We start from the raw sequence: 56,814 nt of genomic DNA, 5'->3' as shown, positions 1-56,814 counted from the left end.
GCGATGAGGATGCCGCGGCCAGCGTCACGACGCGTCCGGCGATCGAGCTCAGCAAGATGTACGTGCACCCGGTCGCCCACGGGGCCGGCATCGCCGGCTCGCTCATGGCAGAGACCCTCGCGGTCGCTGCGGCGACGGGTGCCGCCGTCGTGTGGCTCGGAGTGAACCAGGAGAACGGCCGCGCCATCCGCTTCTACGAGAAGCAGGGCTTCGAGGTGGTGGGGACGAAGGGGTTCCGCCTCGGTGGCCGGATCGAGCACGACCACGTGCTCGAACGCGCCCTGCGGTAGCCGCTACTTCGCGGCCTTCACTTGCTCGTACGCCGCGAGTGCGGCCGCCCGCGTCTCCTTCAGGTCGACGATCGGCTCGGGATACCCGTCGGAGTCGAGCTCGGGCAGCCAGCGCCCGACGTACCGGTCGTCGGGGTCGAACTTCGCGCGCTGCAGCTCGGGGTTGAACACGCGGAAGTACGGCGCGGCATCCGCCCCCGAGCCCGCGACCCACTGCCAGCCGAACGGGTTCGAGGCGTGGTCGGCGTCGACCAGCGTGTCCCAGAACCACTGCTCGCCGCGCCGCCAGTCGATGAGCAGGTTCTTCGTGAGGAAGGACGCGCTGATCATGCGCGCGCGGTTGTGCATGCTCCCGGTGTGCCAGAGCTCGCGCATCGCGGCGTCGACGACGGGCACGCCCGTCCGGCCGCGTTCCCACGCCGTGAGCGCTGTCGGGTGCAGTCGCGGCCACGGGAACGCGTCGAACTCCTCGCGCCAGTTGCGTGTCGCGAGGTCGGGGAAGTGGAAGAGCACGTGCCACGCGAACTCGCGCCAGCCGACCTCGGCGAGGAACTTGCGCGCGCCCTCGGTGCCCGCGGCGCGATCGCGGGTCGCGTGCCAGACCTGGTGCGGGCTGAGCTCGCCCCAGCGAAGGCGCGGTGAGAGCCGGCTCGTCGCCTCCCGGTCGAGTCGGTCGCGCGCCGTGGCGTAGTCGCCCAGGTCGTCGGCGAGGAAGGCGCGCAGGCGCCGGTGCGCGGCACGTTCGCCGGGCTCCCACGTCTCGCGGAGTCCGCCCGCCCAGTCGGGGCGGGTGGGCAGGAGGTCCCAGTCGTCGAGGTCGTCGCCGGCCGGGCCGCCCCGTCCGTCCGGTCCGCCGTAGCCGTCGAGCTCGCTCGGGGCGGGCAGCGGATGCCGCGGCTCCTCGGCCGCGAGGCACGCCTTCCAGAACGGGGTGAAGACCGAGAACGGCGTGCCCGATCCGGTTCGGATCGTCCACGGCTCGAACAGCAGCGACGCGCCGAAGCTCCGCACCTCGAGCCCGGCGTCGGAGAGGCCGGACTTCAGGTGGGCGTCGATCTCGCGCTCCGCGCCCCCGTAGCGGCGGTTCCAGAAGACGGCGCCGGCGCCGACCTCGTCGACGAGCGTGCGGATGGCGGCCGCCGCCGCCCCGCGTCGGAGCACGAGCCGCACGCCCCGCTCGTGCAGATCGTCCGCGAGCGAGGCGAGCGAGTGGTGCAGCCACCATCTGGCGGCGCCGCCGAGGGGGCGGATGCCGCGCGACTCCTCGTCGAGCACGTAGACCGCGACGATCGGCTCACCGCGTTCGACCGCCGCGTGCAACGCGGGATGGTCGCCCACGCGGAGGTCGTCGCGGAACCAGACGATCGACGGCGCGGCGGTCATGGTCCGACGCTAGCCGAGGCCTCCCTCGACGTCGCTGGGGGTTGACTGGGCATCCGGTCCACGCCACGCGCCGCGGACCGGGCGATGGCCCAGGTGCCGAGACCCGAGGCGAGGAAGATCGCGCCCAACACCGCCCAGCCGGCGAGCCCGTGCTCGAGCGCGGTCGCGGTGACGACGAGCGGGGCGCACATCGCGCCGATCGAGTAGCCCATGCCGAACACGCCCTGGTAGGTGCCCGCGCGGACGGGGTCGGCGAGCTCGAAGCCGAGCCCCCAGCCGCCGGCCTGCGAGAGCACCTCGGCGAACGCGTGGGTGAGCGCCGCGAGGAGCACGACCGCCACGGCGCCCCAGGCGGGCAGCCCCGCCGAGAGCGCGTAGACGACGCAGGCGCCGGCCATCAGCCAGGCGGCGATCGCCGAGACGCGACCCGCGACGCGCAGGTCGTGGGTGCCCCGCGAGAGCGGCACCTGGAACAGCACGACGATCGTGGTGTTGAGGATCAGCACGGCGGACACGACGACCGTGGGCGCCTCGGTGGAATGCGCCACCCAGAGCGGCACTCCGACGTTCGTGACGGCGAACTGCATGCCGAACACCGCGCTGAGCAGCGTCAGCAGCAGGTAGCGGGGGTCGCGCCATGGGGAGTGGGCGCGCAGCGCGATGCGCTCCGCGCGGACGGAGGCCGTGGCGTCCGTCGACCCGGTCGCCGTGGTCACGGGCTCGGCCGCACGCGGCGCCGGCGCGTCGACCGAGCGTGGCAGCCTGACGAGTCGCGTCACGCCGAGGAGCGATGCGGCGCCGGCGAGCACGATCGTGGCGCGGTAGGCCTCCGGGGTGCCGAGCGCGAGGGCGAGGGCGCCGATGCCGGATCCCACGGCGATCGAGACGTTGGTGACGGCGCGCAGCACCGCGCGGGCGCCGACGCGCGCCTCCCCGGTGAACGCCCGGGCGATGATGGCGCTGCGTGTCGAGTTCGCGGCCTGCTCGACCGCTCCGACGCTCACCGCGATGACGAGGGCGGTCGCGACGTCGCCGGCGAAGACGTAGGCGATGAGCCCGACGCCGTCGGCGATCGAGAGCCCGATGAGCAGTCGTCGGGCCCGCACGCGGTCGGCGAGCCATCCGCCGGCGAACGACGAGAGCACCCCGGCCGCGCTGGCGAGCGTCAGCACCAGCGCGACCTCGTGCGCGGGAAGCCCGACGACGAACGTGAAGTACAGGACGGTGACGGTGAGGAAGATCCCGCGTCCGACGCGGCCGATCATGGTCGCGACGACGAGAGCGCGCAGCACCGGGTCGGTGAGCGAGGACATCAGGCGGGTGGCGGATGACGGTCGTGCGGGAGCGGTGGTCACCACTCAGTTGTCGCAGGCGGGCCGCGGCCGAGGAATCGATGTAGCGTTGTGCTACATGTTGCGCTACGTGCTCGACGAGCAGGACGTCGCCGCCGTCCGCTTCGGCATCTCCCCGCTGTGCGAGCTCGGCCTGTCGCTCCGCGCCGTGCACGCGCCCGAGTGGTTCCCGTTGCAGTTGCCGTGGGTCCGGCGCACCGAGGCCGCGCGCGCCGACCTCGACCACGAAGCGCTCGACGCGCTCATCGACGACCGCATGTGGACACCCGACTTCCTCAACCCACGACCGTCGTCCCCGCTCACCCGGCTCGACGACGAGTTCGCCGCACTGCGCGACCTGCCGTCCGAGCGGTTCCACGCCGACCTCGTGGCGGTGCACGGCCGCGTGCCCGACGCGCTCGCGGGTCCGCCGGGGGCGGCGATCGGCCGCATGGTCGCGGCGCTCGAGGAACTCTGGGCGGCGAGCTTCGCGCCGTACTGGTCGCGCATGCGCGCGGTGCTCGAGGCCGACGTCGTGCACCGCGGGCGGCAGATCGCGCAGCAGGGGCTCGGCGCGATGCTGAACGGGCTCACCGCGACGGTCGACTTCGACGGCGACGTGCTCCGGGTGCGGCTTCGCGACCCGCGCGACCGCACCCAGGCGATCGTGGGCACCGGCCTCACGCTCGTGCCGACCATGTTCACCCGACGGGCCTCGGCGCCCGTCGGCGACGGGCCGCCCATGCTCATGTACCCGGCACGCGGGCAGGGGGCCCTGTGGGAGGCGGAGCGCGTCGCGAATCCGGCTGCGCTGGCCGGCATCCTCGGCGACACCAGGGCCTCGCTCCTCGCGGCGCTCGGCGACCCGGCGTCGTCGACCGAACTCGGCGTCCGCTTCGGCGTCACGCCGAGTGCCGTGAACCAGCACCTGCGCGCGCTCCGGGACGCAGGCCTGCTCGTGAGCACGCGTCACGGCCGGAGCGTCCTCTACCTGCGCAGCGCACTGGGCTCGGCGCTGCTCGAGGGTGCGGTGCCCGCGTCGTGACCGGGCACGTGGACCGATCGTCCGGGGCCGGTCACGTCGGATCGTCGGCCACGCGCAGCACGAGCTTGCCGCGCACGTGGCCCCCGCCGAGGCGCGCGTGGGCGGTCTCGCCCTGCTCGAGCCGGAAGACCTCGTCGACGTGCACGCGGATCGCGCCGTCGTCGACCAGACGCGAGATCACCGACAGCGTGCGCGCGTCGGGCGAGACGACGAAGCCGGTCGCGCGGACGCCGCGCGCAGCCGCCTCCTCTGCCATGGTCGGCCACGACTTGGTGGGCACGTTGACGATGAGTCCGCCGCGGCGGACCACGTCGAGCGAGCGCGTCCCGGTGTCGTCGATGACGTTGCCGATGAGGTCGATCACGACGTCCTGTTCGCCGGCGACCTCCTCGAAGCGCTCCGAGGTGTGGTCGATGACCCGGTGCGCGCCGAGCGAGCGGAGGAAGTCGGCGTTGCGCGGCGACCCCGTCGCCGTCACCTGCGCACCGAAGTACGACGCGAGCTGGACCGCGAAGTGGCCGACCCCGCCGGCGCCCGCGTGGATCAGCATGCGCTGTCCGTCGTGGGCGCGCGCGACGTCGACGACCGCACCCCACGCCGTCAGCGCGGCGCAGGGGATCCCGGCCGCCTCGACGAAGCCCGTCCCGATCGGCATCGGCGCGACCGACATCGACGGGATGCTCACGACCTCGGCGTAGGTGCCCGTCATCCGCGGGACGCGGCCCATGCCGTAGACGCGATCGCCGACCTTCAGGGGATGCGCGGCGTAGGGGACCTCCTCGACGACGCCCGCGAAGTCGAGGCCGAGGATCGCCGGGTACGACGGGATCGCGGCGGAGACGCCGCGGCCGAGCTTGGTCTTGCGATCGATGGGGTTCACGCCTGCGGCGACCACCCGCACGAGCACCTCGTCCTGCACGCGGAGCGGCTGCGGGACGTCCGCCATGCGGAACACCGCGCCCTCGCCCGTCTCGTCGACCACCAGAGCCCGCATCGATTCCCCCGTCCGCTCGCCTCCCGTCCGACCATTCTGCGGCACAACGGGCAGCCTGGGACCGCGGACTCGAGCGGAACGGATGCGCCCACCGTCGGGGTGCCCGCCACTGCCGAGGATGCGACCGCGGCGGCGGCCCGGGTTGCGGTTCAGGCGAGCGGACCCGGCCGGTAGAAGGAGCGGTCGGGCGCCGTGCCGACGCCGGCCGCCGCGGCGCGCCCGGCCTGCGGCCGCATCGCGTCGAGCAGCATGCCCGCGAGGCGCACGAGCTGCGCGATCTGGTCCTCGTCGCGGTCGACCCATCGGCACTGCGGATCGCCGACCGGCACGAAGCCGTCGTGCTGCTCCCACACGACGAGGGTGCGCTCGGCGCCGAGCACGTACTGCTGCCACCACACCTGCCTGAGGTAGCCGCGGGGGATGCCGCGCCACGGCTTCGACGTGGTCTTGATCTCGCAGAGCTCGAGCGTGCCGTCGCCGAGCACCTTGAGCCCGTCGGGCGTGGCGAGGTGCCGACGGTCGGACTCGGCGTGGAAGAGCAGGCTCGACGGGGCGATGCCGTGCTCGGCGCGGGCCCATCGGGCGATGACCGGCTCGCGTTCCCTGCCGTGGTCGGTGTACCGACTGCCGCCGAATCCGCGACTGCGCCCGTCGTAGAGCTTCTCGTTCGCCGCCGCGCGGACGGACGACTCGGACGCGAGCTTCGCGGCATCCGTCGCCGTCACGCCCTGTGCGCGCGCTCGGAGCCACGCCACCCGGTCGCCCGAATCGGCGACGACGCGGGTCTCGTGCGGCAGCGGCGGCTGGCGCAGCGCCGACGCGACGCGGGGTGCGACCGACTCGAGGTCGAACAGCGCGAAGGGGGTGTCGGTCACCCGACCACGGTACCCCCGGCCGCCCCCTGGCGACGCGCGCGGCGGACGCGCGGCGCTACTTCACCGCGCGGAGCGCACCGCCCGCGGACTGGGCGATCATCGCCTCGATGTTCGCGGGGGACAGCGAGTGGTGGATGGCGAGCATGCTCGCGCCCAGGACCGCGGCATCCGCGCCCGTCTGCGACAGCGTGATGTGCAGCGACTCGGTCGCGAGCGGCATCGAGCGACGGTAGACGACCTCGCGCACGCCGGCGATGAGGTGCTCGCCCGCCTCTGCCATCGACCCGCCGAGGACGATGACGGACGGGTTCATCAGGCTGAGGCAGGTGGTGAGCACCTCGCCGATGTCGCGGCCGGCCTGCCGGACGGCCTGGATGGCGTTCACGTTGCCGTTCTTCACCAGGTCGACGACGTCGCGCGAGTTCGTCGCGGGGATCCCGGCAGCCGTGAGCGCCCTCGCGATCGCGCTTCCCGAGGCGAGCGCCTCGAGGCATCCGAAGTTGCCGCAGTTGCAGGCGATCTCGGCGCCGCGCGAGACGTAGACGTGGCCGATGTCGCCCGCGGTGCCCTGGGCGCCGCGCTGGAGGAACCCGCCCGAGATGACGCCCGCGCCGATGCCGGTCGCGATCTTCACGAAGAGCAGGTGGTCGGTGTCGGGCCACGCCTTCTCGCGCTCGCCGAGCGCCATGATGTTCACGTCGTTGTCGACGAGCACGGGAACGTCGATCTCCTGGCGGATCCACCCGGCGATGTCGAAGCGGTCCCACCCGGGCATGATCGGCGGGTTGATCGGGCGACCGGTGCTGAACTCGACCGGCCCGGGGACGCCGACGCCGATCGCGAGGAGGTCGCCCGTGCGCCGGCCCGAGTGCTCGATGAGCTCGCGCGTGACCGCGATGACGGCGTCGAGCACGACGCGCGGGCCCTCCGACACGGCGATGACCGAGTTGGCCTCCTCGATGATGCGGCCGGTGATGTCGGCCAGTGCGACCCGGATGTGCGAGGCGCCGATGTCGACGCCGACGACGAACCGCTCGCTCGCCGTGATCGCGAAGAGCGAGGACGGCCGCCCGCCGGTCGAGGCGGCCTCGCCGACGGGGCCCACGAGGCCCAGGTCGGTGAGGGCGTCGATGCGCATCGCCACGGTGGTGCGGGCGAGGCCCGTGATCGAGGCGAGTTCGCTCCGAGTGCGCGGTTGACCGTCGCGCAGGATCTGGAAGAGATCGCTCATCGCGGTCGAGCCCAGCGCGTTCACGTGGGGTCGCGCGTCGGCGTTCGCACTTACGTCAACCATCCGTCGATTCTCCCATACTCTTCGACATAACTCGCATGCACATGCATCCACCGGAATACGCCCGGCGCCGCGTGGGCGCGGCTAATGGGACTTCGAGCCCTGCCCCGCGAACCGCTGCTGCAGGAGCACCGCCACCACGATGATCACGCCCTTCGCGACCGCCTGCACGGAGGTCGAGAGGTTGTTCTGCGTGAACACGTTCGTCAGCGTCGCGAAGATCAGCACGCCGAACACCGTGCCCGTGATCGTGCCGCGTCCGCCGACGAGGAGGGTGCCGCCGACCACGACCGCGGCGATCGCGTCGAGCTCGTAGAGCTGACCGTGCGTCGAGGTCCCCGCCGTCGTGCGGCCGAGGATCATGACCGCGGCGATGCCCGCCGTCAGTCCGGCCAGCGCGTACAGGTACATCGTGTGGCGGCGGACCGCGAGGCCCGCGAGGCGAGCCGCCTCGCGGTTGCCTCCGATCGCGACCGTCCGGCGGCCGAACGTCGTGCGGTTGAGGAGGATCCAGCCGGCGACCGCGACGAGCACGAAGATCCAGATCAGCATGTCGATGCCGAGCAGGTCCATGTTCATGAACTCGATGAACTCGGGGATCCGCACGACCTGGGTCGTCCGGTTCGCCAGGATCTCGGCGAGGCCGCGCGCGGCCACGAGCATCGCCAGCGTCGCCATGAAGGCGACGACCTTGCCGTAGGCGATGACGAAGCCGTTGAGGAAGCCGGCTGCGAGGCCGACCGCGAGGGCGGTGAAGACCATCACGAGCCAGGTCGAGTTGTCGGCGAGCGCCTGGACCGCGGACAGCGTCGCGACGACCGACGCGAGGCCCATCACCGAGCCCACCGACAGGTCGATGCCGCCGCCGATGATGACGAACGTCATGCCGACCGAGATGACGCCGATGATCGAGGCGAGGCGGACGATCACGAGGATGTTGTCGATGTTCGTGAAGCGGTCGCCCGCGGTGATCGCGCCGACGACGAAGAGCGCGGCGAGGGCGAGGATCAGGCCGAGGTTGCGGCCGACGGAGCCGCTCAGCAGGCTCCGCGCGGTGAACCGGCGCCGCTGCTGCGGCTCCGGCGATACGGGGCCGGATTCGGCCCGGGCGATGGTCGGGGACTGGGACTCGCTCACGCGGAGGTTCCTTTCATGACGAGGTCGAGCACCTGGTGCTCGTCGATCTGGTCTGACTTCACTGTCGTCAGGATGCGGCCGTCCCCGACGACGAGGACGGTGTCGGCGAGTCCGAGCACTTCCTCGATCTCGCTCGACACGACGACGACGGCGTCGCCGTTCGCCGCGAGCTCGCGGATGAGGGCGTAGATCTCGGCGCGGGCGCCGACGTCCACGCCGCGCGTCGGCTCGTCCAGGAGGAGCACGGACGTGCGGTTCACGAGCCAGCGCGCCAGCAGGATCTTCTGCTGGTTGCCGCCCGAGAGCGTGCGAGCCGGACGGTCGGGATCGGCCGGGCGGAGCTCCAGCGCGTCGATCTGCTCGGCGGCGATGCGGCGCTCGCGGCGTTCGTCGACGAACCCGCCGCGGGCGAACCTCGCGAACGAGGACAGCGTGACGTTCCGGAAGATGGGCTCGTCGAGGAGGAGGCCCTGGCTCTTGCGCTCCTCCGGCGAGAGCCCGATCCCCGCTCGCACCGCGTCGCGGACCGAGCCGCGGCGCAGCTCGCGGCCGTTGGCCCGGACGGTGCCGGAGGTCGCGCGCCGCGCGCCGTAGATCGTCTCGAGGATCTCCGATCGGCCGGAGCCGACGAGGCCCGCGAGTCCGACGATCTCGCCGGCCCGGACCGTGAAGCCCACGTCATGGAAGACGCCCTCGAGCGAGAGGCCATCGACCTCGAGCGCCTGCGGCGCGTCGTCGGGGATCGGCGTGGCCGGCGGGAAGACGTTCTCGACCTCGCGGCCCGTCATGCGCCGGATGAGCTCGGAGGTCGGCGTCTCGGAGACGTCCAGGCCGTTCGCGGTGCTGCGACCGTCCTTCAGGACCGTGATGCGGTCTCCGATCTCCCGGATCTCCTCCAGTCGATGCGTGATGTACACGACCGCGATGCCCGCGTTCGTGAGCTCGCGGACGACCCGGAAGAGGTTCTTCACCTCCTCGCCGTCGAGCACGGCGGACGGCTCGTCCATGATGATGAGCCGCGTGTCGTGCGAGAGCGCCCGGGCCATGCTGACGATCTGCTTGTTCGCCGCGCTCAGCGTCCCGACCTCGCGCGACGGCGGAAGGTCGCCGTGTCCCAGTCGTTCGAGCAGCCGCCTCGTGCGCTCGTTCGCCTCGCCCGCGCGGAGGAAGCCGCCCATGGAGAGTTCGTGCCCGAGGAAGATGTTCTCGGAGATGGTCAGCCCGTCGACGACGTCGAGCTCCTGGTACATCGTGGCGATGCCGAGCTCGATCGCGTCCTGGGGGGAGTGCAGCGAGACCTGCTCGCCGTTCCACTCGATCGTCCCCGAGTCGGGGACGTGCGCCCCGGCGAGCGTCTTGATCAGCGTCGACTTGCCTGCGCCGTTCTGCCCGAGGATGCAGTGGACCTCGCCCGCGACGATCTCGAGGTCGACGTTCTTCAGCGCCTGCACGCCGGAGAAGTTCTTCGAGATGCCGCTCATGCGGAGTAATGCCGGAAGATGGTCGTCTTTGATCACTCGAAAATCATAACCGGAACTCGCGATGTCGCAAGTGGTTTCGCCGAATCCGGTCGAGAATCCTCCGACGCGCGCGGCCGGGCGTCGGGATGAGTGGCTGGCCACTTATAACGCGACACAAACATAAGTTGCGCAGATACGGCTACCTTCTGCTACGCTCACGAAACGTCAGCGTGGACTCCGTTGGGTGTGGTGGCACCCGGATGGATACGAGGTCCATCTGGCGGTGCTGCGTCACATCCAAGGAGAGGACTACACGAATGAGTGTCACCCGCACTTCACGAGCCCGCATGCTGGTCATGGCGGGCGCATCCCTCGCGGTCGCCGGCCTGCTGGCCGGCTGCACGGCGGGCGGATCCGAGTCGAACATCACGGAGAACCAGAACTCCGCCGAGGAGAACGCCGAGGCCGGCGACACGGTCGTCATCGGCTTCTCGGGCCCCGCGGCCGACCACGGCTGGCTCGGAGCGATCAACTCGGCGGCCATCGCCGCCGCCGACAGCTACCCCGACGTCGAGCTCCGCGTCGCGGAGGGGACGAACGACGCCAACCTCCAGATCAGCCAGGTCGAGACGTTCGTCAACGACGGCGTCGACGCGATCGTGCTGCTGCCCACCGACGGCGCCGCGCTCACCGAGGCGGCGACCGCGGCGATGGAGGCCGGCATCCCGGTCATCAACGTCGACCGCGAGTTCTCGAGCCCCTTCGCCGCACGTGCGACGATCCTGGGCGACAACTACGGCATGGGCGTCAGCGCCGGCACGTACATCTGCGAACGGCTCGAAGGGCAGGACGACGCGGTCATCGCCGAGATCGCCGGCATCGACTCGCTGCCGCTGACCCAGGACCGCTCGGCGGGCTTCGCCGACGCCCTGTCCGACTGCGGTCTCGAGGTGACCAACCGCGTCGCCGCGGACTTCACCATCCAGGGCGGCGAGGCCGTGACCTCGCAGCTGCTCTCGGCCGCGCCGGAGATCGACGCGATCTGGAACCACGACGACGACCAGGGCGTCGGCGTCCTCGCGGCCATCGACGCCGCCGGGCGCGACGAGTTCTTCATGGTCGGCGGTGCGGGCAGCGCGAACGCGATGCGCGCCATCCAGTCGGGCGACTCGGTGCTCGAGGCGACGGTCATCTACCCGTCGACGCAGGCGGCCGACGGCATCGCGCTGGCCCGCCTGATCGCGCAGGGCAAGACGATGAGCGACCTGTACACGCCGAGCGTCGCCAACCGGATCGTGCTCGACGCACCGGTCGTGACCTCGGACAACGTGGACGACTACATCCAGTTCGCGTTCGAGTCCTGATCCGAACACCACGAGGCTGGGCGCCCCTCGGGGCGCCCAGCCTCCCCTACCCAGAAAGGCAGCTCGATCTGCATGCGTGAACGACTCCGCGTCGCGATGGTGGGCAACGGTTTCATGGGGGCCGCCCACTCGCAGGGATGGCGCGTCGCCCCGAGGTTCTTCGACCTCACGGTCGAGCCGACGATGGACGTCCTCGTCGGCCGAGATCCGGATCGGGCCGCCGCCTCCGCCGAGAAGTGGGGCTGGCGCGAGTCCGCATCGGACTGGCGCGACGTCGTCACGCGGGATGACGTCGACGTCGTCGACATCGTCACCCCGGGAGACAGCCACGCGGAGATCGCCATCGCCGCCCTCGAGGCGGGCAAGCACGTGCTCTGCGAGAAGCCGCTCGCGAATTCGTCGGCCGAGGCCGAGGCGATGACCCGGGCGGCCGAGGCCGCTGCGGCGCGCGGCATCCGTTCGATGGTGGGGTTCACCTACCGGCGCCTCCCGGCGACCGCCTTCGCGCGGCACCTCATCGCCGAGGGGCGCATCGGCGAGATCCGTCACGTGCGCGCCTCGTACCTGCAGGACTGGCTCGTCGATCCTGCGTCGCCCATGACCTGGCGGTTGCAGAAGGACCGGGCCGGATCGGGTGCGCTCGGTGACATCGGTGCGCACGCGGTCGACATGGCCGAGTACCTCACCGGGGTCCGGGTCGCCGAGGTGTCGGGGCTGCTCGAGACCTTCGTCCGACAGCGGCCGATCGCCGGCTCCTCGTCCGGAGGCATCTCGGGCGGCTCGACCGCCTCCGCCACCGGCGTCGGGGAGGTCACCGTCGACGACGTCGCGTTCTTCCACGGGCGCTTCGCGTCGGGCGCGCTGGGTTCGTTCGAGGCATCGCGCATGGCGACCGGCCGCAAGAACGCCCTGCGCGTGGAGGTGTCGGGATCGCGTGGCGCGATCGCATTCGACCTCGAGCACCTCAACCGCATCGAGTACTACGACGCGACGTCGCCTGCGAGCGAGCAGGGATTCACGTCGATCATCGTCACCGAGCCCGAGCACCCGTGGGTCTCGGCATGGTGGCCGGCAGGCCACCTCCTCGGCTACGAGCACGGCTTCGCGAACCAGGCGAGGGACTTCGTCGAGGCGATCGCCACGGGCGCCGACCCGAGTCCGTCCTTCGCGGACGGCCTCCACGTGCAGCGGGTGCTCGACGCGGTCGAGGAGAGCGCCGCATCCACGGGCGCGTGGGTGGGGGTCGCCGAGCCGGCCCCGGTGGCCGGCTGACGCGGGCACGATCGGCTCCGGGTCCGCGAACGAGGGGAAGGTGCGGGATGTCGTCCACCGGATCCGTGCGGCTCGGCGAACGGGCCGGTCGGCGAGCCGAGGGGGTCGATGGGGCGATCGGTGGAGCGCACGAGGCCGAGCACGGTGCGGCCGGGCTCGCCGGTCGCGTCGAGACGGCCGTCGCGCGTGCGCCGGCCGCGACGGCGACCGTCTGGGCCGCCCTCGCCGCATCCGCCGACGACCAGCCGGAGCTGCTGGAACTCATCGACGGGCTCGCCGCGCAGCGCGGGGGGAAGTACGTCCGTTCGAGGCTGGCCGCTGCGGCCTACCTCGGCATGGGCGGCGCGGACGCGAAGGCCTGCGACGGGCTGTCCGCGGCAGTCCAGCTGCTGCACCTCGGGCTCTGCGTCCACGACGACCTGATCGATGGCGACGACCGCCGTCACGGTCGCCCGAACCTGTTCGGCGTCACGCGCGAGACGCTGCGATCGATCGGCGCGGCATCGACGGCCGAGCACCGGGCGGCGTCGGCCGCCGTCCTCGCCGGCGACCTCGCGATCGGGGAGTGCATCGGAGTCCTCGCCCGCGTTCCGGTGCAGGACGGGATCCGGGTCTCGCTCGTGCTCGAGGTCGTGACCGCCCTCGGGCGGGCGGTCTCGGGCGAGCTCATGGACGTCCGCGGGGAGGGGCTCTCGCCCGAAGCGGCTCGTCCCGCCCGCACGGCGGAGCTCAAGACCTCCGGCTACAGCGTCGCCCTGCCGCTCCGTCTCGGCGCCCTGGCGTCCGGGCGAGCGGATGCCTCGGCGCTCGCCGCGCTCGAGGAGTTCGGTCGGCACCTCGGGGTCGCGTACCAGTTCATGGACGACGAGCTCGCGGTGTTCGGCGACCCGGAGCGGACCGGCAAGTCGACGAGTTCCGACATCCGGTCGGGCAAGCGCACGTTCCTGCTCCAGCTCGCGTACGCCGGCTCGTCGGAGCAGCAGCGGGCGAGCCTCGACCGCGACGTCGGTCGGGCGGACCTGTCCGACGCGGGCGTCGAGCGGGTCCGCACCGTCATGCGCGACAGCGGCGCGCTCGAACGGCATCGCGCCTGCATCGTCCGTCGGGCGGCCGATGCGGTGGCGGCGCTCGACGGCGCCGGGCTTCCCGGGGAGCTCGAGGCGTACCTCGGGGTGCTCGCCCGGAGCGTGCCCGGCCGCTCGGCCTGACTTTCAACTGAACACGAGCGAGTTATCGCCAAAGCAATGCAACTTCTGATTGACCGAGGATTCAAGCTCGGCTAGCTTCGAGATCGGGCCACGGCGCCCACGCGCAACGGTGCACAGGAATGGAGTTCGACGATGAACGAAGGACGGACCGGGATCTGGTTCGTGGGCGCTCGAGGGAGCGTGGCGACCACCGCGACCGTGGGCCTCGCCGCCCTCGCAGACGGGATCGTGGCACCGGTGGGGCTGACGACCGCGGGGCCCGAGTTCGACGGCGTCGCGCTCACGGCGTTCGGCGACCTGGTGGTCGGAGGCCACGACGTCGACGACACCCCGCTCGTCGAGCGCGCACGCTCGCTCGCCGCGGGCGGAATGCTGCCCGCGCGGATCGTCGACGCCGTCGGCGCCCGGCTCGACGCCATCGATGCCGACATCCGCCTGCTCGCCCGCACCCCGCGCGGCACCCAGCGCGAGGAGATCGAGCTCCGCGCCGCCGACATCCGCGACTTCCGGGAACGCCACGGCCTCGCCCGGGTCGTGGTCATCGACGTCGCCTCGACCGAACCGCTCCCCGCCGACCGACCCGAGTTCCACGACCGCGCCGCGCTCGACGCGGCGCTCGACGACCCTGCCTCCGAGTCGCTACCCTCGAGCACGCTCTCGGCGATCGCCGCCGTCGCCGGCGCCGGCGCGCCCTACGCGTGCTTCACGCCGTCCCTCTCGCTCGGCATCCCGGCGCTCCGCGACCTCGCGGCGGACTCCGGCGTGCCGATCGCCGGCCAGGACGGCAAGACCGGTGAGACGCTGCTCCGCACGGTGCTCGCGCCCATGTTCGCGTCGCGCGGCATGCGCGTGCTCTCCTGGGCCGGTGCCAACCTCCTCGGCGGCGGCGACGGCGCGACGCTCGCCGACCCCGCCGCGGTGCAGTCGAAGCTCGTCTCGAAGAACCGCGGACTGAACGACCTGCTCGGCGACGACGTCGTGACCCCGCTGCACATCGACAACGTCCCCGACCTCGGCGACCTGAAGACGGCGTGGGACCACGTGCACGCCGAGGGCTTCCTCGACACCCGGATCACGCTGCAGACCACCTGGAGCGCCTACGACTCGACGCTCGCCGCGCCGCTCGTGATCGACCTCGCGCGACTGCTCTCGCTCGCCGACGGCGCCGGCGTCACCGGCCCGGTCGCCGAGCTCGGCTACTTCTTCAAGGACCCGTGGGGGAGCGACGAGCACGCGTTCGCCCGTCAGGCCGACGAGCTGGTCTCGTGGGCGCTCCGGACGGCGGTCCGGAGGTCCGCGGCGCAGGTGGCGTGACGTGGACGCACCCGCGTTCCTGCAGCTGGTCCGCGCGCCCGCCGGCCTGACGGTGCTCGGCGACGCGACCGCGGGCATGGCCGCGACCGGGCGTCGCGGCATCCTTCCCCGTCTCGGACTGCCCGTCGCCTCGGTGCTGCTCTACTGGGGCGGGATGGCGCTGAACGACGCGGCCGACGCGGAACTCGACCGCGTCGAGCGCCCCGAGCGGCCCATCCCCTCCGGCCGGGTGACGCGGCGCGCGGCCCTCGCCACGGCCGGCGCGCTGACCGCGGCGGGGATCGCCGTCGCCGGTCTCACCGGCGGCCGGTCCTCGCTCGCCGTCGCCCTCCCGCTCGCCGGCTCCATCTGGGCGTACGATGTCTCGGCCAAGCGGAACGTGCTCGGCCCGTTCGTCATGGGCGCCTGCCGCGGGCTCGACGTGCTGCTCGGCGCGGGCTCCGACGGCGCTCGCGTCGCCGCGCGCCCCGCGCTCGTGATGGCCGGGCACACCGCGAGCGTCACGGCGCTCGCGCGCGGCGAGGTGCACGGCACGAGTGCCGCGGTGGCGGCGGCCGCCGCGGTCGTCACCGCCGGGTCCGCCGCCGCCGCCGTCCGGCCGAGGGCGGATGCCGCGGGCGTCGTGTCGTGGGTCGCGGCCGCCCGGTTCGCGCTCCCGACCCTCCGTGTACAGGCCGGCGCCGTGGGCACGCCGACCGGTCCCGTCGTCCGCGACGCCACGCGCCGGGGGATCCTCGCGATGGTGCCGCTGCAGGCGGCGCTCACGGCCCGCGCCGGTCGCCCGATCGACGCGGTCGTGCTCCTGGCGGTCGACGCGCTCGGCATCCTGCTCGCGCGGCGCGGCGCGAAGGGGCGTGAGATCACGTGACCGGGTCCACGACGCTCGTCCGGCCCGTGCTGGGCTACGGAACGAACGGGCTCGCCGACCACCCGCTCGGCGCGGCGCTCGACGTGGTGCAGCGCACCGGGTACGGCGCGGTCGCGCTGACCCTGGGGCATCCGCATCTCGACCCGTTCGCGGCCGGATGGCGCGACGACGCGCGGCTCCTCCGCGACGACCTCCGGGAGCGCGGCCTCCGGGTGGTCGTCGAGACCGGCGGGCGCTACGTGCTCGACCCCTTCCGCAAGCACCGCCCGAACCTGCTCGACGACGACGTCGAGGCCGAGCAGCGCGTGGCCTTCCTCGTGCGCGCGATCGAGATCGCCGAGGTCCTCGGCGCCGACTGCGTCTCGCTCTGGTCGGGCGTGCTGCCCGACGGCGTCGGCCCGGCGGGCGCCTGGCGTCGGCTCGTCGAGCGGATGTCCCGGCTCGTCGTCGCAGCCCGGGACCACGGCGTGCGGCTCGGCTTCGAGCCCGAGCCGGGCATGCTCGTCGAGACCGTCGCCGACGCGCTGCGGCTGCGGGCCGAGCTCGGCGATCCGCCGGAGTTCGGCATCACGGTCGACCTCGGCCACTGCGTGGTGGTCGAGCCCGGCGGGGTCGAAGCCGCGCTCCGCGCCGCGGGCGACCTGCTCGTGAACGTGCAGGTCGACGACATGCTGCCGCACGCGCACGAGCACCTCGAACTCGGAACGGGAGCGCTCGACCTCGAGCTCGCGTTCCGCACGCTCGCCGAGCTCGGGTACGGCGGGGTCGCCGCCGTCGAGCTGCCGCGCCACTCGCACGCGGCGCCGCGCCTGGCGCGCGAGAGCATGGCACGGCTGATCGAGGTCATGGAGGGGATCGGGTGAACCGCATGGACGAATCGATGGGACCCCGCGCCGGAGCGCCCGGGATGCGCGGGGGTGCGGGGGCGACGCTGTCGCGGGCCGGCGCCCCGGCGATCGTCGTCGCCGACGAGCTCGAGACGCGCTACCGGAGCGGCGACACCGACGAGCGGATCCTCGTGCTCGGCGTGCTCGACCGGATCGTGGCGGAGCAGCCCGCACCCGACCTCGTGCGCGCGGTCGGCGTCGAACTGGTGCGCGACGCGCTCCGATCGAACGACCCGCGACTCGTCGCGGCCGCGATGGGCCCGTTCGCCGGTCGGCACCTCGGCGACCACGACTGGCGGCACGGGGTCGTGAAGCTCGTGTTCATGGGGGTGCCGCTCGCCGGCGTCGCCCGGCTCGACGAGCGGGCCGACGACGAGCTGGCCCGCATGGCCGCGGACCTCGCGGAGGAACGCGGGGCCGCCGGTCGCGCCATCCCCGACGACCTCCGCGCGCTGCTCCCTGCGGCCGCCGACGCATCCCTCGAGACAGGACGCTGACATGCGCATCTTCGACCCGCACATCCACATGACCTCCAGGACGACCGACGACTACGAGGCGATGTACGCCGCGGGCGTGCGCGCGGTCGTCGAACCGGCGTTCTGGCTCGGCCAGCCGCGCACGGGCGTCTCGAGCTACCTCGACTACTTCGATGCGATCACGGGGTGGGAGCGGTTCCGCGCGTCGCAGTTCGGCATCCGCCACCACGCGGCCATCGCACTGAACCCGAAGGAGGCGAACGACCCGCGCTGCCGCGAGGTCATGCCGGAACTCGACCGGTACCTCCGGCGCGAGTCGGTCGTGGCGGTCGGCGAGACCGGCTACGACTCGATGACGCCCGAGGAGGACGAGGTCCTCGAGGCGCACCTCGACCTCGCGATACGCCACGCCCTGCCCGTCGTCGTGCACACGCCGCACCGCGACAAGAAGCACGGCACGCAGCGCACCCTCGACGTGGTCGCGAACTCGGGCATCGCCCCCGAGCTCGTCGTGCTCGACCACCTGAACGAGGTCACGGTCGACCTGGTCGCCGAGCGCGGCTGCTGGATGGGCTTCTCGATCTACCCCGACACCAAGATGGACCCGGGTCGCATGGTCGCGATCCTCCAGCGGCTCGGAACCGAGCGGATGCTCGTGAACTCCGCCGCGGACTGGGGTCGCTCCGACCCGTTGCTCACGGCGAAGACGGGTCGGGCCATGCTCGACGCGGGGTTCACCGACGCCGAGGTCGACACCGTGCTCTGGGGCAATCCGGTCGCGTTCTACGGGCAGAGCGGCCGGCTCGACGTGACCCCCCTGCCCGGATTCGAGCTCGGCGGGGAGGCCGAGCTCTTCGAGGGCAACTCGATCCTGCGCGGTGCCGCCGCGGTGCCCGCCGGGGCGGGGGCGGACTGAGGATGCACCTCTCCTACTGCACCAACGTGCACCCGGCCGAGGACCTCGACGGGGTGATCGCGCAGCTGCACGCCGCGGCGGGTCCGATCCGCCGCGCCGCCGGCCTCGACCTCCTCGGGGTCGGCCTGTGGCTGCCCGCCCCGCTCGCGGCGCGGCTCGCGAACGAGACCGCCGCGCTGGCCCGCCTGCGCGCCGCGCTCGAGGAGGAGGGGCTGGAGGTGCGCACCCTGAACGCCTTCCCGTACGAGGCGTTCCACGCCGACGTCGTGAAGCTCGGGGTCTACTCACCCGACTGGACGGATCCGGCCCGCCTGGACTACACGATCGACGCGGCGCGAGTGCTCGCCGAACTGCTGCCCCCGGGCGGCGAGGGCAGCATCTCCACGCTGCCGCTGGGGTGGCGCGAGGGGTGGGATGCCGCGGCCGACCGCGCAGCCACGGCCGCCCTGGTGTCGCTCGGCGCCGAGCTCCGCGCCATCCGTGCGGAGACCGGACGCGTCATCCGCCTCGCCATCGAGCCGGAGCCGGGCTGCGTGCTCGACGACGTGGCCGACACGGTCGCGTGGCTGGACGCGCACCGCCAGCGGATCGACCTCGAGCACGTCGGGATCTGCCTGGACACGTGCCACCTCGCGGTCTCGTTCGCCGACCCGCGCACCGAGGTGGAGCGGATCGCGTCGGCGGGCATCCGGGTCGTGAAGGTGCAGGCGTCCGCGGCGCTGCACGTGGATCGGCCGGGCGCCCCGGCCGCACGCGCCGCGGTCGCCGGGTACGCCGAGGACCGCTACCTTCACCAGGTGCGCGAGCGGGCGGCGAACGGTCCGATCCGCGTCGACGACCTCCCCGAGGCGCTGGAGGTGCTGCCCGCGTCGGCGCCGTGGCGGGTGCACTTCCACGTGCCGCTGCACGTCGAGCCGGAGCCGCCGCTGCGGGCGACCACCGAGGTGCTCGAGGCCGCTCTCGACGCGGTCGTCGCAGTGCAGCCGGTGGACCAGCTCCACGTCGACGTCGAGACGTACACGTGGTCGGTGCTCCCGGGCGTCGATGCCGAGCATCCGCTCGACCTGGTGGACGGCATCGCCGGCGAGCTGCGGTGGGCGTCGGCCCGCCTGGCCGAGCGGCAGGGGCAGCCGGCATGACCGCGAAGGTGCTGCTGCTCGACGTGGTCGGGCTGACCGCCGACGCGTTGCGGTCCATGCCGCGCCTGTCGCGGATGGCGTCCGCCGGTTCGCGTGCCGAGCTCGGCACGGTGCTGCCCGCCGTGACCTGCTCGGTGCAGTCGTCCGTGCTGACCGGGCGGATGCCGTCCGGGCACGGCGTCGTCGGCAACGGATGGTACTTCCGCGAGCTCGGCGACGTGCTGCTGTGGCGGCAGCACAACCGTCTCGTCGCCGGCGAGAAGCTCTGGGAGACCGCCCGGCATCGGACCGGGGGCGCGTACACCAGCGCGAACCTGGGCTGGTGGTACGCCATGGGCGCGAGCACCGACCTCACCGTCACGCCCCGCCCGATCTACCACGCCGACGGCCGCAAGTCGCCCGACTTCTACGCCCGCCCGCCCGCCCTGCACGACGAGCTGCGCGACGCGCTCGGCGAGTTCCCCCTCTTCCAGTACTGGGGACCGACCGCGAGCATCCGCTCGACGCGGTGGATCGTGGACGCCACCCGACGGGTCCTCGATCGGCCCGATGCGCCCGAGCTGACCATGGCGTACCTGCCGCACCTCGACTACGACCTGCAACGACACGGCCCCCACGCCCCCGAGGCGACCCGAGCCGCCGCCGACCTCGACCGGGCGATGGCCCCGCTGCTCGACCAGGCCGACGCGCAGGGCGTCACCGTCGTCGCGCTCGCCGAGTACGGCATCGCCGCCGCCGATCGCCCGGTCGACGTCAACCGCGCACTCCGCCGCGAGGGACTGCTCGAGGTGTACGTACAGGACGGCCGCGAGCAGCTCGATCCGTGGACCTCCCGCGCGTTCGCCGTCGCCGACCACCAGGTCGCGCACGTCTACGTCTCCGACCCCGCCGACGTGCCGCGCGTGGCCGCGATCCTCGAGGGCCTCGACGGCGTCGACGAGGTCCTCGACCGCGCAGCGCAGGCCCGGTACGGACTCGACCACGCCCGGTCGGGCGAGCTCGTCGCGGTCGCCGCGCCGGGCGCATGGTTCACCTACTACTTCTGGCTCGACGACGCCGCCGCGCCCGAGTACGCGCGCGGCGTCGACATCCACCGCAAGCCCGGCTACGACCCGGCCGAGCTGTTCTTCGACCCCGCCGACCGCCTCGCGAAGGCCAAGGCGGCGGGCAACCTCGCGCGGAAGGCGCTCGGGCTGCGCTACGCGATGAGCACGGTGCCGCTCGACCCGTCGTGCGTGCTCGGCACGCACGGCCGGCTGCCCGACTCGGCGGCCGACACCCCCCTGCTGCTGAGCTCCGACCCGGCCTTCCTCGACGGCGCCGGCGACCGCGTCCACGCGACCGCGGTCCGCGACCTCGTGCTCCGCCACCAGGGACTACTGGGCGAGCGGATGCCGCAGCCCGCCGGGCACGACCGTGTCGCGCCCAGATGACCACCGAACCCCGAGAGAGGATCCGAGCATGACCGACACTCCCGCCACCCACCCCGTCACCCTGTTCACCGGGCAGTGGGCCGACCTGCCGTTCGAGGAGGTCGCTCGCCTGGCCTCCGAGTGGGGCTACGACGGCCTCGAGATCGGCATCGGCGGCGACCACCTCGACACGAAGCTCGCCGACGAGGAGCCCGGCTACCTGAAGGAGAAGCAGGAGCTCCTCAAGCGCTACGGCCTCGAGGTCTACGCGATCTCGAACCACCTGACCGGCCAGGCGGTGTGCGACGACCCGATCGACTTCCGCCACCAGGCGATCGTGCGCCCCTACACGTGGGGCGACGGCGACCCCGAGGGGGTGCGGCAGCGGGCCGCGGAGGACCTCAAGCGCACCGCGCGGGTCGCGCGCAAGCTCGGCGTCGACACGGTCGTCGGCTTCACGGGCTCGAAGATCTGGCAGTACGTGGCGATGTTCCCGCCCGTGCCCGCCGACGTGATCGACGCGGGCTACGAGGACTTCGCGAACCGGTGGAACCCGATCCTCGACGTGTTCGACGACGAGGGCGTGCGCTTCGCGCACGAGGTGCACCCCTCCGAGATCGCGTACGACCACTGGACGAGCGTGCGCACGCTCGAGGCGATCGACCGCCGCCCGGCGTTCGGCTTCAACTGGGACCCGAGCCACATGATGTGGCAGGGCGTCGACCCGGTCGGCTTCATCTGGGACTTCCAGGACCGGATCTACCACGTCGACTGCAAGGACACCCGGATCCGGACGGCGAACAGCCGCTCCGGCATCCTCGGCTCGCACCTGCCCTGGGGCGACCCGCGGCGCGGCTGGGACTTCGTCTCGACCGGGCATGGCGACGTGCCGTGGGAGGACGCGTTCCGCGCGCTCGACGCGATCGGCTACACGGGCCCGATCTCGGTCGAGTGGGAGGACGCCGGCATGGACCGCCTGCACGGCGGCCCGCAGGCGCTCGAGTACGTGCGCTCGCTCATCTGGCCGCGCCCGACCGCGTCGTTCGACGCCGCCTTCTCGAACCAGTAGCGGGCGGAGGCGCGCGTCGGCGCGGACCGCCGCTCGTCCTGACCGTCCGACCGTCTCGAGCGGTCAGTACCACTTCGCGAACGACTGGTAGCGCGAGAAGCCGGACGGGGAGTCGACGTCACCCGGCGGCCAGAAGCCGTCGGCGAGCCAACCGTAGGCGAACTGGAACCCGCCCATTCCCGTTGAGAACGCAGGCTCGGCGGCCGGATGGCACATGTGCCCGCAGTAGTCGGCGACGGACGAACCGAAGGTCCGGGCCGACTGGGCATGCCCGACCGTGGCGTACTGGCTCCCGGGCATGCCGAGGTCGGTGCCGCCGAGCAGTTCGTGCACTGCGCGATGGTCCGCATGCAGGTTCTCGTAGCCGGTCGCTCCGTCGTTGAAGAAGCCGGCACCGATCACGTCGCCCTCCACTCGGGTGGGGAACCGGTCGGCGAGGCCCCGCGCGACCTGCATGGCCCACAGGACCTCATCGACCGTGAGGGCGCCCATGTCGAATGCCACGACGGCAGCGTCCGATCCGACGGCGACCTCGAACCCGTCGGCCACGACCACGGTTCCGGCCTCGTCGCGGCTGAGCGGGACGGGCACCTCGCGGCCGTCGAACGTGATCGGGCCGGCCGTGAGCCGTTCCGCCTCGCCGACCTGTCCGAGCCCGGCGGCGTGCACGAACTCGCGCCAACTGTCCATCCGGTGCTGCTTGCAGCGGTCCGAGTACGGCACGCCGGTCGGCTGCGGCTGCGGGAGGTACTGGAGTGACATCCAGGGATTGTCGACCGGCTCACCGTCGCAGAACCGCGTGGATTCGCCGGTCGTGAGCACGACCAGCACGTCGTACCTGCGGGGGTCGCGTACGCCCGAGATCGACCACGCCGCGAACTCGTCGTCCGGGTGCGCGATCAGCGTATAGCGGAGCACCCGTCCCGAGTCGGGCAACCACCACGACACGCGTCGGGCCGCATCGACGGTCGCTCGCGGCGCGGCGCCCGGGGTGACCAGGAGCAGCGGGCTGCGCCGACTGCCCGCCAGCGCGCCGGCGGCGATGCTGTCCGGGAAGGTCGCGCCCGTCGCGAGCAGCAGGCTGGACGTGGTCGCCGTGAAGAACCGTTCGGCGACCGCGGCCGCGGTGGCGTACCGATCGTCTCCCGCAACGCGCTCGACACGTCCGCCGGTGATCTCGGCGATGCGCAGTGCGACCTCGTCGCCCACCACGTCCGGCCCGCCGACGATGTGGACCACGTCCGGGTGGAGCCGACGCAACTGGTCTTCGCTCGCGGACGGCACGGTGGTCCGCGTCACGAGCAACGTCGGAGCGTCCTCCACCGCGGCGGCGGGTCCGGCGGCGAGGGCGTCGGGGAAGTTCGCCCCGGTCGCGGCGAACACCGCGCGGGCGCCGCCGAAGAACTGCCGGACCAGCGCCGCCGCCGTGCCGAAGCGATCGGCACCGGCGATACGCGCGATCTCGGCATCCGGCAGGACCCCGCGAATCGAGTCGAGCACGCCCTCCGACACGGCATGGGTTCCGCCCACGACCCACACCCGCTCCGGAGCGAGGCGCGACAACTCCGCCGCGACGGGCGCGGGCAGTCTCGTCGACCGCGTCAGCAGGACGGGCCCGCCGCGGGCCCCGGCCACGCCGGATGCCGCCAGGCCGTCCGGGAAGTCCTCGCCCGTCGCGACCCAGACGTCGCCCACGCCCGGTCGGACGTCCTGCGCGAGCGCGACCGACGTGAGGTAGCGGTCCGGTCCCGCGGATCGTTCGGGTGAGCGATCGGCCACCGATGCGATCGTCGAGAGTGCGAGTTCCGGGAGGACGTCCGCCCCGCCTGCGGCGACGACCGAGCCGACGACGCGATTGCCGGCCGGTGCCTGCTGGCTTCCGGCTGCCAGGGACCGGTCGGTCGAGGTCGTCGCGACCATCTGCTCGAGCACGGTGCTGGGCAGGTCCGGGGGGCCCGGGTGCGACGGGGGATCGTCCGGCCTCGGGGGCGGTTCCCGTGCGGCCGCATGCGGTGGAACCGGCGGATCCGTCGGGGCGGCTTCGGCGACGTGGGCCGAGGTGAGCGGCGCGGGCACCACGGTGGCGATGGCGAGCGCCACTGCGATCGCCCCGCCGGCGGCGATCAGCCCTCCTCGCATGTCCGCCTCCGATCACGCCCGGGCGGAGCCACGGCGTCGATGCGTTCGAGCGCACTCGCCGTGCAGGTCACCGCCGCGATCGGCGGGCTCGGGTCGCCGATGCCGGTTTGGATCCTCGGGTCGAAACTACGCCGGCACGGGGTGTCGCGATGCCCCCAAGACGGGCCACACCGGACGTCGCGGGCGTCCGCCGGCACGCGGGGCGCACGTACGATCGAGCTCATGCGACCCGGACCGACGACCTCGCGGCGCGCACCGCGCGGCGCGACCCGACCATCGAGCCGAGGAGCGAAGCCGGGACGCGATCTCTCGCGACCGCTTCCCGCCGCGCTCAGCTGGGGCGTGCTCTCGGCGTTCGCGGCCGCGCTCGCCCTCGGCCTGATCCTCGACGTCGTCCCGTGGTGGCTCGCCGCCTGGTACGGCGCGGCGAGCCTCGTCGCCGTCGCGGCGTACGGCGCCGACAAGGCAGCGGCGCGGCGCGCGGCGCCGCGGGTCGCCGAGCAGACCCTGCACCTCGTCGATGCGGCGGGCGGATGGCCCGGTGCGCTCGTCGCCCAGCAGCTCTTCCGGCACAAGACGCGCAAGCGCAGCTTCCGTCGGGCGTTCTGGGCCACCGTCGTCGTCAACGTGCTGCTCGGCGTCGGCGTGGTCGCGCTGCTCGGCTCGCCCGCCCTCGTCTCCGGCGGCATCACGGACCGACTCGGCGGCTAGGGTCTCAGGTCCCAACGGCACTCGTTCGCCCCGTGGTAGCGTCCGCGCGGAATCGGCCGTCGGATCCGCTCGGCACGTGGTCGGGCGAACCGGCGCCGGCAAGGGGGAACACCATGCATCGTCATGCCCGGGTACGCACCAGGCTGACCCGACTCGCCGCACTCGCCGCCTCCGCCGCCGTCGCGGTGGCCCTGACCTCGGTCGCGCCCGCCGCAGCCGCCCCGCCCTCGGGCAACAACGGGGGCAAGGACATCGCCTCGACGACGGAGAACTACGTCACCACCTTCTATCCGATCTGGTTCACGCACTTCCAGACCACCGCGCTCCCGGTGCCGGTCAACCACTTCATCGGGCCGACCAAGATCTCGCCGGTGTACCAGGCGGTCGTCGCCATCAACGACGACACCCTCTACGCGAGCACGCCGCTCGACGTCAGCGGGGCCCCCGTCGGCGTCGTCGTGCCGGCCACGCCGGTCGCCTACTCGGTCCTGCTCGTCGACCCGTACGGCAACGTCTACCCGTCGGGCATCCCGTCGCGGAAGGCGGGCGAGGGCACCCAGACCATCGAGTACGCCCTCATCGGACCGGACGCCTCGGACGACCTGCTGGGCGCCGAGGTCGTCCGGCTGCCGCTGGACCACATGATCATGATCTTCCGCGTGGACAAGCACATCGGCACGGAGGACGTGACCACCGAGGCGGAGGAGTTCCGGAAGGGCATCCTCGCGAACGGCGTCCCGACGGCCGTCAAGCCCGTCGAGGAGTTCGGGGTCCCGGTGAAGACGATCGCCGACGACCTCGTCCGCCTCGCCCCGATCGAGTTCCTGCGCCAGACGCAGGTCGCGGTGGCCGACGACGGCTGGACCCCGCCGCTGAACCGGCAGGAGCAGAAGCTCTCCGACGACTTCGACGCGCTCTTCGGCGACGGGTCGAGCCTCACGGATGCCGAACGCGCGCAGTTCGCGGAGGGCGCCCGCGCGGCGCACGACGCCCTCATCGCCAATTACCTCGACCATCGGGGTGCGACGAACTGGACCCACTTCACCAACATCGGCGCGTGGAAGAAGAACGTCCTCGACCGGGCGTCGATCACCGAGTTCTGCCAGTACTGCAACACCATCGAGACGGCCGCGTACTACCACGCGTTCTACGACGGCAACGGCGCGCCGCTCGACGGGTCGAACCCGGCCGGCTACGTGCTGACCTTCCCGGCCGATGCGATCCCGGACGCGGAGCGCTTCTGGTCGGTCACCGCGTACACGCCGAACGCGATCCAGCCGATCCCGAACGACATCGACAAGTACCTCGTGGCGAGCTACACGGAGGGCCTGGAGACGAACCCCGACGGCTCGATCTCGATCTACCTGGCGGTGACGCAGCCCGACGGCGTGCCCCAGGCGAACTGGCTCCCGGTGCGCGACGGCGCGTTCAACGTGATGCTGCGCGTCTACGGCGTCGTGCCGAAGAGCGACATCGCGAAGGACAAGTACCTCCCGCCGGCGATCCAGCTGCGCTGAGGCGACGGCCCGCGGCGCCCGCCCACTGCATCGGTGGGCGGGCGCCGCTATGCGGGCGAAGTGCGACCGCCGCCGTGCGGATGGCCCGGAAGGGCCAGGTGCGGATGGCCCGGACTCGCGATGCGCCCGGGGCCGGAACGGAGTGGACTCGAAGCGTCGATCGGCCCCGCTCGGGGCCGGAGAACCAGGAGTCATCATGTCCACCGCCTTCGCACCTGCACCCGTCGCCTCCGCCGTCGCGGCACCTCCGCTCGTCGCGGCCGACACGGTGGCTCCGCCCACGCCCGCGGCGGACGCGACGACCGCGCTCGCGTACGCCTCGATCGCGCACGGCACCGCGCGGGGCCACTACCGCGTGCTGTTCGAGGCGGGCCCCGTCGATGCGCCCGCGTTCGCGGCGCTCGCGGGCGTCTCCCTCGGGGAATCGCGCCGCTGGCTGGCCGAGCAGCTCGAACTCGGCCTCCTGCGCCCCGTCGCCGCGACCGCCGAGGTGTACCTGCCCGGCGAGTTCGTGCCGGTGCTGCTCGACGGGCACGGCCCGGCCGCGCTCGCTGCGCCGCGACGCCTGTTCGCGGAGCACGCCGACGAGCTGCCCGAGGTGCTCCGAACGCTCTGGACGGCGACGGAGGATCCCGCGGACCACGTGTCCCGCGGCATCGACCGCCTGTGGGCGCGGATGTTCGCCGTCGGCCGCTGACCGGCCGGCCCGAGTCCCCGCGCACTGGCCCGAGCATCCCTCGTCTTCCTAGACTGGGGCCGTGGAGGCCGAAGACCAGGTCATCCGGTACGCCGAGCACGACGGCGCGTCCATCGCGTGGTCCGCGATCGGCGACGGTCCTCCGCTGGTGCTCGGGGGATGGTGGTGCAGCCACCTCGACCTCGACTGGCGCCAGCCCCGGTTCCGGCGCTTCGCGTCCGGTCTCGCTCGCGGTCGCACGATCATCAGGTACGACCGGCCCGGAACCGGTGCCTCGGATCGGGGCCGGTTGCCGCCGGGCACCCTCGACGAGGAGCTCGCCGTGCTCGAGTCGGTGCTGGCCGCCGCCGGGGTCGCGCGGGTGTCGCTCTTCGGCGCCTCGTCGGGCGGCGGCGTCGCCTCGCGCTTCGCGGCGCGGCATCCCGACGCCGTCGACCGCCTCGTGCTCTACGGCACCTACGCCAGGGGTGCCGACCTCGCCCCTCCTGCCGCACGCGACGCCCTGCTCGCCGTCGTGCGGCAGCACTGGGGGATCGGCTCGCGGGTGCTCTCCGACCTGTTCGAACCCGACGCGACGGCCGCGGAGCGCGACGAGTTCGTCGAGTTCCAGCGTCGGGCCGCGACGCCGGAGGCCGCCCTCGCCTCGCTCGCGGAGGTCTACGCGATGGACTCGACGGCGCACCTCGGCGAGGTCCGGGCGCCGACGCTCGTGCTGCACCGACGCGACGACCGCGCGATCGCGTTCGCGCTCGGGCGGGACGTCGCGGACCGGATCGCCCACGCCGCGTTCGTGCCGCTCCAGGGCGAGGACCACTTCCCGTGGCGGGGCGACACCGACGCGATCGTGCGCGAGACGCGTCGGTTCCTCGGCGACCGGGTCGAGCCGGCCGGGGATGCCGAGGCGTCCGCCCCCGGCGACTCGGGTGCGCCGGCGAGCGGAGCGCCCCACCTCACCGACCGCGAGCGCGAGGTGCTGCGGCTCGTCGCCCGCGGCGAGACCGATGCCGAGATCGCCGCGCACCTCGTGCTGTCGGTCCACACGGTCCACCGGCACGTCGCCAACATCCGCTCCCGCCTCGGGGTGCCCTCGCGAGCCGCCGCGGCGGCCTGGGCCATGCGCGCCGGGCTCATCTGAGTTCGCCGCATCGCGCGGGAATGGGCGGATGCCGCGGCCGGAGGGCGGGGCCGCGGCATCCGCCCGGTCGGCTACGCCCGCTCGGTCACCGTTCCGTGCGCGAGGTGCAGCCGACGTTCGGCGCGCCTCGCGACGGCCGAGTCGTGGGTCACGATCACGAGCGTGAGCCCGCGGTCGCGGTGGAGGCCCTCGAGGAGGTCCATGATCTCGTCGCGCGTCTGCTCGTCGAGGTTGCCGGTGGGCTCGTCTGCCAGGAGCACGTCGGGCTCCTTCACGAGCGCGCGGGCGATCGCGACGCGCTGCTGCTGGCCGCCCGACAGCTCGCTCGGGACATGGTGCGCGCGGTCGGCGAGCCCGACCGACTCGAGGGCCGCGGTCGCCCGGCGACGGCGCTCCTCGGCCGGGACGCCGAGTGGCTCGAGCGCCGTCTCGACGTTCTCCTGGGCGGTGAGGGTGGGGATGAGGTTGAAGCCCTGGAAGACGAAGCCGATCTCGGTCGCCCGCATGCGGCCGAGCTTCGCGTCGGGCATGCCCGACAGGTCGGCCTCGCCGAGCGAGATCCGGCCCGTCGTCGGGCGGTCGAGCGCGCCGAGCATCTGCAGCAGCGTGGACTTGCCGCCGCCCGTCGGGCCCTGGATCGCGACGAGCTGGCCGGTCGGGATCGACAGGCTCACGTCCTTCAGCGCGTGGATCGTGCGCTCCTTCTGGCGGTAGGTCTTCGAGACGTTCTCGAGCGTGTACATGAGGTGGTCCTTCTCTCCGGTGTCCGGTGGTGCGGCGACGGATGCCGCGGGGGTCGGTGGGTCCCGTCGGCCGCGTCAGGCCACGCTGCGCAGCGCCTCGGCGGGGCGGAGCCTGCTCGCGCGCCATCCGCCGATCGCGCCGGCGAGGAGGCCGCCGAGCACGGCGAGGCCGACCGCCATCGCGACCACGGAGAGCGTCACGGGGGCGCTCAGCACGACCTCGGTCGACTGCTGGGTCGCGGCGAACGGTCCGCCCCCGCCGAACCCGCCCTCGCCGCCGGGGCCGGCGGCCATCGGTGCGGACGTGGTCGCGAGGCTCGGCGAGATCGCGTTGATCACGGCGATGCCGATGAAGCCGAGCGCGAGGCCCGCCGCGCCGCCGATGAGTCCCTGCACCAGCGACTCGCCGGCCACCTGCCCGACGATGCGTCGGTTCGACCAGCCGATCGCCTTGAGGGTGCCGAACTCGCGGGTACGACGCGTGACGCCCTGGATGGTGAACAGGATCGCGATGAGGAACGCGGCCGCGAGCACGGCGATCGAGAGCCAGAGGCCGAGGCTCGAGATGAGCGACGACGCACTGCCGAGCGACCCGGAGACGCTGGCCGCGAGGTCCTCCTGCGTGCTCACGGTCTGGTCGGGCAGGGCCTCCTCGAGGTCGGCCTTCACGGCCGGGATGTCGGACGCCGACGCGGCCTGCACCGAGATGTCCGAGACCAGGCCGTCCATGCCGGACAGCGACTGGGCCACGTCGAGCGGGATGTAGGCGTTCGACGCGGTCGCGGCATCCGCCGACGTCGAAGCCACGGTGCCGACGACCTCGAACCCGGTGCCGCCGAGGTCGATGGTGTCGCCGACGGCGACGCCCTCGGTCGTGGCGTACTCGGCGTCCAGCACGGCGACGTACTCGCCCGTGTGGCCGGAGTCGAGGCCGCGCCCGTCGGCGAGCTCGACGGCACTGAGCGGCCCGATCGCGTCGGCGGCGGGATCGACGCCGGTCACGGTCACGCTCGTCACGTCGAACGCGCCGCCGCCGAAGCCCCCTCCTCCGCCCTCGCCGGGCGCGGGCATGGTCCCATCGCCTGCTGCGGCCTGGTCGCCCGCCGCCTGGTCGGTGGGCGGCTCGGGCAGGTCGCCGTCGAAGGTGACGTTCGTGAGGCTCAGGGTGGCGGATGCCGCGGCCACGCCGTCCACGCCCTGAACCGTGTCGAGCACGGACGCGTCGAACGTCGAGGTGCCGCGATCGACCGTCAGGCGCGAGTTGCTGAGCGTGGTGCCGTCGTCGGTGGTCTCGCCGTCGTCGGTGCCGAACTCGAACCGCACGCCGGGTCCGCCGCCCTCGCCCTCCTCGGGCGGGCCGGCCGCCTGCGAGATCGTGAGGTCGGTGCCGACGCCGTAGACGGACTCGAGCACGGCGGCCTGCGCGTCGCGCACGCCGGTCGAGACGGCGTCGACGATCATGACCAGCGCGATGGCGAGCGCCATCCCCACCGCGATGATCGCGGTCTGCCGGCGGCGCCCGGCGAGCTCGCGCCGGAGGTAGGTGAAGAACATTCGGGGTCCTCATCTGGTCGTTCGGCCCGCGGCGATCGCGGGCCCGACTCGGACGCTACGAACGTGGGCTGTGCCGTACCGTTGCCGCCCCTATGGATCGCGTATGAACCGGCGGAGGCCATGGTTCATTGCGAGGTCACAGGCCGCGTCCGCTGGGGTCATAGGAAGCGCACAGGATTTCCCGCATACTCGGAAGGCATGAGCATGGAGACCGGCACCGGAACCGCGCACCGTCCGCAGATCGCGAAGGCGGACGGCAGCGCCGTGCGCGTCCTCGTCGTCGACGACGAGAACTCCCTCACCGACCTCCTGAAGATGGCGCTCCGCTACGAGGGGTGGGAGGTGCGCACCGCGTCCGACGGCCTCGGCGCCGTCCGGGCTGCGCGGGAGTTCCGCCCCGACGCGATCGTGCTCGACATCATGCTCCCGGACATCGACGGGCTCGAGGTGCTGCAACGCGTGCGCGCGGACGGCACCGAGACGCCGGTGCTCTTCCTCACCGCGAAGGACTCGCTCGACGACCGCATCGCGGGGCTCACCGCCGGCGGCGACGACTACGTCACCAAGCCGTTCAGCCTCGAGGAGGTCGTGGCGCGGCTGCGCGGCCTGATCCGGCGATCGACGCTGACGCTCGCGCAGGCCAAGGACCCGGTGCTCCGCGTCGGCGACCTCTCGCTCGACGAGGACTCGTACGAGGTCGAGCGCGACGGCACGCCGGTCGAGCTCACGGCGACCGAGTTCGAACTGCTCCGATTCCTCATGCGGAACCCCCGGCGCGTGCTCTCGAAGGCGCAGATCCTCGACCGCGTCTGGAACTACGACTTCGGCGGCAAGGAGTCCGTCGTCGAGCTGTACATCTCCTACCTGCGGAAGAAGATCGACGCGGGCCGCGACCCCATGATCCACACGGTCCGCGGTGCGGGCTACATGCTGAAGGCCGCGGGATGACGCACCCGGGCGCTCCGGGGTACGCGTCCGCCGCACGGCGTGCCGCGTCCGAGCGGGCGCGGCCGACGGATGCCGCGGGCGACGCCGTCGCCGGGGGCGACTCGTCGGCGGCCGGCGCCGGCGACGGAGCCGTCGTGCGCCGTCGACGCGCGCCGCAGACGCTCCGGCGCCGACTGCTCTTCGTCATCGCCGCGCTCGTCGTGCTCGTCAGCGCGATCGTCGGCCTCGTCAGTGTCGCGTCGCTGCACAACCAGCTCATGGCGCGCATGGACGCGCAGCTCGTCCAGGCGACCGACCGCGCGGCGCGGACGCTGGGCGAGGAACGCGAGGAGGGCGAGGACCACGAGGATCGCGTGCCGCTCCCGCCCGAGGGCGCAGAGGCGCTGCTCCGCATCCCGGGCCAGCCCGTCGGCGCGATCGCGGCGCTCGTCACCGATCGTGCGGTCGTGACGTTCGGCGCGATCGACGAGGAGGGCGAGTTCGTCGATCCGCCCGAGACGATCGCACCGGTGCTCGCCTCGGTGCCCGCCGACCGGACACCCGTCACGGTCGAGCTCGACGAGCTCGGGGAGTACCGCGCGATCGCCGCGCCGACCGACGGCGGGTTCTCGTTCGTCGTCGCCTTCCCGCTCACCGAGGTGAACGCGACGACGGCCCAGCTCGCGGTCACCGTGGGCGTGGTCGCGATCGCCGGCCTCGCCGCCGCCCTCGTGCTCGGCGCGGTGATCGTCCGGCGCGCGCTCGTGCCGCTCGACCGCGTCACCGAGACCGCGACGCTCGTCTCCGAGTTGCCGCTCGCGCGCGGCGACGTGGAACTGCCCGAGGAGGTCCCCGTCGACGACGAGCGGACCGAGGTCGGGCGGCTCGCGACATCCTTCAACCGCATGCTCGGGCACGTCGCCGCATCGTTGTCGGCTCGCGAGCAGTCCGAGCGCAAGGTGCGCCGGTTCGTCGCGGACGCCAGCCACGAACTCCGCACGCCGCTGGCCTCGATCCGCGGCTACTCCGAGCTCACGCGCATGCACGGCGGCGAGTTGCCACCCGACGTGGTGCACGCGCTTGGCCGCATCGAGTCCGAATCGCTGCGGATGACGGAGCTCGTCGAGGACCTGCTCCTGCTCGCGCGGCTCGACGAGGGGCGCGAGCTCAGGCGGGAGCCGGTCGACCTCACCCGGCTCGTGATCGACGCGGTCGGCGACGCCCAGGTGGCGGCGCCCGACCACGAGTGGCGCGTCGAGGTGCCCGACGACGAGGTGACCGTGACCGGCGACGCCAGCCGCCTGCACCAGGTCGTGGCGAACCTCCTCGCGAACGCGCGCGTGCACACGCCCGACGGCACCGAGGTCGTCGTCCGCGTGGCCCGCGTGCCCGTGGCATCCGGGTCGCCCGCACCGGCCCGCGTGCGGGTGACGGTCACCGACGACGGACCCGGCATCGACCCCGCGGTGCGGGCGAGCCTGTTCGAGCGGTTCGCGCGCGGTGACGCCTCGCGTTCGCGCCGGGCCGGGAGCACCGGCCTCGGCCTGGCCATCGTGAAGGCCGTCGTCACCGCGCATCGCGGAACCGTCGAGGTCGCGAGCGAGCCCGGCCGCACGGAGTTCGCCGTCGAGCTCCCCGCCTGACGGACGGCCCCTGCCGCCCTTCCCGCGCGGCAGCGAGATGACGCGAACGGTCGGATCCCGGCTTCCGGCCGACGCTTCGCGTCACCTCGCCGGCGGGCGGAGGGGAGGGGCGTCAGCCGGCCGCGACGATGCGCAGCACGTCGGCCAGCGAGCGCAGCTCCTCGACCGAGCGTCCCGCCAGCGCGTTGCGGAGTCGCGCCTGGTTCGCGGCGCGCACGCGCGCGATCCGGTCCCGGGCGGTCGACGTCGGCACGAGCACCCTGGCACGTCCGTCCCGCTCGTCGGCACGGCTCTCGACGAGACCGAGCTCCTCGAGCTGCCGGATCTGGCGGCTGATGGCGCTCTTGTCCATGTCGTAGAGCTCGGCGAGCGCGTGGGCGTTCGTCGAACCGGCGCGCACGATGCTGCTGAGCAGCTTGTAGCCCGCGGGCTGGAGCTCCGGGTGCACGAGCTTCGCCGACTCCGCCCACACGATCCGGGCGCGGTTGAAGACGATGCCGAACTGGTCCTCGACGGCCGCGATCGCGGCGTCGAGCTCGGGGTCGGCGGTCATGACGGCCATGTTAGCGACGCGACCCAGAGGCATCCGTGCCATCCGCCGCGGCGACCGAGCCGGTCGCTGTCGAGACGAGCTCGCGGCGCGCGCCCGCCTCGAAGGACTCGGCCGACGGGACCGCAGCGCCGATCTCGGCCTCAGCGAGGTCGATGACCGCGTCCTCGGCCTCGTCCGCGAGCGACTCCGCCGCGGTCTTCGTCGAGAGCGACCGGTTCGGCAGGAACGCGATCGCCAGGAGCGAGAGCACCGCGAGCGGCACGGCGATCCAGAACACGTCGGCGATGCCGTGGCCGTAGGCCGACTCGATGACGACGCGGATCGAGTCCGGGAGCTCGTGCACGTTGGGCACGGCGCCGCCCGCGAGCCCCTGCAGCGCTTCCGCCTCCTCCGGCGTCGAGGGCACGAAGTCCGCGAAGCCGGTCGAGACGTGCTCCCGCACCTGCGTCGCGAGGAGCGAGCCCATGATGGTCACGCCGATGGTGCCCGCGATGGACCGGAAGAAGTTGACGTTCGACGACGCCGCGCCGAGCTGCGAGACCGGGGTGTCGTTCTGCACGACGAGCGTGAGGTTCTGCATCACCATGCCGAGTCCGGCGCCGAGCACGACCATCGCGACGCTCACCCACGCGTAGTCGGTGTCGTAGCGGAGCGTCGTCATCAGCGAGGAGCCGGCGACGATGAGCGCGGCGCCGACGACCATGAATCCCTTCCACTTGCCGAACCGGCTGATGAGGGCACCGATGAGGATCGAGGCGCCCATCTGGCCCACGATCAGCGGGATGGTCATGAACCCGGACTCCGTCGGGGTCGCGCCGCGTGCGAGCTGGAAGTACTGGGCGAGGAAGACGCTCGTCGCGAACATCGCGACGCCGATGGCGATCGACGCGACGACCGCGAGCGTGAACGTGCGGTTCCTGAACAGGGCCATGGGCACGATCGGCTCGGCCACGAAGAACTCGACGATGACGAAGGCGATGAGGAATGCCGCGGCGATGCCGATCATGACGAGGCTCGCCACCGAGTCCCACTCGAACTGGTTGCCGCCGAGCGTGACCCAGACGAGCAGCAGCGAGACCCCGACGGCCATCAGGATCGCGCCGGCGTAGTCGATCTTCACGGCGCGCTTCGGCAGCTGCGGCAGGTGCAGCGTGAGCTGGATGAGCACGAGCGCGATGATCGCGAGGGGCAGCGGCAGGAAGAAGTTGGCGCGCCATCCCCACGCGTCGGTGACGACGCCGCCGAGGAGCGGGCCGCCGATCGTGGCGACGGCCATGATGCCGCCGACGACGCCCATGTACTTGCCGCGTTCGCGCGGGGAGATGATGAGCGCGACGATGATCATGACGAGGGACATGAGGCCCCCGGCGCCGAGGCCCTGGATGACGCGGACGGCGATGAGCGTGGTCGTGTCCTGTGCGAACCCGGCGATCGCCGTGCCGACGACGAACAGGCCGATCGCGAGCTGGAGCAGCACCTTGCGGTCCACGAGGTCGGCGAGCTTGCCCCAGATGGGGGTGGAGACGGCCGTCGCGAGGAGGCTCGCGGTGATGACCCAGGTGTAGGCGGCCTGGTCGCCGCCGAGGTCGGCGATGATGCGGGGCATCGAGGTCGAGACGACCGTGCCCGAGAGCACCGCGACGAACATCGTCACGATGAGGCCCGAGAGGGCGATGAAGACCTCGCGCGGCGTGCGCGAGGGTGCCTCGGCCGAGGCGGTGATGGCTGCTGCTGACAAGAGCGTGTCGTCCTCCGAGAAAGTTGATCGGGATCAACCATAGAAAGATAGTTGCAGAATGTCAACTTTGGATCTCGGTCAACTATTCCCCGCCGCCGTGCCGGCGATTTGGCCGCGGTCGAGGCATCCGTTATGGTGGTCTGAGCCGAAGACCGCTGGTTGTCGTGTTCGCGTGCGAATTCGACCGAAGTCCTGTGAGAACAGGTGCCCGCGCAGGTGTGACGAAGACTTTCCACTCTTCCCGAATGGTTCGAGCTCCGCGCGTCTGCGCCGGAGCTCTTTTTCTTTCCCATGAGTTTGCACCAGCGCTCCGAGGCCGTGCATCGCCACCGCGGTGCACGTTGGAGACACAAGGAGTGGCCATGGCGAACAAGGAAGCCTCGGTTGCCGAACTCACGAACCTCTTCGAGAGCTCGACCGCCGTTCTGCTGACTGAATACCGCGGCCTCACGGTTGCCCAGCTCAAGCAGCTGCGCACGTCCATCCGTGAGGACGCGAGCTACGCCGTGGTGAAGAACACGCTGACCAAGATCGCGGCGAACAACGCCGGCATCTCGTCGTTCGACGACGAGCTCGCCGGTCCGTCGGCGATCGCATTCGTGCACGGTGACCCGGTCGCCGTCGCGAAGGCTCTGCGCGACTTCGCCAAGGCGAACCCCCTCCTCGTGGTCAAGGGCGGCTACTTCGATGGCAAGCCCCTGACCGCCGAAGAGGTAGGCAAGCTCGCCGACCTCGAGTCCCGCGAAGTGCTCCTGGCGAAGCTCGCCGGCGCCTTCAAGGCCTCGCTGTTCGGAGCCGCATATCTGTTCAACGCACCGCTGTCGAAGGCCGTTCGCACGGTCGACGCGCTGCGTGAGAAGCAGGAGTCCGCTGCGTAGGCGCGAGCCTCTCAAGCGGTGAGTTACCAGGAAATCTAAGGAGAAGAATCATGGCGAAGCTGTCCACTGAGGAGCTGCTCGAGCAGTTCAAGGGCCTGACCCTCATCGAGCTCTCGGAGTTCGTCAAGGCGTTCGAGGAGACCTTCGAGGTCACCGCGGCCGCCCCGGTCGCCGTTGCCGGCCCGGCCGCCGCCGGCGGTGGCGCCGCTGCCGAGGAGGTCGAGGAGAAGGACTCGTTCGACGTCATCCTCGAGGCTGCCGGCGACAAGAAGATCCAGGTCATCAAGGTCGTCCGCGAGCTCACCTCGCTCGGCCTCGGCGAGGCGAAGGCCGTCGTCGACGGTGCTCCGAAGGCCGTGCTCGAGGGCGCGAACAAGGAGACCGCCGACAAGGCGAAGGCCTCGCTCGAGGAGGCCGGCGCGACCGTCACCCTCAAGTAATCCTGCGCGCTCGCTCGAGCGCCGGACCTTGAGGTGACCTGCGTCACCTGAACACACGGATGCCCCGTGCCGATTCGTTCGGCGCGGGGCATCCGTCGTCTCGCCGCAGTCAGTCGTGCTCGCTCCGCACGAGGAGCGCCTCGAGCCCGGCGTACGTGTTCGGGCCGGGGACGCCGTCGATGGGTCCCGAGTACCCGCCTCGCTGGGCGATGCGCTGGAGTCCGCGCCAGGTGTTCGGCCCCGGGACGCCGTCGACGGGTCCCGTGTAGCCGGCGCCGGCGAGGATCGTCTGGATGCCTCGCCAGGAGTTCGGCCCCATGACGCCGTCGTAGGGCCCGAAGTACCCGCCGATCCGACCCATGGTCTGGAGCGCGCGGTAGGTGTCCGCGTCCGGGACTCCGTCGACCGGTGTCACGTAGCTGAACGGCGAGAGCAGCCGCTGCACGCCCATCCAGGACTGCACGCCCATCACGCCGTCGATCGGCCCGGCGTAGCCGCCGAGCGCCGCGAAGCGCTGGAGCGCCCGCCACGTGTTCGCGCCGGGTGCGCCGTCGATCGGGCCGGTGTACCCGTACCCCGCGGCGAGTCGCTGGAGCGCCCGCCACGTACTGGGTCCGGGGCTTCCGTCGTTCGGGCCGTCGTACCCGCCTCCGCGGGACAGCCGCTGCAGTATGAGTCCTTCCGTGCTCATCATGCCCTCCTTCATCCGAGCCGGGCCTCGTCGCCATCCGTTCGGTGCCGGATGACGGCCCACCCTGCGGACGCTACGGACGACCGGTTCGGGTCGTCACCGGGCTGACCCTGAGATCGACCCCTCGGCGACGGCTCAGCGCGCGACGAGGGGCCGCGCCGAGGGCGCGGTGGTGCTGCTGCGGATGACGAGCCGCGTCTCGAGCGGCCGGTCGAAGTCGGGGAGCCCGTCGGGTGTGACCGGATCGGCGTCGCCGGTCGGTTCGCCGAGGAGCCGCATGACGGCGTCGACCGCGTAGCGGCCCTGCACGCGTGGGAGCTGCTCGATCGTGGTCAGGCCGAACAGCTCGGCATGCTCGTGGCCGTCGAAGCCGATGATCGAGAGGGCGCCGGGCAGCGCCATCCCCAGACGCTCGGCCGCGCGCATCGCGCCGAACGCGATCTCGTCGGACGCCGCGAAGATCGCGGTCGGCCGGGTCGCCGGGTGTCCGAGGAGCTGGAGCGCGGCATCGTATCCGCCGGGGACCGTCATCTCCGCCTCGACGATCCCGTCCGACTCGCCGACGGGCCGCAGGTCCGCCTCGCGCATGGCATCGGCGAACCCGGCCCTGCGCAGCGCCTGCACGCTGCGCGCCGCGGATCCGGCTCCGGCGCCGGCGAGGTGCGCGATGCGCTCGTGTCCGAGGTCGAGGAGGTGCTCCGTGGCGAGTCGAGCGGCGCCGCGGTCGTCGATGGCGAGCCTGGGTGCGCCCGGGCCGGTGCCGCCGAGCGCGATGATGGGCTTGCCGCGACCCTCGATGACCTCGACCTCGCGCTCGGTGAGGTCGACGCCCACCGCGATGACCGCGTCGACCCGCTTGCGCGCCAGGAAGAAGTCGAAGACGCGGTCGCGCTCGGGACCGGCGAGCGCGAGGTTGTACAGCGTGAGGTCGTACCCGGCGGCGAGGAGCGTCCGCTCCATGCCCTCGAGGACCTCGCCGAAGAACCAGCGGTTCACGAACGGGATGACGACGCCGACGTTCTTGGTCCGGCCCGTGACGAGGCTCGCGGCGTTCGGCGAGGCGATGTAGCCGATGTCGGCCGCGGCCTCGACGACGCGGCGCCGCGTCGCCTCGGAGACGTAGCCGCGCCCCGACAGCGCACGTGAGGCCGTCGACTTCGAGACGCCGGCCAGGCGCGCGACATCCGAGATCGCGGTCATCACGCTCCCTCCGTCGGGCTCGTGATCGGAGTGTACGCGAATCGCCGGAGGTGTGGAACCGGTGCCACAGCCGCGGCATCCGTCACGCGATCGTGACCCGGCCCACCCTTGCCCAGCGCCGCCGCGGTCGCCTAGCGTGGGGTCTGGAACCGGTTCCCGGTTCCGCCCTGCACCACACTCAACGAGGAGATGACATGAGACTCACACGGCATCGCCGTTGGGCGGCCCCCGTCGCGGTGGCCGCGGCGGCCGGCTTGGCGCTCACCGCCTGTACCGGCGACATCGCCAGCGAGGACGCGGCAGACGTCGACTGCTCGGACTACGAGGAGTACGGCACGTTCGACGGCGCGGAGGTCACCATCGGGGGCACGATCCTCGACCTCGAGGCCGACCGACTCGTCGAATCCTGGTCCGACTTCGCGACCTGCACCGGCATTTCGATCGACTACCAGGGCTCGAGCGAGTTCGAGGCCCAGATCGCGGTCCTCGCCGAGGGCGGCAACGCGCCCGACATCGGCTTCGTCCCGCAGCCGGGCCTCGTCCAGCGACTCTCGGACGGCGGATGGCTCATCCCGGCGTCGGAGGGCGTCGAGGCGAACGTCGACGAATGGTGGTCGGAGGACTGGAAGGGCTACGGCACGTACAACGACACCTTCTACGGCGCGCCGCTGATGGCGAGCATCAAGGGCTACGTCTGGTACTCGCCGGCGGAGTTCGAGGAGAAGGGCTACGAGATCCCGCAGACCCTGGACGAGCTCAGCGAACTGTCGCAGACCATCGCGGACGAGGGCGACCACAAGCCCTGGTGCGTGGGTCTCGAGTCCGGTGAGGCCACCGGCTGGCCCGGCACCGACTGGGTCGAGGACTACATGCTGCGCCTGCACGGCGCCGACGTCTACGACCAGTGGGTGACGCACGAGATCCCGTTCAACGACCCGCGCGTGGCCGAGGCCTTCGACGCGGTCGGCGAGTACCTGAAGAACGAGGACATGGTCAACGGCGGCATCGGCGACGTGTCGACGCAGATCACCGAGGCGTTCCAGACCGCCGGCCTGCCGATCCTCGACGGCTCCTGCTCGCTGCACCACCAGGCGTCCTTCTATGAGACGTTCTGGAACCCCGAGGGCGGCGACGAGAACACCGTGGCGTCCGACGGCACCGTGTTCGGCTTCCTGCTCCCGCCCGCCGACGCCGACGACCCGCTGTCGGTGACCGGTGGCGGTGAGATCGTCGTCGCGTTCACCGAGGCCGACGAGGTCGAGGCGGTGCGCACCTTCCTGTCGAGCGACACGTGGGCGAACAACCGCGTCAGCCTGGGCGGCGTCATCAGCGCCAACCAGGGCGTCGACCCCGAGAACGCGTCGAGCGAGCTGCTCGTGCAGTCCATCGAGATCCTGCAGGACCCCGAGACCACGTTCCGGTTCGACGGTTCCGACCTGATGCCCGGTGCCGTCGGCGCCGACTCCTTCTGGAAGGGCATCGTGGCGTGGGTGAGCGGAGACAGCACCGAGCAGGTGCTCGACACCATCGAGGCGAGCTGGCCCAGCAGCTGATCGCCAGCGCGCCGCGCGCGTCCTTCGGGTCGCACGCGGTATGACCGAGGGGCGGGGTGAGGCACCCCGCCCCTCGGGACCCCCAGATTCAACGACGAACCGGGAGGCATGATGACCACGGGCGACCTGCTCGGCAAGATCCTCCAGGTGGTGATGGGGCTCGCGATCTTCGCGGCGATCATCGGCCTCCTGATCTTCTTCATCGACAAGGCACCGAAACGGGGCCGTGACTACTGGCAGCTCGCGGGATTCCTCACCCCGGCGCTGCTCTTCCTCGCCGTGGGCCTCGTGTACCCGGCGATCCGCACCTCCATCCTCGCGTTCCAGGACTCCGGCGGCGCCTGGACCTTCGACAACTTCATCTGGACCTTCACGCAGCCTGCGGCGATCCGCACCCTGATCAACACGATCATCTGGGTGCTGCTCGTGCCGACGATCTCGACCGCGATCGGGCTCGCCTACGCGATCTTCATCGACAAGTCGCGCGGCGAGAAGTACTACAAGGTGATCCTGTTCATGCCGATCGCCATCTCGTTCGTCGGCGCCGGCATCATCTGGCGCTTCGTGTACGAGTACCGCTCCGGCGAGCGCGACCAGATCGGCCTGCTGAACGCGATGGTGGTGGCGTTCGGCGGCGAACCCGTGCAATGGCTGCAGACCGACCCGATCAACACGTTCCTGCTGATCGTCGTCATGATCTGGATCCAGACGGGCTTCGCGATGGTCCTCCTGAGCGCGGCGATCAAGGGCGTGCCGACCGAGCAGATCGAGGCGGCGCAGCTCGACGGCACGAACGCGTGGCAGCGCTTCATCAACGTGACGGTGCCGGGCATCCGAGGCGCGCTGGTCGTCGTGATCACCACGATCTCCATCGCCACGCTGAAGGTCTTCGACATCGTCCGCACCATGACCGCCGGAAACTTCAACACCAGCGTCATCGCGAACGAGATGTACACCCAGGCGTTCCGTGCGAGCGAGATCGGACGAGGCTCGGCACTGGCGCTGATCCTGTTCCTCCTCGTGTTGCCGATCGTCGTCTACAACGTCAACATCCTCCGGAAGCAGAGGGAGATCCGATGAGCAGCGTCGCACCCGCCGACCTCCCGGTCAGCAAGGACAAGGGCTCGATAGAAGCCGCCGAGGAGGCCGAGTACGGCCAGAAGCCGAAGACGGCGCGCGTGAAGCAGCGCCTGACCTCGCGCACGGCGACGATCGTCTCGCTGATCATCGCCATCCTCTGGACGATCCCCACGTTCGGCCTGTTCATCTCGTCGTTCCGGCCGGCGGAGCTGATCCGCACGACCGGGTGGTGGACCATCTTCCAGAACCCGGGCTTCACGTTCGACAACTACGCCGAGGTGCTGCTCTCGCCGTCGTCGTCGTCGCCCCAGCTCGGGGCCTACATCGTGAACTCGATCGCGATCACGCTGCTCGGCACGCTGATCCCGCTCGTGCTCGCGACCATGGCCGCGTACGCGTTCGCCTGGATCAAGTTCCGGGGCGCGAACGCGCTGTTCATCTTCGTGTTCGCCCTCCAGATCGTGCCGCTGCAGATGGCGCTCGTGCCGCTGCTCCAGATCTTCTCGACCTGGCTGCGGCCGATGCAGGCGTGGCTCCACGACGTCATCCCGATCATCCCGGAGCAGAACTACGCGCCGGTGTGGCTCGCGCACGCGATGTTCGCGATGCCGTTGGCGATCTTCCTGCTGCACAACTTCATCGCGGAGATCCCGGGCGACGTCATCGAGGCGGCACGCGTCGACGGCGCGACGCACGGGCAGATCTTCTTCCGGATCGTGCTGCCGCTGGCCACCCCGGCCATCGCGTCGTTCGCGATCTTCCAGTTCATCTGGGTGTGGAACGACCTGCTCGTCGCGTTGATCTTCTCCGGCGGCACACAGGACGTGGCGCCACTCACCCAGCGATTGGCGGAGTTGACCGGTACGAGAGGCCAGGCGTGGGAGCTCCTCACGGCAGGTGCCTTCATCTCGATCGTGATTCCGCTCATCGTGTTCTTCAGTCTCCAGAGGTACTTCGTCCGGGGCCTCCTGGCGGGCGCCACGAAGGGCTGATCGAACGGCGCGGATGCCGAGGCATCCGTCGCACGACGACGGGGCGGATGTTGCGGCATCCGCCCCGTCGCGCGGACGCGGGCACCTTGACGCAGGTGAGCAGGCCTCATATCGTGCGCACGTACGGTATCCGTCAAGGGGGAAGGGGAACCGGACGATGAAGAGGATCATGCTCGCAGGAGCTGCCGCCGTGGCACTCGCGATCGGAATGGCCTCACCGGCTGCGGCCGCACCGCCGGAGTGCAACTGGGGCGAGGCGACGAGCGACTTCGTCGCCGCCGAGGGCGGGCAGGCGCAGGGCGCCCACGCCGCCGACCCGAGCGGCGACGGCCGCGGTCCCGAGTCGAGGGTCGGCCTGCCGAACCTCGACCCGTCGGCCGAGGGCCAGGGCAAGCTCGTCGCGACCTGCCTGATCGTCACCGGCGGATAGCCGGCGGCGCGAACGATGCGGTGGGGGCTCCGGCTCCCGCCGCATCGTTCCGTCATCCCCGTCGTCCCCGTCGTCACGCCGTCGGCGAACGCGCGCCCTGCTCGCCGCGGCAGGCGGCCGACCCGGCGGCGGGCCAGCCTAGGCTCGATGCATGAGCATGCACGCGAGCTCCCCGGGCGGCCAGCCGGGGCGGATGGGCAAGCCCCGCACCCGCATCAGCGCGGCCGACGAGTCCGCGCAGCGCGCCGAGAACGCGGAGGCGCCGAAGATCCCGCACCTCATGCGGCGCATCGCCGAGCTGTTCGCCCCGCACAAGGGGGCGCTCACGGCCACGATCGTGCTGGTGCTCGTCAGCGCCGCGCTGAGCGTCATCCCGCCGCTGCTCACCGAGCGGGCCTTCGACGAGGGGCTGTTCCCGGTCGGCGCCGACGGGCAGGTGATGGGGCCGAACCTGCCGGTCCTCACCACGATCGTCGTGGCGATGCTCGCCGTGTTCATCGTGTCGTCGCTGCTCGGCGTGTGGCAGACCTGGCTCACGGCGACCGTCGGCAACCGGGTGATGGGTGCGCTCCGGGTGCGGATGTTCACGCACCTGCAGCGCATGGAGCTGAGCTTCTTCACGCGCACCAAGACGGGCGTCATCCAGTCGCGGCTGCAGAACGACGTCGGCGGGGTCGCATCCGTGCTCACGAACACGGTCTCGAGCGTCCTCGGCAACACCGTCACCGTGCTCGCCGCGTTCGTGGCCATGCTGCTGCTCAACTGGCAGCTGACGCTGATCGCGCTCGTGCTGCTGCCGGTCATGGTGATCGCGCAGCGCCGCGTCGGCCAGGTGCGCGCGCGCATCGCGGCGAAGACGCAGGAGTCCCTCTCGGAGATGACGGCGATCACGCAGGAGACCCTGTCGGTGTCCGGCATCCTCCTCTCGAAGAGCTTCACGCGGCAGCGCAGCGAGATCGCCCGCTACAGCGACGAGAACGACAACCAGATCGCCCTCCAGGTCCGCCAGCAGATGACCGGCCAGTGGTTCTTCGCCATGGTCGGCATCTTCATGTCGGCGATCCCGGCGATCGTGTACCTCGCCTCCGGCTGGCTCATCACGGGCGGCACGACCGACATCTCGGCCGGCACGATCGTCGCGTTCACCACGGTGCAGGCGCGACTGCTGTTCCCCCTGATGGCGCTCATGCGCGTCGCGCTCGACCTGCAGACCTCGGGCGCCCTGTTCGCGCGCATCTTCGAGTACCTCGACCTGCGACCCGCGATCATCGACTCGCCCGACGCGCACCCGGTGCCGGCGGGGGCGGATGCCGCGGGACGCTCGCTCCTCGGCCGCGTCGAGTTCGACCACGTGTCGTTCCGGTACCCCGACGCCGACCACGATGGCCGCCCGACGCTCGACGACGTGTCGTTCGCCATCGAGCCCGGGCAGTACGCGGCGTTCGTCGGGCCGAGCGGTGCGGGCAAGACCACGGTGTCGTACCTCGTGCCGCGGCTCTACGAGGCGACCGGCGGTGCCGTGCGCTTCGCGGGCGTCGACGTGCGCGACCTCGAGCACGAGTCGCTCGTGTCGAACATCGGCATCGTGAGCCAGGAGACCTACCTCTTCCACGCCTCGATCGCCGAGAACCTGCGGTACGCCAGGCCCGACGCGACCGACGAGGAGCTCGAGGCCGCGGCGCGCGCCGCGAACATCCACGAGACCATCGCGTCGTTCCCCGACGGCTACGACACGGTCGTGGGCGAGCGCGGCTACCGCCTCTCCGGCGGCGAGAAGCAGCGCATCGCGATCGCGCGCGTGCTGCTGAAGGACCCGGCGGTGCTCGTGCTCGACGAGGCGACGAGCGCGCTCGACACGATCAGCGAGCGCGTGGTGCAGGCCGCGCTCGACGACGCCTCGCGAGGGCGCACCACGATCGCGATCGCGCACCGGCTCTCGACGGTCGTGTCGGCCGACGTGATCTTCGTGGTCGTCGCCGGCCGCATCGCCGAGCGCGGGACGCACGCCGAGCTGATCGCGCAGGGCGGCGTGTACGCCTCGCTCTACCGACAGCAGGCCGAGCAGCCCGAGGTGCCCACCGCCTGACCGGCTCCGGAGCCGTGCTGACCCGCGTCAGGAGCGCTCGGCGAGCATGTCCTCCATGAGCGCGATCTCGGCCTGCTGGCTCAGGATGATCGACTCGGCCAGCGAGACGACGACGGGGTAGGTCGAACGCTCCAGGACGGCCTCGGCCATCACGACCGCGCCCTCGTGGTGGGCGATCATGAGCTCGAGGAACCTCCGCTCGGCCCCGACGCCGTCGAGCTCGCGGAGCTCGGCGACCTGCTCCGGCGTCGCCAGCCCGGGCATGGGCTCGCCCGGCACGTGCGCGGCCTCGCCCGACCCGTCGGCGGCGTCGTGCCCATCGTGCGCGCTCCCGTCGGCGGCGGGCCGGGTCATCCACGTCATCGACGGCTCGGAGCCCGCCTGCGGCAGGCCCCACTCGGCGAGCCAGCCGTACATCTGCCCGGACTGCTGCGCCTGCGCGGTCGCGATGTCGTAGCCGAGCAGCCGCACGTCGGGGTCGTCGGTGGCGTCGCGCACGATCATCGCGAGCTCGACGCCCTGCTGGTGGTGCACCTGCATGTCGCGGGCGAAGCCCGCCTCGGCGCTCGTGGTCGTCGGGGTCTCCTCGCCGAGCGTCGAGAGCCGCCCGATCGCGAAGGCCGCGCCGGCGACGGCGATGAGGGCCACGGATGCCGCGAGCACGACCGCCCAGCGGCCGACGCCGGAGCGCGGCCGCTCGTCGGGCTCCGCGCTCACGCGACCTTGCCCGGGCCGTCGATGGCGCCGGTGCAGGCCGCGCCGGGCTCCGGGACGTTCTGGCTCTGCCAGTACTCCTCGAGGTACTGCTCGATGCGCGGGTCGTCGACGCCGTCGACCTGGAGCTGGGAGTTCCAGCCGCTCAGCACGACCGGCGACGGCAGGCCCTCGAACGGGGAGAGGATGACGTAGGTGCTCGGGAGCTTCGACCGCAGCGTCGAGACGTCGTCGTCGGAGAGGGCCTCGGCGTCGTAGGTGACCCAGATCGCGCCGTGCTCGAGCGAGTGCACGGCGTTCTCGCTGGGCACGGGCTCCTCGTAGACACCGCAGTTCAGCCACGCCGGGTTGTGCTGGCCGCCCGCCGGCGGCGTCTGCGCGTAGTCGACGACGCCCTGCACGTGCTCGGAGGCGTTCTCGAACGTCTGGACGCCCTCGATCTCGGTGCCGTCGCCGCCCGCCGTGTAGTTCGCCGCACGCGGGGTGAGCACCACCGACGTGACGATGAGCGCGATGATCGCGACGCCGACGCCGACCGAGCTCCAGATCGCGATGAGGCGGTTCCGCTTCATCTTCGCTTCGCGCTTGCGGTACGCCTCGAGCTTGCGCTCGCGTTCGGCGGCGCGCTGCTGCTTGACGGTGGGCTTCTTTCCGGGCTGGGTCGCGCTCACGCGGGGGCCTTCCTCGTGCGGGGGGTTGGAACGGCGGGGATCCGTGGACCTCCATACGAACGTATCGGGCTGGGAGAATGCCGTCACCTGTGCGTCGTCGCCGACGCGAACGGCCACGGGACTAGCATGCGAACGAGCCGGCGCGGGGCGACTGCGTGCGGACCGATCGACCGGTCCGGGTCGGAGGTCGGCGGGGGAGGTCGGCCCGTGAGCGAGGACATCGAGGGTCCGGCGGTCGATGCCGCCGACGGGCCGCCCGACGAGGCCGACGCGGGTCGCGGGAGCGGCCTGAACCGGCGGGTCGTCGCGCTCGCCGTCGCGGGCGCAGTGGGCGGCTTCCTGTTCGGCTTCGACTCGTCGGTCGTGAACGGCGCGGTCGATGCGATCGAGCAGGAGTTCGACCTCTCGGCAGGACTCACGGGCCTCGCGATCGCGAGCGCGCTGCTCGGCTGCGCGCTCGGCGCAGAGCTCGCCGGCCGGCTCGCGGACCGGTTCGGCCGCATCCCGGTGATGATCCTCGGAGCGAGCCTGTTCCTCATCTCGGCGATCGGCTCCGGCCTCGCGCTCGGCGTCTGGGACCTCATCGTCTGGCGCGTCATCGGCGGCGTCGGCATCGGCATCGCGTCGGTCGTCTCGCCGGCCTACATCGCCGAGATCTCCCCGCGACGCGCGCGCGGGCGGCTGGCGTCGCTGCAGCAGCTCGCGATCGTGTTCGGCATCTTCACCGCCCTGCTCTCCGACGCGATCTTCGCGTGGGCGGCCGGCGGCGCCGCCGAGCCCTTCTGGCTTGGCCTCGACGCCTGGCGCTGGATGTTCCTCGCGGGCATCGTACCGAGCGTCGCGTACGGCCTCATCGCGTTCTCCCTTCCCGAATCGCCGCGCTTCCTGATGCGCGTCGGGAAGGAGGACGAGGCGCGGGTCGTGCTCCAGCGCATCCAGCCCGGCGAGGTGGAACGCGCGGTCCGCGACATCCGGAACACCATGAAGGCGGACGACGAGGCCAAGCAGGCGAAGGGCGCGTTGCGCGGGCCGGTGTTCGGCCTCCGAGGCATCGTCTGGATCGGCATCCTGCTGTCGGTGTTCCAGCAGTTCGTCGGCATCAACGTGATCTTCTACTACTCGACGACGCTCTGGAGCGCGGTCGGCTTCGACGAGTCGAACGCCTTCGCGATCAGCGTGTTCACGTCGATCACGAACATCCTGGTGACCTTCGTCGCGATCGCGCTCGTCGACCGGGTCGGCCGTCGTCCGCTGATGCTCGTCGGGTCGGCCGGCATGGCGATCTCGCTCGCCACCATGGCGCTGGCGTTCGGCAACGCCATCGGCTCGGGTGAGGACATCAGCCTCCCGGGCGCCTGGGGTCCGATCGCGCTCGTGGCGGCGAACCTCTTCGTCGTGTTCTTCGGCTTCTCGTGGGGCCCGCTCGTGTGGGTGCTGCTCGGGGAGATCTTCCCGAACCGCATCCGCGCCCGGGCGCTCGGCCTCGCCGCGGCGGCCCAGTGGATCGCGAACTTCGTCGTGACGGTCACGTTCCCGCTGCTCGCCAACGTGTCGCTGCTGCTGACCTACGGCATGTACGCGAGCTTCGCCGCGCTCTCCTTCTTCTTCGTGCTCGTGAAGATCCCCGAGACGAACGGGATGTCGCTCGAGGAGTCGGACACGCTGCTGCCGCCGAGGGGCTCCGCGCGGCGGCGCGCGGGGACGGGCGCGGACACGACGGGCGGTTGAGCCGGTGCGAGCGGGGTGGGCGCCGAGGGGCTGCCACGAGGCATCCGTCATTCGCTAGGCTGGCCGCGTGAGCCTCTCGTGCCGGTGTTGTCGTCGCTGAACGCGCGACCCCTTCCCTCGCGTCGGGCGCCGAACGGGCGCCCCTCGACGCACACGACACCAAGGAACGAATCAGCGGAATGAAGTACGCAGCCCACATCACCGACCTCGTCGGCAACACGCCGCTCGTCAAGCTCAACCACGTCACCGAGGGCGTGACGGATGCCACGGTGCTGGTCAAGCTCGAGTACCTGAACCCGGGCGGCTCCTCCAAGGACCGCATCGCGCGCAACATCATCGATGCGGCCGAGCGCGAGGGCAGGCTGAAGCCCGGCGGCACGATCGTGGAGCCCACGTCGGGCAACACGGGCGTCGGCCTCGCGCTCGTCGCCCAGGAGCGCGGCTACCGGTGCGTGTTCGTGTGCCCCGACAAGGTCTCCGAGGACAAGCGGAACGTGCTGAAGGCGTACGGCGCCGAGGTCGTCGTGACGCCGACCGCGGTCGCGCCCGACAGCCCGGAGTCGTACTACGGCGTCTCCGACCGGCTCGCGCGCGAGATCCCGGGTGCGTTCAAGCCCGACCAGTACTCCAACCCGAACGGGCCGCTCTCGCACTACGAGACGACCGGCCCCGAGATCTGGCGCGACACCGACGGGAAGGTCACGCACTTCGTGGCGGGCGTCGGCACGGGCGGCACGATCACCGGGACCGGCCGCTACCTCCGGGAGGTGTCCGATGACACGGTCCGGATCATCGGCGCCGACCCCGAGGGCTCGGTGTACTCGGGCGGGACGGGGCGGCCCTACTTCGTCGAGGGCGTCGGCGAGGACTTTTGGCCGGCAGCGTACGACCCGAGCGTGCCGCACGAGATCATCGCCGTGACCGACGCCGAGTCGATCGAGATGACGCGGCGCCTCGCGCGCGAGGAGGGGATCCTCGTAGGCGGGTCGAGCGGCATGGCCGTCGTCGCGGCGCTGAAGGCCGCGGCATCCGCCGGTCCCGACGACGTCTTCGTGGTGCTGCTGCCCGATTCCGGGCGCGGCTACCTCGGCAAGATCTTCAACGACAAGTGGCTGCGCGCCTACGGCTTCGGCAACGCGCCGGCGGGCCACACGATCCGCGACATCCTCGCGGCGAAGGCCGACCGCACCGCGCCGTTCGTCTACGTGCACCCGAACGACACCGTGCGCGAGGCGATCGACCGCATGACCGAGGCCGGCGTCTCGCAGCTGGTCGTGCTCTCGGCCGAGCCGCCCGTCGTGCTCGGCGAGGTCGTCGGCGCGCTGCACGAGGACGAGCTGCTGGACCAGGTGTTCTCGGGCCGCGCGAAGCTCACCGACGAGGTGTCGGCGGTGGTGGGCGATCCGCTGCCGCTCATCGGCGTCAACGAGCCCGTCGCGACCGCGCGCCAGGCGTTCGGCGAGGCGCCGGCGATGCTCGTGACCGACGGCGGCAAGGCGCTCGGCGTGATCACGCGCACCGACCTGCTGACCTACCTCTCCTCCTGAAAGGCCGGAACGATGCACCACGACGCAGGCTTCGACACGCGGGCGATCCACGCGGGCCAGGAGTTCGATCCCACGACCGGGGCCGTGATCCCGCCGGTCCACGTGACCTCGACGTACGCGCAGGACGGCATCGGGGGCCTCCGGGGCGGGTACGAGTACTCGCGCGGCGGCAACCCGACCCGCACCGCGCTCGAGACCCAGCTCGCGGCGATCGAGGGCGGCATCCGCGGCCTGTCGTTCGCGTCGGGCCTCGCGGCGGAGGACGCGCTGCTCCGCACCGTGCTGCAGCCCGGCGACCACGTCGTCATCGGCAACGACGTGTACGGCGGCACGCACCGGCTCGTCCGGCGCATCTTCGGCGACTGGGGCGTGCGCCACTCGACGGTCGACACCAGCGACCTCGACGCCGTGCGCGCCGCGATCGAGCTCGGCACCACGAAGGTGCTCTGGGTCGAGACGCCGTCGAACCCGCTCATGAAGATCTCCGACATCGCAGCGCTCGCCGAGCTCGGCGACGAGGCGGGCCTGACGGTCGTCGTCGACAACACGTTCGCGAGCCCCGCGCTCCAGCAGCCGGTGTCGCTCGGCGCGCACGTGATCATCCACTCGACCACGAAGTACCTGGGCGGCCACTCCGACGTGGTCGGCGGCGCGCTCGTGTTCGCGCCCGGCCAGGAGGAGCTCGCCGAGCGGGTCGGCTTCACGCAGTTCGCCGCGGGCGCGGTCTCGGGTCCGTTCGACGCGTTCCTGACGACGCGCGGCATCAAGACCCTGGGCGTGCGGATGCAGCGGCACAGCCAGAACGCGCTCGCGATCGCCCGCCGGCTCGACGAGCATCCGGCCGTCGACCGCGTGCTCTACCCGGGCCTCGAGTCGCACCCCGGCCACGCGCTCGCCGCCCGCCAGATGTCGGGCTTCGGCGGCATGGTGTCGATCGACCTCGCGGGCGGCGCCGCGGCCGCGCGCCGGTTCGCGGAGTCGACCGAGCTCTTCACGCTGGCCGAGTCGCTCGGCGGCGTCGAGTCGCTCGTGAACTACCCGTCGGAGATGACGCACGCGTCGGTCAAGGGCACCGAGGCCGAGGTGCCGGAGTCGATCGTGCGCCTCTCGGTCGGCATCGAGGACGTCGACGACCTGCTGGCCGACATCGACGGGGCGCTCGGGCGCGTGTAGCGCCCCGACGGACCGGGCGCCTGCCCGTGATCCCGCCGCGACGGTCGGCAGCGGTGGGACAATGGAACCGTGGGCGCCCGGCGTCCGGTCGGCGCCCCGGGAGGTGGTCCCGATGACGGGCCTCATCATCACCTTGGTGATCGTCGGCGTGGTCGCCCTCGTGCTGCTCTTCATGGCGATCCGCATCGTGAAGCAGTACGAGCGCGGCGTGGTGCTCCGCTTCGGCCGCCTGCACAGCGTCCGCGATCCGGGCCTGCGGTTCATCATCCCGATCGTCGACGTGATGATCAAGGTGTCGCTCCGCATCGTGACGCTGCCCATCCAGTCGCAGGGCATCATCACGCGGGACAACGTCAGCGTCGGCGTCTCGGCGGTGGCGTACTTCCGGATCGTCGACCCCGTGAAGTCGGTGATCGCGATCGAGAACGTGCATGCCGCGATCGACCAGATCGCGCAGACGACGCTGCGGAAGGTCGTCGGCCAGCACCACCTCGACGAGACGCTCGCCGAGACGGCGAAGCTCAACGCCGACATCCGCGAGATCCTCGAGGAGCTCACGGCCGAGTGGGGCGCGGAGGTCACGCTCGTCGAGCTCAAGGACATCCTGCTGCCCGACTCCATGAAGCGCGCGATGGCGAAGCAGGCGGAGGCCGAGCGCGTGAAGCGCGCGAAGATCATCGCCGCCGAGGGCGAGGCGCTCGCGGCGACGAAGCTCGGCGAGGCCTCGGACACGATGATGCGGCATCCGCTCGCCGTGCAGCTGCGCACGCTGCAGACGCTCGTCGACATCGGCGTGGACAAGAACACGCTCGTGGTCGTGCCCGCGCCGTTGATGAACTCGATCGGCGAGCTCACGGACTTCATCGATCGGGAGTCGGCGGCGGCGGCGCGCGAGCGCGGCGTGGTGCGCTGACATCCGAGACGCTGGCAGGATTTCATCGAACGATGTCATGCCTGCCAGCGCGGAGCGCCGGCGGCATCCGGCACGATGATCTGGTGAGCACGAGAACCCTGGATGTCGCGCCCCCGGTCGGCGTCGCAGCAGCGCATCGCGGCCGGCTGGGCCTCGTCCAGGGCACGGCCCTCTACGTCGCGAGCGTGCTCGGCACCGGCATCCTCGTCCTCCCGGGGCTCGCCGCGCAGGTCGCCGGCCCCGCGTCGATCCTCGCCGTCGCGGCCGTGCTCGTGCTGTCGATCCCGCTCGCCGGCACCTTCGCCGCGCTGGCCTCGCGATTCCCCGACCCGGGCGGGGTCGCCAGCTACGTCCGGCGCGTGCTCGGCCCCACCGCGGCGCGCATGACCGGGTACTGGTTCTTCTTCGGGGTCTGCGTCGGCGCACCCGTCGTCGCGATCCTCGGCGGCGAGTACGTCGTCGCCGTGCTCGGCGTCGACCGCTCCGCCGTGCCGATCATCGGATTCGCGGTCTTCCTGCCGCCGCTCATCGCGAACTGGTTCGGGGTGCGCGTCGCCGGCTGGGTGCAGTTCGTGCTCACGGGCCTGCTGCTCGCGGTCGTCGTGGGCGTCGTCGCCGTCACCTTCCCGGCGGCGGACGCCGCGAACTTCACCCCGTTCCTCCCGAACGGATGGGGCGGGGTCGGCGTCGCCATCAGCCTCTTCGTCTGGGCGTTCGCCGGATGGGAGGTCGGCACGCACATCGCCGGCGAGTTCCGCGACCCGCGCCGCATCATCCCCATCGCGACCGGCATCGCCATCGCCGTGGTCGGCGTCGGCTACCTCGCGCTGCAGTTCGCGACCGTCGCCGTACTCGGCGACCGGGCGGGAGCGAGCCAGGTCCCGCTCCTCGACCTCGTCGAGACGACGGCGCCGGGCATCGGGTCGGTCCTCGTCGCGATCGTCGCCGCGATCGTCACCGTCGGCGTCCTGAACGCCTACCTCCCCGCGTTCGGCAAGCTCGGCGCGGCGCTCGGCCGCGACGGCGACCTGCCCCGCTACTTCGCGAAGGGCGCCGAGGACGGCGCCGTGCCACGCAGGGCGCTCGCCCTGACCGGGGCGCTCATCGTCGTCTACTTCGTCCTGATGCTCTGGAACGAACTCGACCTGACGGGCTTCATCCTCATCCACACGAGCAACATGGTCGCGATCTACGCCGCAGGCATGCTCGCCGCGACGCTCATCCTCCGACGGTTCTCGCTCGGCTGGTGGCTCGCGATCGTCGCGACGGTGCTCACGGCGGGCCTGCTCCTGCTCGCGTGGCAGAACCTGGTCATGCCGATCGTGCTGGCCGCGGCATCCGTCGTCGTCACGATCGTGCGCCGGGTGCGGGCGCGGCGCGCGCCCCGCGTCGAGGTGGATGCCGCAGCACCCGTCGTCACGGCCGAGGCCGACCTCGTGCCGTGAGCCGGCGCCTCGAGGCGGTCGCCGGCTGACCGGCGGCTCCGGTTCGCCTGCGAATCGGAGCGGATGCCGCAGTTCGGCTGGCATGTGCGGCCCGTCCCGGGGGAGGATGGTCCGCATGACTGCCCACGCGTACGCGCTCGCCGACGGCAACACGATCCCCGCGATCGGGCTCGGAACGTACGGGTTGAACGACCAGTCGGGCGTCGACGCGATCGCCTCGGCGATCCACGACGGCTACCGGCTCATCGACACGGCGTACAACTACGGCAACGAGGAGGTCGTCGCCGAGGCGATCCGCCGCGCGGACGTCGATCGCAGCGACCTGTTCGTGACGACCAAGCTGCCCGGACGCCATCACGGCGTCGACGAGACCCTCGCGAGCTTCGAGCAGTCGCGCAAGCGCCTCGACCTCGACTGGGTCGACCTCTACCTGATCCACTGGCCGAACCCGAAGCGCGACCGGTACGTCGACAGTTGGCGCTCGATGATCAAGCTCAAGGAGCGCGGCGTCGTCCGCTCGATCGGCGTCTCGAACTTCACGCCGGCGATGCTCGACCGCCTCTCCGCCGAGACCGGGCTGATGCCCGTCGTGAACCAGGTCGAGCTGCACCCCTACTTCCCGCAGGCCGAACTTCGCGCCTACCACGCCGAGCACGCCATCCGCACCGAGAGCTGGAGCCCGCTCGCGAAGCGCACCGAGCTGCTCGCCGAGCCCGTCATCGTCGAGATCGCCGAGCGGCACGGGTCGACGCCCGCCCAGGTCGTCCTCGCCTGGCACCTCGCACTCGGCGCCGTGCCGATCCCGAAGTCCGCGGATGCCGAGCGGCGGCGCGAGAACCTCGACGTGTTCGACCTGGAGCTCGAGGCCGGCGAGGTCGAGGCGATCTCCGGGCTCGAACGCGGGCGCATCTGGGGCGCCGACCCCGACACGCACGAGGAGATGTAGGCCGCGATCGGCCCTGCCCGCACGCTGGCGGCTTCGCGCCGATCGACGACCGGTTCGAGCGCAGCGGATGCCGGTGGGCGGACGTAGGCTCGATCAGGTGACCGACCGCTCCACCCCCGTTCCATCCGACGACGCCGTCCCCGCCGGGGGCGTGTTCGCGAAGTCGTGGCGGTGGCTCTCGCTCGGCATGTTCGCGCTCATCTTCCTGGCCGCGTTCGAGGTGCTCGCGGTGACCACGGCGATGCCGATCATCGCGGCCGACCTCGACGGCGAGGGCCTGTACGCGCTGGCCTTCTCGGTGCCGCTCGCGGCCGGGGTCGTCGGCATGGTCGTGGCGGGCAACTGGAGCGACCGTTCGGGTCCGCTGCCGCCGCTCCTCGCGGCCGGAGGGTTGTTCGTCGTGGGCCTCGTCATCGCGGGGCTCGCGCCCACCATGCCGGTGCTCGTGCTCGGGCGGCTCGTCCACGGCATCGGGGGCGCGGCGGTGATCGTCCCGCTCTACGTGATCGTGGCGCGCGTCTACCCCGAATCGGTGCGGGCGCGCGTCTTCGCGGGCTTCGCTGCGGCGTGGGTCATCCCCTCGATCGTGGGGCCGACCGTCGCCGGGTACGTCGCCGAGCACCTCGACTGGCGCTGGGTGTTCCTGGGCGTGATCGCGCTCGTGCTGCCCGCCGCGCTCATGATGCTCGCGCCCCTGCTGCGGGTGCTCGACCGCGTGCAGGGCGACCCGAACGTGCCGTGGAGCGGCCGCCGGGTCGGCTGGTCGGTGCTCGCCGCGGCCGCCGCGCTGGGGATCAGCCTCGCGGCCGAGTTCGACGAGCCCTGGCGGTGGATGGTCGCGGTCCTGTCGATCGCGGGCGCCGTGGTCGCCGTGCGCCCGCTCCTCCCCGCCGGCACGCTCCGCGCGGTGCGTGGGATCCCCGCGACCGTGCTCATGCGGGCGATCGTCGCGGGCGCGTTCTTCGGCGCGGAGATCTACCTGCCGAAGATGCTCATCGAGCGCTACGACCTGCCCGCCGGCCTCGCCGGCGCCGTGCTCACGGGCGCCGGCCTGTCGTGGGCGGCGGCGTCATGGCTGCAGGGGCGGCTGGATCCACGGCTGTCCAACACCGAGGTCGTGCGCATCGGTGCGGTGACGCTCGCGATCGCCCTCGCCGGCGTGCTCGCGATCGCGCTCTTCGCATGGCCGCCGGTGGCGGTGTTCGTCGCGTGGACGATCGCGGGCGCGGCGATGGGCTTCATGTACCCGCGCTTCTCCGTGGCCGTGCTCGAGCAGTCGCCGCAGCCCGTGCAGGGCTTCAACAGTGCGGCGCTGACCATCGGCGAGTCGCTCGGCGGCGCTGCGGCGCTCGCGGTCACCGCGCTCGTGGCGAGCGTGGCATCCGCCGGTGCGTTCGCCCCCGAGTTCGCCGTGACGGCCGCGATCGCCGTGGTCGGCGTGCTGCTCGCGACGCGCGTTCGCCCGCCCGAGGGGTGGCGACGGGGCGGCGCGGGAGCCGAGTCGCCGGCCGGCGAGTCGGCGTCGGCGCCTGCGCCGGGGGAGTAGGGGCGCCGAACGGCATACGCCTCGTGGCGAGCGCCGACGCGGGAGCAGAGTTCATGTGACGGTCACATTGTGACGGTCACATTCCCCGCGGGGATGTGCATAATGGTCACGCCGGCATGTGTGACCGTGAACATGCCGAGATCGATCGAGGTCACCGTGCCAGAGCCGTCGCAGGAGCCGCCGAAGGGGCGCGCCCCGAGCATCCGGGATGTCGCGCGCGTCGCCGGCGTCTCGCACCAGACGGTGTCGCGCGTGCTCAACCACCACCCGAGCATCCGTCCGGAGACCAAGCAGCGGGTGCTCGACGTCATGGCCGAGCTGCAGTACACGCCGAACCGCGCCGCGCGGGCCCTCGTCACGAGTCGGTCCCGGACCCTCGGCATCCTCTCGGCGTCGAGCACGCACTACGGTCCGGCCTCCAGCATCGCCGCGATCGAGTCCGCGGCCCGCGCCGCCGGCTACTGGGTGAGCACCGCGAACATCGAGTCCTCCGACGCGGTGTCGATCGCCGACGGGCTGGCCCACCTGCGCGCCCAGGGCATCGAGGGGCTCGTCGTGATCGCCCCGCAGATGCGCGTCTTCGACACCCTCGCGCAGCTGTCGATCGACGTGCCGTACGTGACGCTCCAGTCGACGGGGCGCGACCCGGAGCACACGCTCTCGGTCGACCAGATCGCGGGCGCGCGCCTCGCCACGCGGCACCTGATCGAGCGCGGGCACCGGTCGATCTACCACCTCGCGGGTCCGCAGGACTGGATCGAGGCCGAGGCGCGCATGCGCGGGTTCCTCGACGAGATGGGCTCGCAGGACGTGCCGACGACGGCGCCGATCCTCGGCGACTGGACGGCCGACTTCGGCTTCTACGCCGGGCGGGAGCTGCTCACGGTGCGGGACTTCACGGCGATCTTCGCCTCGAACGACCAGATGGCGCTCGGGGTCATGCACGCCGTGCGCGATGCGGGGCTCGAGGTCCCGCGCGACGTGTCGATCGTCGGGTTCGACGACATCCCGGAGGCCGCGCACTTCTGGCCGCCGCTCACGACCGTGCGGCAGGACTTCGCCGAGCTCGGCAGGCGCTGCGTCGCGCTGCTGCTCGGCGACCTCGACGACGCCGCGCCCGAGTACCGCGGCACGATCGTGCCCGAGCTCATCGTGCGGGACTCGGTGGGCGCGCCCGCATTCTGAGTCCGTCGCGGAGCGCGCCGGCGTCCGCGACCGGCGTTACCGTTCCGTGATGTTCCGCAGTTGACAGATCCGCGAAACGTATGGCTAACATGAGTCTCGCGATGTGAACGGTCACATGGAGCGTCACATCGCAGGACGTTCCACCCTCGCCCCTCGGGGCGGCGCAGCACACGACGAAGGAGTCCCGCGTGATCGACACGACCGCCCCCGGCCGGCCCACCAGCCCGGCCAGCCCCCGGCGCGGCGCAGGATCGACCGGGACCCGGGCGGGGATCGACGCCACCGGAACGCGCGCCGCGCGCCACGCGGCATCCGTCATCGCCCCGGCCGCATCGGCGGTCGCCGCATGACGACGTTCGGACCGCAGATCGAGGTCGCCATCGCCCGCACGCGTGCGGACGTCGCCCGGCTGCACGGCGAGCTGACCCGGTACGGGCTCGTCGTCTGGACCGGTGGGAACGTGTCGGGCCGGGTGCCGGGTGCGGACCTGTTCGTGATCAAGCCGTCG

At 71.9% G+C, this 56,814-nt stretch carries 52 protein-coding genes (1 of these 52 only partly in view); 36 read left to right on the top strand and 16 right to left on the bottom strand.

Translation table 11 applies throughout. The annotated features are described in order from the left end of the window. A protein-coding gene (locus GJR97_RS06590) for a GNAT family N-acetyltransferase (protein WP_324613231.1) crosses the window boundary here: on the top strand, window positions 1–290 show its 3' end. The gene continues 307 nt to the left of window position 1, outside the view; the window shows 290 of its 597 coding nt (coding positions 308–597); the start codon falls outside the window, past its left edge; it ends in the stop codon at window positions 288–290. 3 nt (window positions 291–293) lie between these two features. Here the strand turns inward: GJR97_RS06590 and GJR97_RS06585 are convergent, their stop codons facing one another. Together GJR97_RS06585 and GJR97_RS06580 are read right to left on the bottom strand one after the other, a co-directional pair. After that, entirely contained in the window at window positions 294–1,673 is a 1,380-nt protein-coding gene (locus GJR97_RS06585; protein ID WP_154345715.1) for a cryptochrome/photolyase family protein, read from the bottom strand. Then, entirely contained in the window at window positions 1,670–3,028 is a 1,359-nt protein-coding gene (locus GJR97_RS06580) for an MFS transporter (protein WP_324613230.1), read from the bottom strand. Before GJR97_RS06580 ends, GJR97_RS06585 begins: the two co-directional genes overlap by 4 nt. Before the next feature lie 55 nt (window positions 3,029–3,083). Between GJR97_RS06580 and GJR97_RS06575 the strand changes: the two genes are divergently transcribed. Continuing rightward, window positions 3,084–4,049, top strand: a complete 966-nt coding sequence (locus tag GJR97_RS06575; protein ID WP_154345714.1) for an ArsR/SmtB family transcription factor — start codon at window positions 3,084–3,086, stop codon at window positions 4,047–4,049. Window positions 4,050–4,080: 31 nt separating this feature from the next. On the opposite strand, the gene GJR97_RS06570 is transcribed toward GJR97_RS06575, so the two are convergent. The 5 genes from GJR97_RS06570 to GJR97_RS06550 form a co-directional block, all read right to left on the bottom strand. Beyond that, window positions 4,081–5,043 carry an NADP-dependent oxidoreductase gene (locus GJR97_RS06570; RefSeq protein ID WP_154345713.1) on the bottom strand — a complete coding sequence of 321 codons (963 nt, stop codon included), beginning with the start codon at window positions 5,041–5,043 and terminating at the stop codon, window positions 4,081–4,083. A 149-nt stretch (window positions 5,044–5,192) separates the two neighbouring features. Continuing rightward, complete coding sequence (locus GJR97_RS06565; protein ID WP_407643578.1) at window positions 5,193–5,918, bottom strand: YqaJ viral recombinase family protein; 726 nt, start codon at window positions 5,916–5,918, stop codon at window positions 5,193–5,195. Between the two features lie 55 nt (window positions 5,919–5,973). Then, complete coding sequence (locus tag GJR97_RS06560) at window positions 5,974–7,212, bottom strand: ROK family transcriptional regulator (protein WP_154345712.1); 1,239 nt, start codon at window positions 7,210–7,212, stop codon at window positions 5,974–5,976. A gap of 81 nt (window positions 7,213–7,293) precedes the next feature. Beyond that, window positions 7,294–8,253 (bottom strand): ABC transporter permease, encoded by a 960-nt coding sequence (locus GJR97_RS06555; protein WP_154345744.1) that lies wholly within the window; start codon window positions 8,251–8,253, stop codon window positions 7,294–7,296. Between the two features lie 89 nt (window positions 8,254–8,342). After that, the gene (locus GJR97_RS06550; RefSeq protein ID WP_154345711.1) at window positions 8,343–9,827 is read right to left on the bottom strand and encodes a sugar ABC transporter ATP-binding protein; all 1,485 of its coding nucleotides are present in this window, start codon (window positions 9,825–9,827) and stop codon (window positions 8,343–8,345) included. Between the two features lie 296 nt (window positions 9,828–10,123). Here GJR97_RS06550 and GJR97_RS06545 point away from each other — a divergent pair, with 296 nt between their 5' ends. The 11 genes from GJR97_RS06545 (at window position 10,124) to GJR97_RS06500 (ending at window position 21,731) form a co-directional block, all read left to right on the top strand. Then, a complete protein-coding gene (locus tag GJR97_RS06545) occupies window positions 10,124–11,170 on the top strand; it encodes a substrate-binding domain-containing protein (RefSeq protein ID WP_154345710.1) in 1,047 nt (348 codons plus the stop codon). 72 nt (window positions 11,171–11,242) lie between these two features. Further along, window positions 11,243–12,442, top strand: coding sequence for a Gfo/Idh/MocA family protein (locus tag GJR97_RS06540; RefSeq protein WP_229276044.1), 1,200 nt, complete (start codon window positions 11,243–11,245; stop codon window positions 12,440–12,442). Between the two features lie 47 nt (window positions 12,443–12,489). Continuing rightward, window positions 12,490–13,650, top strand: a complete 1,161-nt coding sequence (locus GJR97_RS06535) for a polyprenyl synthetase family protein (RefSeq protein ID WP_154345709.1) — start codon at window positions 12,490–12,492, stop codon at window positions 13,648–13,650. Between the two features lie 132 nt (window positions 13,651–13,782). Beyond that, window positions 13,783–14,964, top strand: coding sequence for an inositol-3-phosphate synthase (locus GJR97_RS06530; RefSeq protein WP_154345708.1), 1,182 nt, complete (start codon window positions 13,783–13,785; stop codon window positions 14,962–14,964). A gap of 1 nt (window position 14,965) precedes the next feature. Further along, window positions 14,966–15,832 carry an SCO3242 family prenyltransferase gene (locus GJR97_RS06525; RefSeq protein ID WP_324613228.1) on the top strand — a complete coding sequence of 289 codons (867 nt, stop codon included), beginning with the start codon at window positions 14,966–14,968 and terminating at the stop codon, window positions 15,830–15,832. After that, window positions 15,829–16,695, top strand: coding sequence for a sugar phosphate isomerase/epimerase family protein (locus GJR97_RS18150; RefSeq protein WP_324613227.1), 867 nt, complete (start codon window positions 15,829–15,831; stop codon window positions 16,693–16,695). The genes GJR97_RS06525 and GJR97_RS18150 overlap by 4 nt, the downstream gene beginning before the upstream one ends. 5 nt (window positions 16,696–16,700) lie before the next feature. After that, a complete protein-coding gene (locus GJR97_RS18145) occupies window positions 16,701–17,216 on the top strand; it encodes an EboA domain-containing protein (protein ID WP_229276043.1) in 516 nt (171 codons plus the stop codon). 1 nt (window position 17,217) lies between these two features. Next, entirely contained in the window at window positions 17,218–18,111 is an 894-nt protein-coding gene (locus tag GJR97_RS06515; protein WP_154345707.1) for a TatD family hydrolase, read from the top strand. Window positions 18,112–18,113: 2 nt separating this feature from the next. Next, on the top strand, window positions 18,114–19,250 hold the full coding sequence (gene eboE / locus GJR97_RS06510) for a metabolite traffic protein EboE (protein WP_154345706.1): 1,137 nt from the start codon (window positions 18,114–18,116) through the stop codon (window positions 19,248–19,250). Then, window positions 19,247–20,683, top strand: coding sequence for a nucleotide pyrophosphatase/phosphodiesterase family protein (locus tag GJR97_RS06505; RefSeq protein ID WP_154345705.1), 1,437 nt, complete (start codon window positions 19,247–19,249; stop codon window positions 20,681–20,683). Before eboE ends, GJR97_RS06505 begins: the two co-directional genes overlap by 4 nt. Window positions 20,684–20,711: 28 nt before the next feature. After that, entirely contained in the window at window positions 20,712–21,731 is a 1,020-nt protein-coding gene (locus GJR97_RS06500) for a sugar phosphate isomerase/epimerase family protein (RefSeq protein WP_154345704.1), read from the top strand. A gap of 63 nt (window positions 21,732–21,794) precedes the next feature. On the opposite strand, the gene GJR97_RS06495 is transcribed toward GJR97_RS06500, so the two are convergent. After that, window positions 21,795–23,870, bottom strand: a complete 2,076-nt coding sequence (locus GJR97_RS06495) for a cell wall-binding repeat-containing protein (RefSeq protein WP_154345703.1) — start codon at window positions 23,868–23,870, stop codon at window positions 21,795–21,797. A 222-nt stretch (window positions 23,871–24,092) separates the two neighbouring features. Between GJR97_RS06495 and GJR97_RS06490 the strand changes: the two genes are divergently transcribed. The 4 genes from GJR97_RS06490 (at window position 24,093) to GJR97_RS06475 (ending at window position 27,930) form a co-directional block, all read left to right on the top strand. Next, window positions 24,093–24,581, top strand: a complete 489-nt coding sequence (locus GJR97_RS06490) for a DUF1294 domain-containing protein (protein WP_229276042.1) — start codon at window positions 24,093–24,095, stop codon at window positions 24,579–24,581. Between the two features lie 113 nt (window positions 24,582–24,694). Then, window positions 24,695–26,098 carry a DUF1214 domain-containing protein gene (locus GJR97_RS06485; RefSeq protein WP_195760629.1) on the top strand — a complete coding sequence of 468 codons (1,404 nt, stop codon included), beginning with the start codon at window positions 24,695–24,697 and terminating at the stop codon, window positions 26,096–26,098. Between the two features lie 196 nt (window positions 26,099–26,294). Continuing rightward, a complete protein-coding gene (locus GJR97_RS06480; protein WP_154345700.1) occupies window positions 26,295–26,795 on the top strand; it encodes a hypothetical protein in 501 nt (166 codons plus the stop codon). A gap of 61 nt (window positions 26,796–26,856) precedes the next feature. Next, a complete protein-coding gene (locus tag GJR97_RS06475) occupies window positions 26,857–27,930 on the top strand; it encodes an alpha/beta fold hydrolase (protein ID WP_324613226.1) in 1,074 nt (357 codons plus the stop codon). Between the two features lie 71 nt (window positions 27,931–28,001). Here GJR97_RS06475 and GJR97_RS06470 read toward each other — a convergent pair whose 3' ends face one another. Both GJR97_RS06470 and GJR97_RS06465 read right to left on the bottom strand, forming a co-directional pair. After that, window positions 28,002–28,673 carry an ABC transporter ATP-binding protein gene (locus GJR97_RS06470; protein WP_154345699.1) on the bottom strand — a complete coding sequence of 224 codons (672 nt, stop codon included), beginning with the start codon at window positions 28,671–28,673 and terminating at the stop codon, window positions 28,002–28,004. A 75-nt stretch (window positions 28,674–28,748) separates the two neighbouring features. Next, window positions 28,749–30,227, bottom strand: a complete 1,479-nt coding sequence (locus tag GJR97_RS06465) for an ABC transporter permease (RefSeq protein WP_154345698.1) — start codon at window positions 30,225–30,227, stop codon at window positions 28,749–28,751. A 198-nt stretch (window positions 30,228–30,425) separates the two neighbouring features. On the opposite strand from GJR97_RS06465, the gene GJR97_RS06460 reads away from it, so the two are divergent. Both GJR97_RS06460 and GJR97_RS06455 read left to right on the top strand, forming a co-directional pair. Continuing rightward, the gene (locus GJR97_RS06460; protein ID WP_154345697.1) at window positions 30,426–31,175 is read left to right on the top strand and encodes a response regulator transcription factor; all 750 of its coding nucleotides are present in this window, start codon (window positions 30,426–30,428) and stop codon (window positions 31,173–31,175) included. After that, window positions 31,172–32,797 (top strand): sensor histidine kinase, encoded by a 1,626-nt coding sequence (locus tag GJR97_RS06455; RefSeq protein WP_154345696.1) that lies wholly within the window; start codon window positions 31,172–31,174, stop codon window positions 32,795–32,797. Before GJR97_RS06460 ends, GJR97_RS06455 begins: the two co-directional genes overlap by 4 nt. Window positions 32,798–32,909: 112 nt before the next feature. Here GJR97_RS06455 and GJR97_RS06450 read toward each other — a convergent pair whose 3' ends face one another. Continuing rightward, window positions 32,910–33,350, bottom strand: a complete 441-nt coding sequence (locus GJR97_RS06450) for a MarR family winged helix-turn-helix transcriptional regulator (protein ID WP_195760628.1) — start codon at window positions 33,348–33,350, stop codon at window positions 32,910–32,912. 10 nt (window positions 33,351–33,360) lie between these two features. After that, a complete protein-coding gene (locus tag GJR97_RS06445; RefSeq protein ID WP_154345740.1) occupies window positions 33,361–34,998 on the bottom strand; it encodes an MDR family MFS transporter in 1,638 nt (545 codons plus the stop codon). A 452-nt stretch (window positions 34,999–35,450) separates the two neighbouring features. Between GJR97_RS06445 and rplJ the strand changes: the two genes are divergently transcribed. Continuing rightward, window positions 35,451–35,966, top strand: coding sequence for a 50S ribosomal protein L10 (rplJ, locus tag GJR97_RS06440; RefSeq protein ID WP_129234139.1), 516 nt, complete (start codon window positions 35,451–35,453; stop codon window positions 35,964–35,966). Window positions 35,967–36,016: 50 nt separating this feature from the next. Continuing rightward, the gene (rplL, locus tag GJR97_RS06435; protein ID WP_067947898.1) at window positions 36,017–36,406 is read left to right on the top strand and encodes a 50S ribosomal protein L7/L12; all 390 of its coding nucleotides are present in this window, start codon (window positions 36,017–36,019) and stop codon (window positions 36,404–36,406) included. Between the two features lie 109 nt (window positions 36,407–36,515). On the opposite strand, the gene GJR97_RS06430 is transcribed toward rplL, so the two are convergent. Both GJR97_RS06430 and GJR97_RS06425 read right to left on the bottom strand, forming a co-directional pair. Next, on the bottom strand, window positions 36,516–37,097 hold the full coding sequence (locus GJR97_RS06430; protein WP_154345694.1) for a peptidoglycan-binding domain-containing protein: 582 nt from the start codon (window positions 37,095–37,097) through the stop codon (window positions 36,516–36,518). A gap of 135 nt (window positions 37,098–37,232) precedes the next feature. Beyond that, window positions 37,233–38,297, bottom strand: coding sequence for a LacI family DNA-binding transcriptional regulator (locus tag GJR97_RS06425; protein ID WP_154345693.1), 1,065 nt, complete (start codon window positions 38,295–38,297; stop codon window positions 37,233–37,235). Window positions 38,298–38,491: 194 nt separating this feature from the next. Between GJR97_RS06425 and GJR97_RS06420 the strand changes: the two genes are divergently transcribed. From GJR97_RS06420 to GJR97_RS06400, 5 genes are all read left to right on the top strand, one after another. Beyond that, entirely contained in the window at window positions 38,492–39,850 is a 1,359-nt protein-coding gene (locus GJR97_RS06420) for an ABC transporter substrate-binding protein (protein WP_154345692.1), read from the top strand. Between the two features lie 111 nt (window positions 39,851–39,961). After that, window positions 39,962–40,930: a carbohydrate ABC transporter permease gene (locus GJR97_RS06415; RefSeq protein WP_154345691.1), complete on the top strand. Its 969-nt coding sequence runs from the start codon at window positions 39,962–39,964 to the stop codon at window positions 40,928–40,930. Then, entirely contained in the window at window positions 40,927–41,922 is a 996-nt protein-coding gene (locus tag GJR97_RS06410) for a carbohydrate ABC transporter permease (RefSeq protein ID WP_154345690.1), read from the top strand. Before GJR97_RS06415 ends, GJR97_RS06410 begins: the two co-directional genes overlap by 4 nt. 157 nt (window positions 41,923–42,079) lie before the next feature. Beyond that, on the top strand, window positions 42,080–42,352 hold the full coding sequence (locus GJR97_RS06405; protein WP_154345689.1) for a hypothetical protein: 273 nt from the start codon (window positions 42,080–42,082) through the stop codon (window positions 42,350–42,352). Between the two features lie 157 nt (window positions 42,353–42,509). Next, the gene (locus GJR97_RS06400; RefSeq protein ID WP_407643579.1) at window positions 42,510–44,438 is read left to right on the top strand and encodes an ABC transporter ATP-binding protein; all 1,929 of its coding nucleotides are present in this window, start codon (window positions 42,510–42,512) and stop codon (window positions 44,436–44,438) included. A gap of 27 nt (window positions 44,439–44,465) precedes the next feature. On the opposite strand, the gene GJR97_RS06395 is transcribed toward GJR97_RS06400, so the two are convergent. Beyond that, window positions 44,466–45,155: a DUF305 domain-containing protein gene (locus GJR97_RS06395; RefSeq protein WP_324613225.1), complete on the bottom strand. Its 690-nt coding sequence runs from the start codon at window positions 45,153–45,155 to the stop codon at window positions 44,466–44,468. Beyond that, entirely contained in the window at window positions 45,152–45,823 is a 672-nt protein-coding gene (locus GJR97_RS06390; protein ID WP_324613224.1) for a DUF3105 domain-containing protein, read from the bottom strand. Before GJR97_RS06390 ends, GJR97_RS06395 begins: the two co-directional genes overlap by 4 nt. 288 nt (window positions 45,824–46,111) lie before the next feature. On the opposite strand from GJR97_RS06390, the gene GJR97_RS06385 reads away from it, so the two are divergent. From GJR97_RS06385 to GJR97_RS06340, 10 genes are all read left to right on the top strand, one after another. After that, window positions 46,112–47,551 (top strand): sugar porter family MFS transporter, encoded by a 1,440-nt coding sequence (locus GJR97_RS06385; RefSeq protein ID WP_229276049.1) that lies wholly within the window; start codon window positions 46,112–46,114, stop codon window positions 47,549–47,551. A 179-nt stretch (window positions 47,552–47,730) separates the two neighbouring features. Beyond that, window positions 47,731–49,098 carry a cystathionine beta-synthase gene (locus GJR97_RS06380; RefSeq protein WP_154345687.1) on the top strand — a complete coding sequence of 456 codons (1,368 nt, stop codon included), beginning with the start codon at window positions 47,731–47,733 and terminating at the stop codon, window positions 49,096–49,098. A 12-nt stretch (window positions 49,099–49,110) separates the two neighbouring features. Then, window positions 49,111–50,271 carry a cystathionine gamma-synthase gene (locus GJR97_RS06375; protein ID WP_154345686.1) on the top strand — a complete coding sequence of 387 codons (1,161 nt, stop codon included), beginning with the start codon at window positions 49,111–49,113 and terminating at the stop codon, window positions 50,269–50,271. Between the two features lie 112 nt (window positions 50,272–50,383). Further along, a complete protein-coding gene (locus tag GJR97_RS06370) occupies window positions 50,384–51,184 on the top strand; it encodes a slipin family protein (protein ID WP_154345685.1) in 801 nt (266 codons plus the stop codon). Window positions 51,185–51,267: 83 nt separating this feature from the next. Next, entirely contained in the window at window positions 51,268–52,629 is a 1,362-nt protein-coding gene (locus GJR97_RS06365; RefSeq protein ID WP_324613223.1) for an APC family permease, read from the top strand. 115 nt (window positions 52,630–52,744) lie between these two features. Continuing rightward, complete coding sequence (locus tag GJR97_RS06360) at window positions 52,745–53,575, top strand: aldo/keto reductase (RefSeq protein WP_229276040.1); 831 nt, start codon at window positions 52,745–52,747, stop codon at window positions 53,573–53,575. A gap of 97 nt (window positions 53,576–53,672) precedes the next feature. Continuing rightward, entirely contained in the window at window positions 53,673–55,121 is a 1,449-nt protein-coding gene (locus GJR97_RS06355; protein WP_324613222.1) for an MFS transporter, read from the top strand. Window positions 55,122–55,253: 132 nt separating this feature from the next. Further along, on the top strand, window positions 55,254–56,306 hold the full coding sequence (locus GJR97_RS06350) for a LacI family DNA-binding transcriptional regulator (RefSeq protein ID WP_154345681.1): 1,053 nt from the start codon (window positions 55,254–55,256) through the stop codon (window positions 56,304–56,306). A 188-nt stretch (window positions 56,307–56,494) separates the two neighbouring features. Beyond that, entirely contained in the window at window positions 56,495–56,656 is a 162-nt protein-coding gene (locus GJR97_RS06345) for a hypothetical protein (protein ID WP_154345680.1), read from the top strand. Next, window positions 56,653–56,814: class II aldolase/adducin family protein (locus tag GJR97_RS06340; protein WP_324613237.1), on the top strand; the 162-nt coding region annotated here is incomplete at its 3' end. The genes GJR97_RS06345 and GJR97_RS06340, both read left to right, overlap by 4 nt.

Source organism: Agromyces kandeliae (genome assembly GCF_009674665.1).
Classification (GTDB): domain Bacteria; phylum Actinomycetota; class Actinomycetes; order Actinomycetales; family Microbacteriaceae; genus Agromyces; species Agromyces kandeliae.
Note: the sequence above shows the minus strand (reverse complement) of the source record. Positions and strands in the feature narration are given on the sequence as shown.

What these genes read in the sequence shown, in the direction of transcription:
- GJR97_RS06585 (WP_154345715.1), bottom strand. Translation starts at nt 1,673, where the DNA reads ATGACCGCCGCGCCGTCGATCGTCTGGTTCCGCGACGACCTCCGCGTG.
- GJR97_RS06575 (WP_154345714.1), top strand. Translation starts at nt 3,084, where the DNA reads ATGTTGCGCTACGTGCTCGACGAGCAGGACGTCGCCGCCGTCCGCTTC.
- GJR97_RS06570 (WP_154345713.1), bottom strand. Translation starts at nt 5,043, where the DNA reads ATGCGGGCTCTGGTGGTCGACGAGACGGGCGAGGGCGCGGTGTTCCGC.
- GJR97_RS06560 (WP_154345712.1), bottom strand. Translation starts at nt 7,212, where the DNA reads ATGGTTGACGTAAGTGCGAACGCCGACGCGCGACCCCACGTGAACGCG.
- GJR97_RS06550 (WP_154345711.1), bottom strand. Translation starts at nt 9,827, where the DNA reads ATGAGCGGCATCTCGAAGAACTTCTCCGGCGTGCAGGCGCTGAAGAAC.
- GJR97_RS06545 (WP_154345710.1), top strand. Translation starts at nt 10,124, where the DNA reads ATGAGTGTCACCCGCACTTCACGAGCCCGCATGCTGGTCATGGCGGGC.
- GJR97_RS06540 (WP_229276044.1), top strand. Translation starts at nt 11,243, where the DNA reads ATGCGTGAACGACTCCGCGTCGCGATGGTGGGCAACGGTTTCATGGGG.
- GJR97_RS06535 (WP_154345709.1), top strand. Translation starts at nt 12,490, where the DNA reads ATGTCGTCCACCGGATCCGTGCGGCTCGGCGAACGGGCCGGTCGGCGA.
- GJR97_RS06530 (WP_154345708.1), top strand. Translation starts at nt 13,783, where the DNA reads ATGAACGAAGGACGGACCGGGATCTGGTTCGTGGGCGCTCGAGGGAGC.
- GJR97_RS18145 (WP_229276043.1), top strand. Translation starts at nt 16,701, where the DNA reads ATGGACGAATCGATGGGACCCCGCGCCGGAGCGCCCGGGATGCGCGGG.
- GJR97_RS06515 (WP_154345707.1), top strand. Translation starts at nt 17,218, where the DNA reads ATGCGCATCTTCGACCCGCACATCCACATGACCTCCAGGACGACCGAC.
- eboE (WP_154345706.1), top strand. Translation starts at nt 18,114, where the DNA reads ATGCACCTCTCCTACTGCACCAACGTGCACCCGGCCGAGGACCTCGAC.
- GJR97_RS06505 (WP_154345705.1), top strand. Translation starts at nt 19,247, where the DNA reads ATGACCGCGAAGGTGCTGCTGCTCGACGTGGTCGGGCTGACCGCCGAC.
- GJR97_RS06500 (WP_154345704.1), top strand. Translation starts at nt 20,712, where the DNA reads ATGACCGACACTCCCGCCACCCACCCCGTCACCCTGTTCACCGGGCAG.
- GJR97_RS06495 (WP_154345703.1), bottom strand. Translation starts at nt 23,870, where the DNA reads ATGCGAGGAGGGCTGATCGCCGCCGGCGGGGCGATCGCAGTGGCGCTC.
- GJR97_RS06490 (WP_229276042.1), top strand. Translation starts at nt 24,093, where the DNA reads ATGCGACCCGGACCGACGACCTCGCGGCGCGCACCGCGCGGCGCGACC.
- GJR97_RS06485 (WP_195760629.1), top strand. Translation starts at nt 24,695, where the DNA reads ATGCATCGTCATGCCCGGGTACGCACCAGGCTGACCCGACTCGCCGCA.
- GJR97_RS06480 (WP_154345700.1), top strand. Translation starts at nt 26,295, where the DNA reads ATGTCCACCGCCTTCGCACCTGCACCCGTCGCCTCCGCCGTCGCGGCA.
- GJR97_RS06470 (WP_154345699.1), bottom strand. Translation starts at nt 28,673, where the DNA reads ATGTACACGCTCGAGAACGTCTCGAAGACCTACCGCCAGAAGGAGCGC.
- GJR97_RS06465 (WP_154345698.1), bottom strand. Translation starts at nt 30,227, where the DNA reads ATGTTCTTCACCTACCTCCGGCGCGAGCTCGCCGGGCGCCGCCGGCAG.
- GJR97_RS06460 (WP_154345697.1), top strand. Translation starts at nt 30,426, where the DNA reads ATGAGCATGGAGACCGGCACCGGAACCGCGCACCGTCCGCAGATCGCG.
- GJR97_RS06455 (WP_154345696.1), top strand. Translation starts at nt 31,172, where the DNA reads ATGACGCACCCGGGCGCTCCGGGGTACGCGTCCGCCGCACGGCGTGCC.
- GJR97_RS06450 (WP_195760628.1), bottom strand. Translation starts at nt 33,350, where the DNA reads ATGACCGCCGACCCCGAGCTCGACGCCGCGATCGCGGCCGTCGAGGAC.
- GJR97_RS06445 (WP_154345740.1), bottom strand. Translation starts at nt 34,998, where the DNA reads ATGTTCGTCGCGGTGCTCTCGGGCACGGTCGTCTCGACCTCGATGCCC.
- rplJ (WP_129234139.1), top strand. Translation starts at nt 35,451, where the DNA reads ATGGCGAACAAGGAAGCCTCGGTTGCCGAACTCACGAACCTCTTCGAG.
- rplL (WP_067947898.1), top strand. Translation starts at nt 36,017, where the DNA reads ATGGCGAAGCTGTCCACTGAGGAGCTGCTCGAGCAGTTCAAGGGCCTG.
- GJR97_RS06430 (WP_154345694.1), bottom strand. Translation starts at nt 37,097, where the DNA reads ATGAGCACGGAAGGACTCATACTGCAGCGGCTGTCCCGCGGAGGCGGG.
- GJR97_RS06425 (WP_154345693.1), bottom strand. Translation starts at nt 38,297, where the DNA reads ATGACCGCGATCTCGGATGTCGCGCGCCTGGCCGGCGTCTCGAAGTCG.
- GJR97_RS06420 (WP_154345692.1), top strand. Translation starts at nt 38,492, where the DNA reads ATGAGACTCACACGGCATCGCCGTTGGGCGGCCCCCGTCGCGGTGGCC.
- GJR97_RS06415 (WP_154345691.1), top strand. Translation starts at nt 39,962, where the DNA reads ATGACCACGGGCGACCTGCTCGGCAAGATCCTCCAGGTGGTGATGGGG.
- GJR97_RS06410 (WP_154345690.1), top strand. Translation starts at nt 40,927, where the DNA reads ATGAGCAGCGTCGCACCCGCCGACCTCCCGGTCAGCAAGGACAAGGGC.
- GJR97_RS06405 (WP_154345689.1), top strand. Translation starts at nt 42,080, where the DNA reads ATGAAGAGGATCATGCTCGCAGGAGCTGCCGCCGTGGCACTCGCGATC.
- GJR97_RS06400 (WP_407643579.1), top strand. Translation starts at nt 42,510, where the DNA reads ATGCACGCGAGCTCCCCGGGCGGCCAGCCGGGGCGGATGGGCAAGCCC.
- GJR97_RS06380 (WP_154345687.1), top strand. Translation starts at nt 47,731, where the DNA reads ATGAAGTACGCAGCCCACATCACCGACCTCGTCGGCAACACGCCGCTC.
- GJR97_RS06375 (WP_154345686.1), top strand. Translation starts at nt 49,111, where the DNA reads ATGCACCACGACGCAGGCTTCGACACGCGGGCGATCCACGCGGGCCAG.
- GJR97_RS06370 (WP_154345685.1), top strand. Translation starts at nt 50,384, where the DNA reads ATGACGGGCCTCATCATCACCTTGGTGATCGTCGGCGTGGTCGCCCTC.
- GJR97_RS06360 (WP_229276040.1), top strand. Translation starts at nt 52,745, where the DNA reads ATGACTGCCCACGCGTACGCGCTCGCCGACGGCAACACGATCCCCGCG.
- GJR97_RS06350 (WP_154345681.1), top strand. Translation starts at nt 55,254, where the DNA reads ATGCCGAGATCGATCGAGGTCACCGTGCCAGAGCCGTCGCAGGAGCCG.